Genomic DNA, 54006 nt, shown 5'->3' on the forward strand with positions numbered 1-54006 from the left:
CTCGCGAGCTGGAAGGCCGAAAACAGTGCCTCGGTCTGGGTACGCGAGTTGATGTAGAACTTCTGGCCGACCTTGAGGTCCTCGAACCAGTGCGCCGGGCCGAAGCGGTGTTCGGCCGGATCGAAGGGCTTGGTATCGGTCATCTAGGCGGTCTTCGCCTTGCGGCCCATGCCGTCGAACAGGTCGAGCATGCGCTCGCGCCAGACATAGACCGGGTCGTCCTTTTCGAGGAGTTCGAGCGGGCTGATCGTGCGCGGCCACATGAAGGTGCCGGCGAGGATGTAGTCCGGATAGGCCGCCTCTTCACCCGACAGGAACTTCTGCTCGCGCAGCGCCCGGCGTGCCGGCTCGAGGCAGGCGCGGAACGCCGCCAGCCCCTTCTCGCGTGCCTGCATCTGGAACGAGGTGAAATCCGTCGTGCCCAGCCGCTTCCCACGGGACTCCGCGATGTAGGGTTTGTCCTCCGGTCGCACGCGATCGTAGAGATCACCGATGATCAGCGGAAAGACCGCGGCATTCACGATCGTATCCGCCCAGCCGTTGATGAAGCGCGCATAGGAACGCCCCATCTCGGTCTTGAGCAGCAGCTTCTCGGGATACATGTCGTCGAGATAGACGGCGATGGCCCAGCTGTCCTTGATCGGCTTCTCGCCATCCTTGATCACCGGCACGGTCTTGGAATCGGCGAAGGCGATCTTGTCCTTCTCCGTGAAGCCCATCGGCACGTTGGTGTAGTCGAGACCCTTGTGCGCCAGCGAGAACTTGGTGCGCCAGCAGAACGGGCTGGGGCGCCGGTCTTCGTCGAAGGCGAGATCGTAGAGCGTGATCATGCGGCCCTCACTTGCCGTCCAGCATCTTGATGATGCCGGAGAAGTCCTTGGCGCCGTTCCCGGAGTTCACGAACAGGCTGAAGAGCTGCGCTGCTTCCGCGCCAAGCGGCGTGCTTGCGCCGGCGGCATTGGCCGCCTGCTGGGCCAGCATCAGGTCCTTCAGCATCATCGACGCGGTGAAGCCCGCCTGGTAGTCGCGGTTGGCGGGCGAGGCCGGCACCGGACCCGGCACCGGGCAGTAGTTGGTGAGCGACCAGCACTGGCCCGACGCGGTCGAGGCCACCTCGAACAGCTTTTGCGCGTCGAGGCCCAGGCGCTTGGCCAGCATGAAGGCCTCGCTGACCGCGATCATCGAGACGCCGAGGATCATGTTGTTGCAGATCTTGGCGGCCTGGCCGCCGCCGCTCGCGCCGGCCAGAACGATGTTCTTGCCCATCTTCTCGAGGATGGGCTTGGCCTTGGCGAACGACGCATCGCTGCCGCCCACCATGAAGGTGAGCGTACCCGCCGTCGCACCGCCGACGCCACCGGAGACCGGCGCGTCGACCATGTCGAGCCCGGCTTTCTCGGCCAGCGCCGCCACGTGGCGGGCGCTTTCCACGTCGATGGTCGAGCAGTCGATCAGCAGCGTGCCCTTGCCGACATTCGGCAGCACGTCCTTCTCGTAGACCTCACGGACATGCTTGCCGGCCGGCAGCATGGTGACGACGATCTCGGCACCCTTCACCGCCTCGGCGGCGGAGGAGGCCTTGTGAGCCCCCTTCTCCACGGCCGTGTTCACGGCGGCGTCCGACAAGTCGAACGCCACCACGTGATGCTGCGCCTTTGCCAGGTTGGCGGCCATCGGCCCGCCCATGTTGCCGAGACCGATGAAGGCGATCTTCGCCATGGTTTCCTCCGTTTGGTTGCTGCCGCCCTTAGTCGAAGAACAGGTCGTTCGACACCGGCTTGAAATGCTCCTCGACCAGGCTGCGCGAGACGCCGTCGATCGTCGGCGGGTTCCACTGCGGCTTCTGGTCCTTGTCGATCAGCAGCGCGCGCACGCCTTCGAAGAAGTCGTGGCCCTTCTGCATGCAGCGCTGCGAGATGCGGTACTCGATCGTCATCGTGTCCTCGAACGACCGGTTGGCGCAGCGCTTCATCTGCTCGAGCGTGATCGCCATCGACAGCGGCGACAGCTTCATCAGCGCGGCGAGCTGCTTCTGCGCGAACTCGCTGTTCGACTTCTTCAGCTTCTCGACGATCTCCTGCAGCGTCTCGGCCGAGAAGCAGCGATCGATCTCCGGCATCAGCGCCGGCAGAGTCTGGTCTCCGGCATCCGCCTGGAAGCGGGCGATCACGGCATCGACCTTCTCGTTTGCACGCGGTCCGGAAAGGTCCGCCTCACCGAGAGCTGCCTGCAGGTCGTTGATCTTCGCGCTCGGCACGAAGGCGTTGGCGATACCCGCCCACACCGCGTCCGCCGCCTTGAGGCGATAGCTGGTGAGTGCCAGGAAGGTGCCCAGTGCACCCGGCAGGCGCGTCAGGAAGTAGCCGCCGCCAACGTCGGGGAAGAGACCGATGGTCGTCTCCGGCATGGCGAAGAGATACTTCTCCGTCACCACCGAATGCGAGCCGTGCGCCGACAGGCCGACGCCGCCACCCATGTTGATGCCGTCGATCAGCGAGATCCACGGCTTGGCGTAGCGGTAGATGCGCCGGTTGACGATGTACTCGTCGCGGAAGAAGTCGCGCCGCAGCGTGCCCGAGGGATTGTCGCGCATCTCGCGATAGAGGCCCGCCACGTCGCCGCCGGCGGAGAAAGCCCGATCGCCCGCGCCGCGCAGGACCACCGCCTTGATGGACGGGTCCTTCTCCCACTCCGGCATCACGCGCTCCATCTCGAGGATGATGCCGTGCGACAGCGAGTTGAGGACCTTCGGGCGATTGAGCGTCATGACGCCCAGGCCGTCCTTCACATCGAACAGGATTTCAGCTTCTGACAATTCAAACTCCAAATTCGGGCGGCGGCGTTAGCCCACCAAGAGCCTTCGCGAAATGATCACGCGCATGATCTCGTTCGTACCTTCGAGGATCTGGTGCACGCGCAGGTCGCGGAGATAGCGCTCCAGCGGGAAATCCTTCAAGTAGCCGTATCCGCCATGCAATTGCAGCGCTTCGTTGACCACGCGGAAGCCCGTGTCGGTGGCGAAGCGCTTGCCCATGGCGGCGGCCTGCGTGGCTTCCGGCGATTTGGCGTCGAGCAGCGAGGCTGCGCGCCAGATCAGCAGCCTTGCCGCGTCGAGCTCGGTCGCCATGTCCGCGAGCTTGAATTGTGTCGCCTGGAAATCGGCCAGCGGCTTGCCGAACTGCTTGCGCTCCACGACGTATCGCGACGCCGTCTCCAGACAGGCGCGCGCGCCGCCCAGCGAGCAGGCACCAATGTTGATGCGCCCGCCGTCGAGCCCCATCATCGCGATCTTGAAGCCGTGGCCCTCCGGCCCCAGCCGATTGGCGACCGGCACCTTGCAGTTCTCGAAGACCACCGCCGACGTCGGCTGGCTGTTCCAGCCGAGCTTGTTCTCCTGCTTGCCGAACGACAGGCCCGGCGTCCCTGCCTCGACCACCAGGGTCGAGACACCGCTCGCGCCCGCGCCGCCGGTGCGCAGCATCACGACATAGATGTCGCTGCGGCCGCCGCCCGAGATGAAGGCCTTGCTGCCGTTCAGGACATAGTGGTCGCCCTGCAACTCGGCCCGTGTCGCCAGCGCAGCCGCATCCGATCCGGCGCCCGGCTCGGTGAGGCAGTAGCTCGCGAAATGCTCCATCGAGCAGAGCTTCGGCAGGAAGCGCTTGCGCTGCTCCTCGTCGCCGAAGGCGTCGATCATCCACGCCGCCATGTTGTGGATGGAGATGTAGGCTGCCGTGCTGGGACAGGCCGCCGATAGCTCCTCCATGATCAGCGCCGCGTCGAAACGGCTGAGGCCGCTGCCGCCGACATCGTCACGCACGTAGATGCCGCCGAAGCCGAGCGCCGCCGCCTCGCGCAGCACTTCCTCGGGAAAGATCTTCTCGGCGTCCCAGTGGGCGGCCTGCAGCAGCATGCGGTCCGTCGCAAACTGCCGGGCCGTGTCGCGGAAGGCCTGCTGATCTTCAGAAAGATTGAAATCCATGCGGGCGAAACCGTATCAAGTCTTCTCGGCCACAGCCATCAGCAAGCCGACACGTCCTTCACTGACATTGCGTGCAAAATTGCCGGCCATGATCCTGAAATCCGGACCGAGCAGCAAGTGTATGCCCAGTTTCGGCGGCTGCGCCGGCGGCTTCTGCGCCGCGAACCATTGCCTGGATTCTTCGGAGACATCGCGCCAGGCGCGGATCGTGAAGCCGGTTTTCTCCAGGACCGCGCGTGTCGCATCGGCATTCATCAGAAAACTCGTGGAAGGATCGCGTGCCCACGGAACCGGATAGAGCGGTTCCTTGCCGTCGATCGCGATGGCGTCATAGAGCGCAAGCCGGCCGCCGGGCTTCAGCACGCGGTACATTTCGCTGTAGAGGCGCGGCCGGTCGACGATGTTCATGGCGACATGCTGCGTCCAGACGATATCGAAGCTGCTCCCCTGGAACGGCAGGTTGAGTGCGTTCGCGGCCTTGTAGGTGACCTTGTCGGCAAGTCCCGTGCGGGCGGTCAGCGCCTCCGCCACGCGGCAATATTCCTCGGTAAGGTCGATGCCGACCACCTGGCATCCGAACGACTCCGCCAGATGCCGCGATGGCCCGCCGATGCCGGAGCCGATATCGAGCACGCGCGACCCGGCGTCGATGCCGGCCATTGCCGCCAGTTCCTTGGTCGCGGCGAGGCCGCGCACGTGGAACTGGTCGAGCGGTGCCAGATCGCTCGTCTTGAGCAGGCCCGCCGGCAGCCCGGCCTCATCGACCGCGGCAAGCACGGTGTCGACCAGAGAGCGCGATGCATAGTGGCTTTCGACGGGACCGGAGGACGGAGAAGCGGCCATGGGAAATGCTCCTGTGGGGATGTCTGGATACCATGTGGGGCGCCTTTCCCGCAGGAGAAGGAGCCGCATTGCGGCCCTCCCCGGTTCGCGCCATAAGGCGGCTCATGTCCGCCCGTTTCACGACCCTCGGCCGCTATCCCACGACCCGCCTGCGCCGCAATCGCGGCGAGGAATGGTCCCGCCGCCTCGTCGCGGAAAACAAGCTCTCCGTCGACGACCTGATCTGGCCGGTCTTCGTCCAGGAAGGCACGAACGCCCGCACGCCGGTCGCTTCCATGCCGGGCGTCGACCGCCTCTCGATCGACCTCTTCGCAGAGGCTGCAAAGGAAGCGCGCGATCTCGGCATTCCCGCCATCGCGATCTTTCCCGAGACCGATCCCAAGGCCAAGACGCCCGACGCGCGCGAGGCCTACAATCCGGGCAACCTCGTCTGCCGCGCCATCACGGCGGTGAAGAAGGCCGTTCCGGATATCGGCATCGTCTGCGACGTGGCCCTCGACCCGTTCAACAGCGACGGCCACGACGGCATCGTGCGTGACGGCCGCATCCTGAACGACGAATCGGTCGAGGCCCTGGTCAAGCAGGCGATCGTGCAGACCGAGGCCGGCGCCGACATCCAGGCACCGTCGGACATGATGGACGGCCGCATCGGTGCGATCCGTGCCGCGCTCGACGCCAGGGGCTACCAGCACGAACAGATCATGTCGTACGCCGCCAAGTACGCCTCGGCTTTCTACAATCCGTTCCGCGACGCCATCGGCAGCTCGGGCGCGCTGAAGGGCGACAAGAAGACCTACCAGATGGACTACGCCAACTCGGACGAGGCCCTGCGTGAAGTGGGCTTCGACATCGAGGAAGGCGCCGACATGGTGATGGTGAAGCCCGGCCTGCCCTATCTCGACATCGTGCGCCGCGTGAAGGACACGTTCGGTGTTCCAACCTATGCCTATCAGGTGAGCGGCGAATACGCGATGCTCCGGGGCGCCGCCGATCGCGGCTGGCTCGACTGGAACAAGGTGCTGATCGAAACGCTGACCGGCTTCAAGCGCGCCGGTTGCGACGGCATCCTGACCTACGGCGCGGTGGACGCCGCGCGGCTGCTAAAGTCCAAATGATAGAACGTCCGTCGGCGCGCCTCGTCCTGCTCGATCCGCAGGACCGCCTGTTCCTGTTCAACGTGCACGATCCCCACGTGTACGATCCGGCCAAGCCGTTCTTCGATCCGTTCTGGGTGATGATCGGCGGCATGGTCGATCCGGGCGAGGACTATGCCCAGGCCGCCGTGCGCGAGGCCGGCGAAGAGACCAAGCTGCCGGTGATCGACACGCCCCGCTGGGTGTGGAAGCGCGAGCGCCGCATGAGCTGGCGCGGCAAGGATGTGCTGCACAAGGAACGCTTCTTCCTTGCGCGCACCGACCGCACCGAGATCGACACGTCCGGCCTCGACGAGAAGGAACGGAGCTGGACGCTGGGTCATCGCTGGTGGACGGCCGACGAGATCGCCGTGTCCTCCGAGCGCTTCGAACCGCTCGGCCTCGGCACGCTCCTGCCCGCCCTGCTGCGCGACGGGCCGCCGGCGGAGCCGCTGGTTCTCACCTAACGGCGATCGCTTTCCTCGCGTTCGCGCTTTCGGCGCTCCTGCTCTTCCGCCGCGCCGCGATAGGCACGCCAGGCCATCACGAGCGCCACCAGGGAGCAGGCCACTCCCACGATCATCGCCATTGGCTCAGTCTCACCCACGTTCGAAGAACCTCATGATGGCTTCGTCGCTCCAGGGCTGGCGACTACCGGCACCATGGAAACCGACATGGCCACCACGCGCCGGCAACAGCGGCGTCAGTGCCGGGTTGCCCGCCCAATCGTAGCCACTATAGAGCGCGCCGGGAATCCACGGATCGTCCAGCGCACCCAGCACCAGCGTCGGCACGCGGATACCAGGCATGAAGCGAACGGGCTTGCAGCGCTCGTAGTAATCCTCGGCGCCACCGAAACCGTGACGTGGCGCGATGGACACCTCGTCATAGTCCCAGACGGAGCGCGATCCCATGATGGCCGCTCGCTCATCCTCCGAGATCCCGGCACCTGCCGCGGTCGCCTCGACCTTCATCATACCGAGGATATGCCGGTGATAGACGATGTTACGCGGCTGCATCATCCGTTGGCAGGTCGCGGACAGGTCGATCGGTGCACAGACAGTTGCCGCCGCGCGCAAGGGTGCGGCCTCCCCCTCCTCGCCCAAATATTTGAGCAGCATCGCGCCGCCCAGCGAATAACCCACCGCTCTCACGCCATCGACGACCAGGTCGGTTGGCAGGTTCGCCAGCAGCGCGCGAAAGTCCTGACTATGGCCGGCATAGTATTGGCCGCGGCAGGTCGCACGCGAAGGGCCGGCGCCACGCAGGTTGATCCGCAGCACGCGTTGCCCGGCATCGAGCAGCCGGCGCGCCATGCTGTAGATATAAAAGCTCTCCTGCGATCCGGTCAGCCCGTGGATCAGGATGGTGAGCGGCGTGCCGGCTTTCGGCTTCGCCGGTCGATCGAGCGTGCAGAAAAGCCGGTCACCGGTTCCATCGCGCAGGTCGATCAGCAACGATCGAGAAGCGTGCGGCCCGAGCGTTCGCTCGGGCGGTCGCAGGTAGTTGGCGACGGTCTGGAGATCGGCGCCCCACCAGGGGAAGCGCGGACGGAAGGGCGGAAGATCGAGGCTCACGCCTCGATGGTAGCAAGCCGGTCGATGAATTTCTCCACCGCAAGGTCGCACCACGGCCGCGCGCTGTCATGCGCGTGGAAACCGATATGCCCGCCGGCCGGCGGCATTAGCGGCACCAGCGACGGATTGTCGGACCAGTTGAACTCCCGGTAGTACTCGACGGGAATCCACGGATCGTCGCACGAGGCGATGACCATGGTCGGCACGCGTATCTCGGGCATGAAAGCGAGCGGCGAACAGAGCTCGTAGTAATCCTCGGCGCCGCGGAAACCATAGCGCGGCGAGATGAACCGGTCGTCGTAATCCCACACACTGCGCGCCGACTTGATGATCTCCCGCTCCTCCGCCGTGGTCAGCGCACCGGGCGCCAGCGCCTCGGCCTTCATGTCGTTCAAAAGGTAGGTGTGGTAGAGCCAGTTCCGCGCGCGCATCATGTGCTTGCAGGTGCGCGACAGGTCGATCGGCGCGCAGATCGTGGCCGCGCCGCGCAGCGGCGAGAACGAGCCCTCCTCCCCCAGGTACTTGAGCAGCATCGCGCCACCCAGCGAGTAGCCGATCGCGACGACACCGTTCTCCGTCAAATCCTCAGGCAATTGAGACAGGATGCGGCGGAAATCGGCGGTGCGACCGACATGGTAGTGCTCGCGGCAATGCGGCCGCGACGGGCCGCAGCCACGCAGGTTGAGACGCAGGACACGGTAGCCGCTGTCGAGCAAGTGCCGGGCGGCGTTCAGCATGTAGGCGCTGTTCTCGCTGCCGGTGAGACCATGGATCAGCAGGACAAGCGGACGGCCGTCGACCGGCTCGGTCGGGTGGTCCAGCATCCCCAGCAGGATGTCGCCGGTACGGTCGGCCATCGGAAAGGCCATGCGCTCGCTGGTGTGCGGTGCGAGATCGCAGACGCGCGCGGAGGTCAAACGTATGGCGATCGTCTGAAGATCGGCCCCCCACCACGGAAACCGTGGCTTGAAAGGCGGCAGGTCGAGGGAATCGATGGACGGGGGCACGGCGGGTCCGTATTCACACTTTCGTTTCGATGAAAACGTCCACTGCCCCGCCAAGTTCCGCCCTGCTCGGTGTGCTGTTTGCCGTGGTCGCGGCTGCCGTTTTCAGCACGGCGGGTGTCATCGTCCGGCGGATCGACCTTCCCGCATGGGACGTGTCGTTCTGGAGATCGGCACTCCTGGTCGTCACGATGCTGCCGCTGCTGATCTGGCAACGCCGAAAAGTCCTGATCGACGTGCGCAACGGCGGCCGGGCCCTGCTGCTGAGCGCCGTTCTGCTCGCCGGAAGTTTCGTGAGCTTCATCCTGGCGCTGGGCCTGGCGCCGGTCGCCAACGTGCTGATCATGTTCGGCGCCACGCCGTTCATCACTGCGATCGCGGCCCGGCTGTTCCTGGGCGAGCCACTGCATGGTCACACGATCGTCGCGATGGCGATGGCCGTCATCGGCCTCGCGATCAGCGTGGCCGGTTCCCTTCAGCCCGGCGCCATCGCCGGCATGGCCGTGGCCTTCATCGTGGTCCTGTGCATGAGCAGCAACTATGTCGTCGTCCGCCACCGGCGTGACATCGGCATGACGCCGTCGATCTGGCTGGCCGGCCTCATCTCGGGTCTCGTGGCGTTGCCTTTTGCCCATCCCGAGAACGTCACTTGGTCGCAGCTGCCGTGGCTGTTCGCCCTCAGCCCCGGGCAGCTCGCGGTCGGCCTGCTGCTCTACATGGCCAGCCTGAAGCGCATCCCGGCGGCCCAGGCGTCCCTGCTCGGCCTTCTCGAGCTGGTCCTGGGACCGATCTGGGTGTGGCTGTTCGATGGCGAAAAGCCGGACGATCTTACCTTGATTGGCGGAGCGATCGTCATCTCTGCCGCTGCCGTCAATGTGTGGCTGGATTCGCGACGATCCTCTGGTTAAGAACCGAGCATGACCCAGAATACCAAGGGCCCGCTGGCGGGCATTCTCGTTATCGATCTCTCCCGCATCCTGGCGGGGCCCTACTGCACCCTTCTGATGGCCGAAATGGGCGCCAGGGTGATCAAGGTCGAGCCGCCCAAGGGCGGCGACGACGCCCGCGCCTACGGTCCGTTCGTGAACGGCAAGTCGACCTACTTCGCGTCGGTCAACCGCGGCAAGGAGAGCATCGCGCTCGACCTCAAGGCCGATGCCGACCGCAAGATCTTCGAGCAGCTTCTCGCGAAGGCAGACGTGGTGGTCGAGAATTTCCGCCCCGGCACGATGGAGAAGCTGGGCTACGGCTGGGAGACGCTGCACGCCAAGTTCCCGCAACTCATCTACGCCTCGGCCTCGGGCTTCGGCCATACCGGCCCGAACTCCAAGGATCCCGCCTACGACATGGTCATGCAGGGCCAGGGCGGCATCATGAGCATCACCGGCAACGAGGGGCAGCCGCCCAGCCGCGTCGGCATGTCGATCGGCGACATCGGCGCGGGCCTCTACACCGCCGTGGCCGTCAACGCCGCGATCGTGCACCGTCTGAAGACCGGCGAGTCCACCAAGGTCGACATCGCGATGTTCGACTGCCAGCTCGCGCTGCTCGAGAACGCGATCATGCGCTACACGGTCGAGAAGGAAATCCCCGGCCCGCTCGGCGCCCGCCATCCGACCATCACGCCCTTCGAGGCCTTCGCCACGTCCGACGGCTCGATGATCATCGCCGCCGGCAACGACAGCCTGTTCATCAAGATGTGCGAGGCGCTCGGCCGGTCCGACATGGCGACCGATCCCGCCTACAAGTCGAACGCTCTGCGCCAGAAGGCCCAGAAGAAGCTGAAGGACGAAATCGAGTCCGTCCTGAAGACCAACACGACCGATCATTGGATCGCCGTCGTGTCCAAGGGCGGCGTGCCCTGCGGCCCGATCAACAACATCGCTCAGGCCATCCAGCATCCGCAGGTCGCCGCCCGCAACATGCTGGTGGACGTGCCCGACGGCAGCGGCGGCACGCTGAAGCTTGCCGGCAACCCGCTCAAGATGTCGGCCTTCGCCGACCCGACGACGCGGCGCGCCGCCCCCGACCTCGACAGCGACCGCGACGCGATCCTCTCGTATCTCGGCGGCTGAACCGGTGAGGCTGTTGCTTCGCGTCGCAGCCTTCCTGGGCAAGCTCCTGGTCGGCACGGCGCTGGCGCTAGCGGTCTTCCTGGTCGGCACTTACTTCCAGGTCCGCGGCGCGCTGCCGAGCTACAGCGGCCAGCTCGAACTGGTCGGCCTCAAGGCGCCGGTCGAGATCCTGCGCGACAAGAACGCGGTGCCGCATATCACTGCAGGCTCGATCGAGGATGCCTCCTTCGCGCTGGGCTACGTCCATGCCCAGGACCGCTTCTGGCAGATGGAGCTGATGCGTCGCCTCGGCCAGGGACGGCTGGCGGAACTCGTGCCGCCGGCGCTGGTGGGCAACGGTATCGTCGACAACGACCGCACCATGCGAGGCCTCGGCGTCTACCGGCGCGCTTCGGAGAGCGTGAACGCCCTCTCGCCCGCCATGCGCGCGCGCCTCGATGCCTATGCCGCCGGCGTCAACGCCTGGCTTGCCGACGACGACCAGCAGTTCGGCCTCGAACTCACGCTGATCAAGCTCCTGTCCGGCGGCCGCTACCGGCCCGATCCGTGGCGCCCTGCCGATTCGCTCGTCTGGGCGAAGCTGATGGCACTCGGCCTCGACGGCAACTGGCGCGCCGAACTGTTGCGGCTCAGGCTCTCGCAGAAGATCGGCGAGGACGGCGTGAAATTCCTGATCGAGCCGCCGGGCGACAGCAAGGATTCGACCCTGTCGATGGTCCTCGCCGCGGTGAAGGACATCGATCTCGACCGGATTTTCCACGGCACCGACAACGAAGTCACGCGCAAGCGCATGGCGTCGAACGAGTGGGTGCTGTCGGGCGCGCACACAGTGTCGGAGCGGCCGCTGCTCGCCAACGACCCGCATCTCGGCTTCTCGTTCCCGGGGGTCTGGTATCTCGCCCGGTTGGTCGGGCCGGGCTTCGACATCCGCGGCGCCACCTCGCCCGGCTCGCCGGCCGTCGTGCTGGGCCACAACGGCATCATCGGCTGGGGCTTCACCACGACGAATCTCGACAGCCAGGACATCTTCGTGGAGCGGGTCGATCCGACCGATCCCAACCGCTACATCACGCCCGACGGCGCCCGCCCCTTCGCGGTGCGCGACGAGACGATCAAGGTCGCGTGGGGCGATCCCATCACCATGCGCGTGCGCGAGACGCGGCACGGCCCGGTGATCGACGACTTCATCCGCCGCAGCGACGGCCTGACGCCGCAGGGTCACGTGTTGGCGCTGCAGGCCACCGCGCTCGACGGCGCCGATACCTCGGCAGAGGGCTTCGCCCGCCTGGGCTCGGCGCAGAACTGGGAAGAATTCCAGGCCGCGGCGCGCCGCATCGTCACGCCGATGCAGAACATGGTCTATGCCGATACGTCGGGAAACATCGGTCTGATCTCGCCGGCGCGCGTGCCGATCCGGCGCAAGGGCGACGGCTCGATGCCGGTCCCGGGCTGGACGTCGGAATACGACTGGGCGGGCTTCGTGCCATTCGACGAGCTGCCGCGCGCCTACAATCCGCCGGCAGGACTGATCGTCAACGCCAACGGCCGGCTCGTGCCCGACGACTATCGCCACTTCATCAGCAAGGACTGGGCGGAACCCTATCGCCAGCGCCGCGCCGCTCAGTTGCTGGGCGAGGTCGAGCGCCACCCGGTCTACGGCATGATCGTGATGCAGGCCGACAATCTCACGCTCGATGCTGCGGAGATGCTGCCTTACCTGCTGAAGGGCGCGCCGCGCAACGCGCGTGCTGCCCAAGCGCGCGAGCTGCTCAGCCGCTGGAACATGTTCATGCTGGCGAGCCGGCCCGAGCCGCTGATCTACGATGCCTGGATCGCCGAGCTGCAGCGCGGGCTGCTGGCCGATGAATTGGGCGAGGATCTCTACAACTCGATCGCTACGCCCGATGTGCCCCTGATGGTGCGTGTCCTGCGCGACAAGCCGGGCTGGTGCGACGATGGCGGCACCAAGCAGACGGAGAGCTGCGAGGATGCTATTGCCCTGGCGCTCGACCGCGCGCTCGACTGGATCTCGCGCCGCCAGGGCGCGGACATGACCAAGTGGCAATGGGGTCGCGAGCACAACGCCGTCCATCGCCATCCACTGTTCGACGGTGTGCCGCTGCTGCGCGACATCGCCTCGGTGCGCTACCCCTCGGACGGCGGCAACCAGACGCTGAACCGGGCCGGCCCCTCGTTCCGGGGCAACCGGCCGTTCGATGCCGTGCACGGCGCCGGCTATCGCGGCATCTACGATTTCAGCGATCTCGAGAACAGCCGTTTCGCCACGCCGCTCGGCCAGTCGGGCAACATGCTGTCGCCTTACGCGCGTAACTTCGTCGATGGCTGGCAGAAGCTCGCCTACATCGGGATCGGCGGCTCCCGCGGAGAGACCGCCCGTTCCGCCGTCGGCACGATCACGCTGACGCCTTCCTCGTCGCGCTGAAGGTCAGGCGTCGACCTGCGGCGCCCGCCGCGCCAGCAGCTTGTCGATGCGCCTTCCGTCCATGTCGACGATCTCGAACGTCCAGTCCTCGTAGCTGAACTGCTCGCCCGCCACCGGCAGGCGGCCGAGCTGCGCCAACGCAAAGCCCGCGATCGTATGGTACTTCGTGCTGACCGGCGGCCTCACCCTGAGGTCCAGCCGATCGAAGGTCGCGTGGGCGGGCGCCATGCCGTCGATCAGCAGCGAACCGTCCTCACGCTCGACGATGTCGGGATGATCGCCCGGCATCTCCGGAATGTCGCCGGCCAAAGCTTCCAGCAGGTCGGCCTGCGTGACGATGCCTTCGATGCCGCCATATTCGTCGACCACCACCGCGAGCCGCACCGGCGCCTTCTTGAACTGCTCCAGAACCTTGAAGATCGGCATCGCCTCATGGACCATCAGCGGCGCCGCAACCGCCGCCGCCGGGTCGAGCGTGCCGCCGCCCAGCATCTGGTTGAGAAGATCGGTCTTGGTAACGGCGCCCAGCAGCACGTCGATGCTGCCGCGTCCGACCAGCATTTGTTCGTAGGGGCTGTCGAGGACGGTCCGCACGATGTCTTCATGGCTGTCGCTGGCATCGATCCAGTCGAGCTCGGTGCGCGGCGTCATGATCTCGCCGATGCGGCGATTACCGATGTCGAGCGCGCGCACGACGACTTCCTCCTGCGCATCCTGCAGCAGGCCGGCGTCCTGGCTGGCGGCCACCAGCAGCTTCAGCTCGCCTGGCGAATGCAGCGATTCCTCGCCCGTCCCCGGCCGCAGGCCGCACAGCCGCAGCACCAGATTGCCCATCCCGTTCAACACGAAGATCGCGGGCCGCAGAAGCCACAGGAACAAGCCGAGCGGCCGCACCACCCACAGCGCCGTGCTCTCACTGCGCTGGAGCGCCAGGCTCTTGGGCGCGAGCTCGCCCAGCACGATGTGCAGGGCCGTGATCAGGACGAAGGAGATGCCGACGGCGATAGCATAGGCGCTGACGCCGGCCGTGGTGCCCCAGATCTCGGCCAGCGGCTTCTCGATCAGGTGCCCGATCGCCGGCTCGCCAATCCAGCCCAGCGCCAGAGACGAGATGGTGATGCCGAGTTGGGTCGCGGCCAGGTTGGAATCGAGATGGTCGAGGGCGCGCACCAACGCCTTGGCGTTCATCCGTCCGGAGGCCGCGAGCTCGAGCACCCGGCTGCGGCGTACGGCCACCAGCGAGAATTCGGCGGCAACGAAGAACCCGTTGGCGGCGACAAGCACGAGTACGGCCAGTAACCCTCCCGCTCCAGACATGCCCTGCTCTCCCGTTATCGCGGCTTGTCGCCGGCCAAGGTGATCCGGTGCATGACGCGCCGGAAGCCGTGATAGTCGTTGATCGGATTGTGCATCGCGCAGCGATTGTCCCAGAAGGCGAGCGACCCGGCCTCCCAGCGGAAGCGGCAGGTGAACTCGGGCCGCGTCTGGTGCTCCCACAGGAAGCGCAGCAGCGGCAGGCTCTCCTTCTCGGTCCAGCCCTTGATATGGGCGGTGTGGGCGTCCGACGTGTAGAGCGCCTTGCGGCCGGTCTCGGGATGGGTGCGCACGATCGGATGCTCGGCCGTCATGACCTTCAGCTCGGTGCCCGCTGCCTTCATCTGGTCTTCGCGGGTCTTGCTGACGTCGGCCTTGGCCGACGAGCTGACGCCGATCAGACCGTCGAGCGTCGCCTTCAAGCCGTCCGACAGCGCCTCGTAGGCGAGATACTGGTTGGCGAACATCGTGTCGCCGCCGAACGGAGGCACCTCGCGCGCCAGCAGCATGCTGCCCATCGGCGGCACCGGCAGGTAGGTCGTGTCGGAATGCCAGATGCCACCAAAATTGTTGCGCTCGTGCTCGAGCTTCACGACCGGCGTGATCATCTGCGATTCTGGCAGGCCCTTGAGCTGCGGGTATTCGATCGGCTCGCCGAACTTGCGCGCGAAAGCGAGCTGCTGGAGCGGCGTCGCAGACTGATCGCGCAGGAAGATGACGAGATGGTCGAGCAGGGCCTGGCGCATCTCGGCCACGACATCGGCTTCCAGGTCCTTCGACATGTCGACGCCGTAAATCTCGGCGCCCAGCGCGCCGGCCACTGGCCTGACTTCGATGTGGCGATAGTTCCGCATGTCTTACCTCTTGGCCCACGAGGGCGTGGTCTTTGCCATGAAATGACGGATTCCCTCGGCCGCCTCGGGCTGGCGCAGCAGGCCGACCAGGCTTGCCGCTGCCTCGTCGAGGACGGTGAGATCATCCTTGGTCCCGCAGGACAGCACCAGCTGCTTGGCGGCAGCCAGCGCCTTGGGTTCCATCTTCAGAATGTCATCGAGCAGACTTTGCAGCGTCGCTTCCACCTCGTCGCCGGTCGCGCACAGGTAGCGTCCCACGCCCAGGCGGTGCGCCTCCGCACCGTCGATCACGCGCCCCGTCACCGCGAGGTCGCGCACCGGCCCCTCTCCCAAGCGCCGCACCAGGAACGGAACGATCTGGGCGGGAATGAAGCCGACCTTGGGCTCGGGAATGCCAAGCCGCGCGCTGTTATGCAGGATGACAGCATCAGAACAGCAGGCCATGCCGAAACCGCCGCCGACCGCCGATCCCTCGACCACGGCGATGGTGGCCTGCGGCAGGGCATCGAGCGCCAGCAGTGCATCGCCGAACTGGCGATAAGCCGGCAGAAGCGGATCCGCGCCGCCGGCCGGCAAGGGCGGCATGTCGGCCATCACGTCGAGATCGCCGCCCGCGCAGAAATGCCCGCCCGCCCCGCGCAGCACCAGCACGCGGCAGGTCGCGTCCCGGCCGATGCCCACGAAAGCATCCTGCAGTTCCAGCATCATGCGGTGGGTCAGCGCGTTGCGCCGTTGCGGCCTGTTCAGGGTCAGTGACGCGACGGCGCCCCGCCGTTCGAGCCTCAGGAAGTCGTAGTCGGCCATGGGCAAAGTCTTAGCGAGCGACTATCGTGCCAACAAGATGATGCGTTTCGTCATTCCGCTGCTCGCGGCTTTCCTCTGCCTGACAGGTGCGGCGCGCGCCAACGACTGGGCGACCGTCACGACACCGTCACCGGGCCCGACACAATCGATCGGCTTCTACACCGCAGGCTGCCTGCAGGGCGCACAGGCGCTGCCGCTGGATGGCCCCGGTTACGAGGCCATCCGCGTCAGCCGCAATCGCTACTGGGGCCAGCCGGTCACCATCGAGTTCATCAAGACCCTGGCGGAAAAGATGCGCGCCGCCGGCCAGGCGCATCTCTACATTGGCGACATCGGCCAACCGCGCGGCGGACCTGCCCCGTCCGGCCATGCCAGCCATCAGGTCGGCCTCGATGCCGACATCTGGTTCGAGCGCCAGCCGGGCGCGCGCCGCACGCCGGGCGACCGCGAGAACCCGCGCCTGCGGTCGCTGGTCCTGCCCAACGACAGCGGCATCGACGATTCCGTCTTCAGCGAACAGCACGTACTGCTCCTGAGGACGGCGGCGCAGATGCCGGGGCTCGATCGCATCTTCGTCAACAAGTGGATCAAGCAGCGGCTGTGCCAGACGACCGGCGGCGACCGTTCGTGGCTGCGCAAGCTCGTGCCCTGGTACGGGCACGACGAGCATTTCCACATCCGGCTCTATTGCCCGCCCGGCAATCCGCAGTGCCAGCCGCAGGCCGATTACGCCCACGACGACGGCTGCGGAGAGGCGCTCGAATCATGGTTCCGCAAGGCGCCGGTCGTTGCGCCGACCACGCCGCCCAAGCCCTACCGGCCGAAGCTGCCGGCGGCCTGCAACGCGGTGCTGAACGCCCCCTAGCTAGCTGACGCCGCCGCAGCGGTTGGCGCGCTGGCGGGCCTGGACGTCGAGCCAGTCGAGACCGCCGACCGTGCCGACACGGATCCAGTCGACCTGGATCGTGCCGTCCGGCACGCGCTTCACGACGTAGCGCGATTCCGCCTGCGGGGCGCTTTGCGGCACGTACAGGATCGTCGTCGTGCCCGGCGCCGAGGACGGCTCGATGTTCACGACGAAGCCGCTGGCTCCCGGCGCGGCAAGACAGGTCACCATCGCGTCGTAGGGCACGGTGTAGACGCTCGACCAGGCCGGGACCGGCTTGGCGGGCTTCAGCGGCTCGTTGGCCATCTTGTCGACGGTGGAACACGCTGCGGCGGCAAGCGAGATCAGGGTGGGAATCATCAGCTTCTTGAACATCACTTACCTCCGGAAACGCCGCCCATTCTACTCGCCCTGCCCCAACAGTGAACCGGCCCGGCGCGAGGAGCGGAAGAACCACTGGAACACCTGGAAGCCCACGACCAGGTAGACGACGGCGAGGCCGAAGGCGACGGCCAGCAAGTCCCAATGGACCGTCTTCTCGGCCATGATCGCGCGCATGCCCTCGAAGATGTAGGCCGGCGGCAGGCCCCAGGCGATGACCTGCAGCCAATGCGGCAGGACTGAAACAGGGTAGTAGACCCCGCTTACCGGCATCAGGACGAAGACGGCCGCCCAGGCGAAGCTCTCGGCGCTCTGCCCCACCCGCATCACCAGCCCCGACATGGCGAGCCCGATCGACCAGGAGAACATCTGCAGGATCACGAAGAAGGCCAGCAGCGGCAGGCCGAGCGAGTAGATCGAGTAGCCGAAGAACGCCCAGGCCATCAGCGATACAGGGATCATGCCCAGCAGGGTGCGCAGCAGCGCCGCGATGATGATCCCGGTCGCCAGTTCCCAGGAGCGGATCGGGCTGACGAACAGATGCCCGAGGTTGCGCGACCAGATCTCCTCGAGGAAGGCGATCGACAGCGAGAGGTTGCCGCGGACCACGACCTCCCACAGCAGCAGCCCGGACAGCAGCACGCCCGCCGCCTGCGCCACGAACGAGGCCTGCGGCAGCAGGTACTGGGTCATGAAGCCCCACATGACCATCTGCACCGCCGGCCAATAGATCGAATCGACCAGGCGCATCACCGAGCTGCGCCAGAGATAGATATGGCGCAGCACGAGGGCATAGATTCGATTGAAGGAGCCGCTCATGACTGGCTCCCTTCCGCCTTCAGCACATCGAGCCCGCGGCCCCGGCCGCGCGCCATGTCGAGGAACACCTCTTCCATATCTTCGCGGCCGAACCGTTCGAGCAGCTCGCGCGGGCTGCCGCGCTCGAAGACCTTGCCGGCCTGCAGCAGGACGACGTCGTCGCACAGCCGCTCGACCTCGGCCATGTTGTGGGAGGCGAGCAGGATCGTGGCGTGGGTCTCGTGCTGGTAGGCCTCCAGATAGCCGCGCACCCAGTCCGCGGTATCGGGGTCGAGCGAGGCCGTCGGCTCGTCGAGCAGGAGGATGTCGGGCTTGTTGATCAGTGCCTTGGCCAGCGCGACGCGTGTTTTCTGGCCGGCCGACAGCTTGCCGGCCTGGCGATCGAGGAACGGCGCGACCTGCATGTGCTCGGCGATCTCCTCGATGCGCCGCTTGAGGTCCTTCACGCCGTAGAGCCGGCCGTAGAACTGCAGGTTCTGACGCACGGTCAGGCGATGCGGCAGGTCGACATACGGCGAGGAGAAATTCATGCGCGGCAGCGCCGCGTAGCGCCGCCGCAGCATGTCGATGCCGAGGATCTCGATGCTACCGCCCGTCGGTTCGAGCAAACCGAGCAGCATCGCAATGGTCGTCGTCTTGCCCGCGCCATTGCCGCCCAGCAGTCCGAGCACGGCGCCACGCGGCACCGAGAAGCTCAGATCGTCTACGGCGACGATCTCGCCATACACCTTGCGCAGGTGCTGGACCGCGATGGAGGGAGCTGCGGACATGCCGGCATTACAACGCCTTGATCGCCGCTTCGATGCGATCGAGGCCCTTGCTGAGCCGCTCCGCGCTCGATGCGAAGCACAGGCGCACGTTGCCCTGCCCGCCCGGCCCGAACGCCTCGCCGGGCGCGAGCCCGACCTTGTACTGCTTGGCCAGCGTCTTGCAGAAGGCCAGCGTGTCGTCGACGCCATCCACCGAGAAGAAGGCGTAGAAGGCCGCATCCGGCCGCGCGATCTTGACATTGGGTAGCGCGGAGAGGCGCTGGAACACCAGCTCGCCGCCGGAGCGGCACCGCTCGACCATCTCGGACACGAACGTGTCGCCCTGCTCCAGCGCGGCCACGGCGCCCTTCTGCAGGAAGGCCGGAACGCCCGACGTGTTGATCTGCACCAGCTTGGCGAACTGATCGCCTAGCGCCGCCGGATGGGTGAGCCAGCCCAGCCGCCAGCCCGTCATGGCCCACGGCTTGGAGAAGCTGTTGAGCACGATCACCGGATCGTCGGGACCGGCCAGTTCGAGGAAGGACGGCGCCACCTGCCGGCCATCCGGCCGCTTGGTGTAGATCAGCCGGGCATAGACCTCGTCGGCCATGATCCAGACGCCGCGCTTGCGGGCGAAGTCCAGGAGAGCCGCCTGCTCTTCCGTGGTCATCGTCCAGCCGGTCGGATTGCCCGGCGAATTGACGAAGATCGCGCGCGTGCGGCCATCGACGGCGTCGAAGACCTTCTGGAGGTCGAGCTTCCAGCCGCCGGTCGGTGTGCGGTCGAGCGCCACGTATTTCGGCACGCCGCCCACCAGCTTGGTGGCCGAGGTGATGTTCGGCCAGATCGGCGAGACGATCACGATATTGTCGCCGGGATCGAGCAGGAGTTGGCAGGTCAGCAGGATCGCCTGCATCCCGCCGGTCGTCACGGTCAGCCGCTCGATCGGGCACTTGATGCCGTAGAGGCGTTCCGTATAGGCCGACAGCGCACCGCGCAGCTCCGGGATGCCGCGCTGCCACGTATAGAACGTGTCGCCGCCCTGCAGGCCCTTGGCCGCCGCGTCTCGCACGAAATCCGGGGTCACGAGGTCGCTCTCGCCGAACCACAGCGGCACGACATCGGGATCCCCGAACACCGTCATCGCCACTTCGGAAATGGGGGTTTCGGACAGGCCGGCGGTGGCGCCGCTCAGCGAGGCCACGTGGCCAGGCGCGACAAATCTGTTGTGATCTTGCATCCTTCGGACGTACCGCATCGTTCGGAATTGCGCCAGCCATCCGCCTGCACGACAATTGTTGGCGGCGAGGCCCAACCAGACTAATCGCACACGGAGAAGGCCATGAAGTACGTTGCATGTCTGCTTTCGACCGCCCTGCTCACCGGCTGCGTCCACGGCGACAATGTCGAGCGCCTGCAGGCCGGGATGGACCGCGAACAGGTCCGCACGGTCATGGGGCCGCCCGACGGCTCGACGCATTCTCCCGGCAAGGATTGCGCCTACTACACGGTGCTCAGGGACTTCTGGAGCCGGACACCGTGGTCGATGTCGGACCGCTATTACGTCTGCTTCACCGACGGCAAGGTCGACACCTACGGAAAGGCGTCCCAGTCGGCTGAGATGACAGCGCGATAGACCGGCGCTACGCTAGCTCCAGGGAGCAAGAATGCATTCACACCAGGACGACGGGCAGATCGCCCAGTGGCTTGGCGATCGCCAGGCCAGCAATTACGCCGACGGGCGTCGCTGCGATGAAATCCAGTATTTGCAGTGCAAGCTGATCCTGAAGCCCGACCGCTTCACCTCGGCCCACGTGTTCAAGGAATTCGCAGCCCTGGTCCAGCGCGCCGCGGCGACGACCGGTGTGGGCTATCAGCACACGCCCAAGTCCCAGCAGCGACCCGAGGTACGTGAGGTCCTGTTCCTCGATACCGGCGGCTACCACCTCTACAACAACAGCTTCATCGTGCGCCGCCGCATTGCCTATGAGGACGGCTTCGCGATCGGCGACCCGGAAATCGTCTTCAAGTATCGCAGCGACGACATGGCCAAGGCTCAGGCGCTGGACGTGCGGCCGCACATCGATGGCAAGTACAAGATCAAGTTCAAGCTCGAGGTCATGCCGCTCAAGGAGAAGATCGGCGGCATCCGGCGTCTGCTGTCGCACAATGTCGAGTTCGGCCTCAGCCAGGCCCCGCAGGCGGCCCGCATCGTGATGTCGTCGCTCGGCAACATGTCGCTGCCCGAGCTGACGCAGATCTTCCCCGCCCTGTCGTCGATCTCGTGCGATGGCCCCAATGACATCTCGTTGGTGAACCAGACGATCGTCGAGGAATTGCTGCAGGACATCTGCCTGCTCGACTTCGGCCATCACACGGCGGCGACGGCCAATCTCGGCCTGTGGCGCGCCCGTGGCGATCACCATGCCTTCGTGGGCGAGTTCGCCTTCCAGCTTCGTTTCGACGGCCCCGAAGGCATCAGCCACAAGTCGCTGAATCACTGCGAGCGCTTCTTCCTGGAGCTCCAGCAGGTTGCCGCCGACTGGCTGGCCCTCACCACGACCAAGACCGGCGCCGTCTACCGCCTGAAGGGCAACCCGCCGCAAGCGCACGAATGAGCGTCGCAGAAACCGCTCCGCCGCCGCCCCCGCCTTCGCTCGGAAAGCTCTTCTGGGTCTTCCTCGTGATGGGCGCGACCAGCCTGGGCGGCGGTGTGGTCGCTTATCTCAGGACCGGCCTCGTAGTGCGCCAGCGCTGGCTCGACGATCTGAGCTTCGTCGAACTGCTGTCGATCAGCCAGACCCTCCCCGGCCTCAATGCCACCAACATGTCGATCCTGGTCGGTGACCGGCTGCGCGGCGGCATGGGCGCCATCGTCGCGACCCTGGGAATGTGCATTCCCGGTGCCTCCCTCATGATCGCAGCGGGTTTTGCCTACGGCGCCAGCGGCGACGGGGCATGGTCGAAGGCCTTCCTGCAGGGGATCGCGGCTGGTGCGGTCGGGTTGATCGTGGTGGTGCTGGTCCAGCTCGGCGCCAAGACGCTGAAGTCGTTCGCCGACTACGTCTTTGTCGTTCTTACCGCAATTGCCGTCGCCTTCTTCAAGGTGCCCGTGCCCTACGCGCTGATCGTCGCCGGGATCATCGCCATCTGGTGGCATCGGCCGCGCGACAAGGACATCCGGTGAAGCAGTACTGGGACCTCGCGAGCGTCTTCGCCTACCTCTCCCTCCTCACCGTGGGCGGCGGCATGGCCGCCTTCCCGGAAATGAAGGAGCTGACGGTCGACACGTATCACTGGATCACGTTTCCAGAGCTGATGCATTTCTACAGCCTGGGCCAGCTCGCACCCGGCCCGAACATGATGATGGTCGCATCGATCGGCGTGGTCGTGGGCCACATTCCGGGCGCCCTGGTGGCTCTCGTGGCCTTCTTCCTGCCGACCGGCCTGCTGACTTTCTTCGTGGGCCGCCTGTGGACCCACCTTGCCACCTGGCGGTGGCGGCCGGCGATCCAGGCTGGCCTCGGATCGGTCGCCGTGGGGCTCGTGCTCGCCGGCGCGATCATCATGGGGCGTGGCGCGATCACCGAGGTGTTTTTCGGCGTCATCGCCCTCGTAGTCTTCCTGCTGCTGTGGCGGACCAAGATCAACCCTGCCTACCCGATCGTTGCCTCGGGCCTGATCGGCATGGCGCTTCACTACTTCAACATCACGTAGCGAGGGCGCGCTTACGTCACTCGTGCGGGTTTTCGTGGAGGTTGGCGGTCTCGACCGAATGCTCGGTTTCCGGAGCCTGGTCGCAGCTCGCGCGTGACACACCGATGGCCACCACCTTGTCCGCGACCTTGAGGCAGCCGTTGCGCCATTCACCCGAAAGGGTCGTTCCTGCCAGCGTCACCGTGCCGTAACCGTTCGGTACGTCGTTGGCGTAACTGCCCTCGAACCGGTCGGTGGCGTTCCAGGAATAGCGGCCGGGACCCTCGCGGCGGCCGTTGCGATAGGTACCCTCAAAACGGTCGATGGGCTGGCCGTGCTCGGTCCACTGGCTGATGCCCCTGCCTTCCTTCAGAGAGGCACGGCACGAGCCGCTCCAGCTCGCCTTGTCCTGCTTGTCGGGATGCCAATCCCACATGCGGCAACCCACGCCAGGCTCGAGAAGCCAGTTGCCCTCTTCGCACGGTGCATCCCAGCTGATCTGGACGATATCGGGCTCGTCTGTGGCGCAGTCAGCCTTGCCCGGCGCCAGCGCGATCTGCTGCGCAACGACGGGAAGGACCGTCAGCATCAAGGCCGACGAAACAAGCACGGGCAGAATTCTCACGGGACCCCCTTCGACGGTCATCGACCGTAGAAATGGAACGCGGTACGGCATTTACGGTTGCCCCTGCGTGCGGCCAAAAGATGAACATGTGGGGGACGAATTGAGGCGCGCGCCAGGAGAGACAGATGGCTGAACGGCAGGTGGATATGATCTCGGCGGCCATCGCCGACATCTATGGAGAGAAGAACGAGGGCGGCATGCTGTGCTGCACGCTGGAGGCCGTGAACGCCGACGGGATCGACGTCTCCATCCAGGTGATGGCCGAATCGATCAACCTGGCGCCGTACCCCTATGCCGAGGATCCCCTGACCCGCCTGGAAGTCAGCGGTGCGATCGACGTGCTCGGTCACCTCCAGCTCGACCTCGTCGACTGGGATGCCAACGCCTTCGCGACCGTGGGCACCAGCGGCAACGATCCCGCCGACATTACCCTGCTGATCGACCAGACCTTCGTGAAGGTGCTCGGCTGCCTGCCGGATTACACCTTCAGGGTATCCACCGAGGACCTCGCCTGACCGTACCGGAGGGAACGTCGGCCGTTGCTGCGCATTAACCCGGGACATCGAACGCAAGGAGTGTCCCGATGAAGCTCATTCTGCCGACTGCCGCGGCCCTGATCGCCGTTGCGTCGATCGCGATGGCCCAGATGCCTCCCTCAACGGGGGCGTCGACCACCCCCGCGGCGCCCCCTGCCGGCATGCCCGGCAGCGCCCAGACCGCCACCTCTGCCCGGACCCAGATCGAGGCGAGCGGCTACACCAACATCAAGGATCTGAAGCGCAAGGACGACGGAACCTGGCAAGCCAAGGCGACCAAGAACGATACCGAGGTCGCGGTCTCCGTCGACAGCACCGGAAGCGTCACGCAGACGTCGCACTAGGTTACCGCGCCCGCCCCTTAACCGGGGCGGGTAATCGCGTCGGCGACGCAATATTCAATATGCTACAATCGGCTCATGACGCTGCTGATCCTGGGCCTGTTTCTCTTTCTCGGAATTCACACTTTTACAACCCTACGGGGTACTCGGGCGGCCGCGATCGATCGCCTGGGCGAAGGCGGTTACAAGGGTCTCTATTCCCTCGTTTCGGCGGCCGGGCTGATCCTTATATGCGTCGGGTTCGGCCAGTATCGCAGTGCGGGCTACATCCAGGTCTGGAATCCGCCCTTCTCGCTGTTCCATCCCATCGCGCTCTTCCTGCTTTGGTTCGCCTTCGTGTCGTTGACGGCCGCGTATGCCCCGGCGAGCCATATCAAGTCGGTCCTGCGCCATCCGATGCTGGTCGCCGTGAAGGCCTGGGCACTTTCGCACTTGCTGGTAAATGGCGATCTGGGCTCGATGCTGCTGTTCGGCGGCCTGCTGGCTTGGGCCGTTTACGACCGGATTTCCCTGAAGCGCCGGGGCGACATGGGCGCTCCCCCCACAGGCTGGTCGCGCAACGACGCCTTGGTCGTCGTCATCGGGACGGTGGCATACCTCGCCATGTTCTGGTTGCACGATAGCCTGATAGGCGTTACGGCCGCATAGGGCAGCGACTTGCTGGCCCATTTGCAGCGCTCATGATAGGTTCGCGTGCAAATAGAAACCCTGAACCGCCCGCGAAAAGCCCCGTGATCGTAGACGCCCTGTTCCCGACCTATCGCTTCGATAAAGCCGAGACCGAGGATTTCATGGTCATCGACCAGTGGTCCTATGTCTGGGCGGCTTTCAGCGGCCCGCTTTTCGTCCTTACCAAGCGCCTCTATTTCCTGGCCATCGTTGACCTGCTGGCGATGCTGGTGATCGCCGGTGGCGCCATTTTCGGCCTGACCGTCGTGGTCTATCTGTTCAGTGCCTCGATGGAAGGCATGATTTTGATGCTCGTCACCGTTGTCGGTGCATTCGCACTGAACGCCATCGTCGCCGTGCGCCTGGTGCGCTACGGCTACCTGCAGCGGGGCTGGCGCCTCGGCTTCTAGTGGTGATGGTGGTGGTAGCCGTGGTGATGGCCGCCGCCGAACCGGTCGATATGTAGCGGCTGCTTGGCCAGGCCCGGGCAGAACGTGTTCACCACCTTCTCGAGCTTGTCGTAAAGCGCCTTGGCGGGCTTGCGCCCCTTGTCCAGCCGCTCCCGCGCCTTCTCGGCCAGCCGCGCAAGCTGGACCATGTCGACGTTCAGCAGCTTGCGATCTTGCAGGACCATGCTGCCGCCGATCATCACGGAATGGACCGCCGATCCATCCTCCGTATGCACGATCTGGTTGGTCGGATCGTTGAACGGGATCCAGTTGATGTGGCCAAGGTCGAGGAAGACGATGTCGGCCTTGTAGCCGACCTCGATCTTGCCGATCTTGTCGCCGAGGCCCAGCGCCCGCGCGCTACCCGCGGTCGCGGCATGCAGCACTTCCTCGGTCTTGATCCAGACGCGGTTGTCCGGCCCCTGCACCTTCGAGACCATCGAGGCCAGTCGCATGTTCTCGTACATGTTCTGATTGTCCGAGCAGCTGGCGCCATCGGTGCCGATGCCGACATTGACCTTGGCGTCCAGCATGCCGCGCATGTCGGCGATGCCGTTGCCCAGCACCATGTTGGAGCCGGGATTGTGCGAAACCGACGCGCCCTTGTCGCCCAGCAGCTTCATGTCGTCGCCGTCAAGCCAGACCCCGTGCGCCACTGTGAACTTCGGCCCGACCAATCCCAGTGAATCCATGTAGGCGGTGAGCGAGGTGCCGTAGAGCTTGTAGCCGGCAACCACTTGCACCTTCGATTCCGAGACGTGAGTGTGCAGGCCGGTGTCGTAATCCTTGGCGAGCTTCAGGCAGGCCAGCAGGAATTCCTTGCTGCAGTGGTGCGGGATGGTCGGCGCGACAGCGAGATGGACGCCCTGCCCGTCGAGCTTCCACCCGTGCAGCGCCTTCTTCATCTGCTTCACGCTCGCCTTGTAAGGCGAGAATTGATAGGCCTCGACCTCCTTCTGCAGCGACGGCGGAAGCTGGTCCATCAGGCCCGGGATCGCCTGGAAGAAGCTGGTGTCGGCCACCATCGGCGCCAGCATCGCCCTCATGCCGACATCGGCATAGGCCTGACCGATCGCCGCCAGTCCCTCCGCCGTCGGCATGGGGAACTCGGCCGCCAGGTCATAGGCCGCGGTGCAGCCCTTCATCACCATCTCCGCAGCGCCGATCAGGCTCGACAGGTACTTGTCCTCGAGCGTGCGTGCGCCGCTCATGTAGGGGCCTGCCGTCAGCAGCAGCTCCAGGGTGACGCGGTCGACCATGCCCTTGGCAAGGTTGCCGTGGCTGTGGGTGTGGCCGTTGATCAGGCCGGGATGCAGCAGCATGCCCTTGGCGTCGATCACCGTGGCCGAGTCCGGCGCCGCGACCTTCGGGCCGATCTCGACGATCGTGTCGCCGTCCACGAGGATATCGGCCTTGGGGGCTGAATGGCCCTTGATGTCGACCACGCGGCCGCCCCGGATCACCGTCATCGGTGCTTTCGGCTTCTTCGCCATGTCACTCACTCCCCTTGCGTGGCCGGTCAGGCACCCGGTGTCGTGTTGCTGCTCGACCACGGGAAGAATATCCGCTCGGCCGCCACCACGATCTGGAACAGAACGACGCCCATCACCGACAGGATGATAAGCGCTCCGAATGCCACCGGCACCTTGAAGAACGCTGTCGAGGTCTGGATCAGGAAGCCCAGTCCCGCATCGGCATTGACGAACTCCGCGACCACCGCGCCCACGACCGCGAGCGAGATCGCAACTTTCAGCCCCGCGAAAATGAACGGGATCGCGTAAGGCAGCCTGATCCGCAGCAACTCGCTGAGCTTCGACGCCCGGCAGGCGCGACTGAGCTCGATCAGCTCGGGCGGCACGGACAGCAGGCCCGTCGCGATCGAGATCACCAACGGGAAGAATGCCACCAGCACCGTGATGACGATGCGCGGCAGTTCGTTGGTGCCCAACAGCACGACGAGGATCGGCGCCAGCGCCACCTTCGGAATGGACTGCGTCCAGACGAGGAACGGATAGACTGCTGCCGCAATGGCCGGCGACGCGGTCAGGATCACGGCCAATGGCAAGCTGATCAGGATCGAGACGACGAAGCCCAGCATCACGGTCTTGAAGGTCGCCATCGTGTGGCCTGCGACCGTCGGCCCGATCGCGATCGTGTCCTTCCAGATGTCGCTTGGCATCGGCACCAGATAGCCCGGAATCTTGAAGACACGGCAGGCACCTTCCCAGATCAGGAACAGCGCGGCGGTCGCGACGAGCGGAAGTACCACCTCATAGAGAGCGGCGCTTTTCCTGCGGCGACGGGGCGGCTTCTGCCGCGTCTCAAGCGGCGGCGCGGCCTGGACCGACATGGCGTGTTCCGAAAATGAGTTGGCGGATGTGCTGGCTGGCCTCGTGGAATTCCGGCGTGGCCTCGGTCTCGAAGCTGCGCGGCCGAGGCAGGCCAATCTCGATGATCTCCTGGATGCGACCGGGTCGCGGCGACATCACGACCACGCGGTCGGCCAGCACCACCGCCTCGGTGATCGAATGGGTCACGAACAGGACCGTCTTGGGCCGCTCGCTCCAGATGCGCAGCAGCTCCATGGTCATTTCCTCGCGCGTCAGCGCGTCGAGGGCCCCGAACGGCTCGTCCATCAGCAGGATGTCGGGGTCGTGCACCAGCGCCCGGCAGATCGCGACCCGCTGTTGCATGCCTCCCGACAGCTCGCGCGGCGACTTGCCCTCGAAGCCCGCGAGCCCCACCAGCTTCAACAAGGCCATCGCCTTGTCGGTGCTGGTCGAATCGATGCGATGCATCATCCGCAGCGGAAACAGCACGTTGTCGAGCACACTGGCCCACGGCAGCAGGGTCGGCGCCTGGAAGACGATACCGGTCTCGGACCGGGGTTCGGTGATTTCCGCGCCACCGATCGACGCCCTCCCCGCCGTCGGCAGGATCAGGCCGGCGACGATGCGCAGCAAAGTGGACTTGCCGCAGCCCGAGGGCCCGACGAGCGTGATGAACTCGTTGCGACCGATCTCCAACGACACGTCCTGCAGCGCCGTGACCTGATCGCCGTCACGGCTGTTGAAGATGCGTGTGACCCGGTTGAGCGAGATCACGTCGGCCTCGCTACTTGGTGACCTTGCTCGTATCGATCGCGGTCTTGTAGTCGAACTCGGGCTTCAGCTCGTTGGCCGTGGCAATCGTCTCCCACGAGAACTTCAGCCGCTCCGGGCTTTCCTTGCCCCAGCCGAATTCCTTGCTGTGGTCGTTGAACACGAATTTCATGACGGCCTTCACGCTGCCCATGCAGTCGTCGAGCTCGACCTCGGGGAAGCGGGCGACATGCAATTTGCAGGCTTCCTCGGGGTTCGCCGCAGCCCACTCGAAGGCCTCCTTGCTGGCGGCCAGGAAACGCTTCACCAGGTCGGGCTTGTCCTGGGCCATCTTGTCGGTGGTGATCAGCGTGGCGGCGTAGATCTTGAAGCCGACCTCGACGAACGGCAGCGGCAGGATCTCCTCGCCCGCCTTAACCGCGGCCTTGTTGATGTAATAGTAATGGATCGAATAGAACGGTGCGGCGTCGATGTTCTTGGCGATGAGCTGCGCCGCCATCGCGGCCCCGTCCATGTTCGTCCAGATCAGCTTGTTGGGATCGGTGCCCGCCTTCTTGGCGACTTCCGGGAAGTAGAAGCGATGGCTGTTGCCCGGCGTGATGCCGATCTTCTTGCCTTCGAGGCCCTTGAAGCTGGTGATGCCCGAGCTCTTCAGCACGAACAGCGAGTGCGGCGATTCGTTGTAGAGCACGGCGATGGTCTTGACCGGCACGTTGGTGCGCGCCCGCGCCGTCATGACGGCGGCAATGTCGGCGACACCGAAGTCGGCCGCGCCCGAGGCCACCTTGGTTACAGTGTCACCCGAGCCGTAACCGCGCGTGATGGTGATGTCGATGCCGTGCTTGGCATAGATGCCTTTGCTCCAGGCCCCGTAGTACATCGCGTGTTCGCCTGAGGGGATCCAGTCAGTCTGGAAACGGACCTTGTCCTGCGCCATCGCAGGCATCGCGGAGAGAAGCGTCAGTGCGAGCGCCGCCAACCCGGTACGTCGGCGAAACGATGATGACTTCATGAGTGCCTCCCCTTGAGCCCTGTCGAGCAGCCCAAAAGAAGCAATTTCGGTGCCACGCACCTCTCGCTACGCGAGCCACCCGAGGGTCGCCGCGACCAGGACCGCGTAGCGCGCCGTCTTGCCGATCGCCACCAGCACGACGAACGGCAGCAAAGGCGTGCGCAGCGCGCCGGCCACCACAGTCAGAGCATCGCCCCCGAACGGCAGCCACGCAAACAGCAGGGACCACACGCCCCAACGGCTGAACCAGCGCTCGACCCGCGCATAGTCACGCGGCTTCACCGGGAACCAGCGCCGGTCCCGAAAGCGCTCGATCCACCGGCCTAGCACCCAGTTGACGATCGAACCCAGCGTGTTCCCGACGCTCGCCGCGACCAGCAAGGTCGGCCAATGCGTCGGCTCAGCCACCAGCAGCCCGACCAGCACCAGCTCGGACTGGAAAGGAAATACCGTCGCGGCAAGGAAGGCTGCGGCAAACAGGCCGCCGTGACTGAGGACGAAGGGGCTCAGGGCAAGATCCATTCAGCCTCGTCATTACCCATAAGCCGACTGTGGCCGAACCCTTCGTCCAACTGTGCGGATCACGCGTTGGAATCAGGGCCATTTCCTGAAAACCCTTTCGGCTTTTCGATGCAACACCTCGCGTGCAGGGGGCGTTGGTTCTTCGCAGCCCACGATTTCCCAATCAAAACAATGGAGGACCACCATGAAGACCAGCCTCATCACCCTCGCCGTCATCGCCAGCACCGCCATCGGTGGCGCGGCCTTCGCCCAGACCATGCAGCCGAGCACGCCGGCCGGCCGCGACATGAACTCGATGCCGGGCCAGACAAGCAATCCGAACACCAACCTTCCGGCCACCTCGCCGAACGCGACGGCCGCCGAGGCCGCGGCAAAGTCCCAGCTCGAAGCCAAGGGTTACAATGGTGTGAAGTCGTTGACTCGCGATACGGCGGGCAACTGGACCGCCAAGGCCATGCGCAACAACGTTGAGGTCGCCGTGACGCTCGACACGGCAGGCAACATCCGCGAGCAGTAGGCGCCACACCCTACTCGCATGCGGTACGGCGGAGCGCCCTACCCCTCGTGGGGCGCTCCGTTCGCATGTCTGCCGTTTGGCACATTGTTTATGCGTGGCAGTAGGAGTGAAGCCGACTAGGATACTTCCCAAGATCTTTCAATCATTGGGGAAACCGGCTGCATGCGCACCGTGAAGGACGTTACCTTCGACCTGCTTCGCAAACTCGGCGTCACCACGGTCGTGGGCAATCCCGGCTCGACGGAAGAGACGTTCCTCAAGAACTTCCCAAAGGACTTCGACTATGTGATGGCCCTACAGGAGGCCAGCGTCGTCGGTATCGCCGACGGCATCGCCCAGGGTCTTCGCAAGCCGGTGATCGTCAATGTCCACACCGGTGCCGGCATGGGCAACGCGATGGGCTGCATCGTCACCGCCTATCAGAACAAGACTCCTCTGATCATCACGGCCGGCCAGCAGACCCGCGAGATGCTGTTGCTGGAGCCGCTCCTCACCAACATCGATTCGTCCAACCTGCCCCGCCCCTGGGTGAAGTGGGCCTACGAACCCTCGCGCGCCGAGGACATTCCCGCCGCCTTCATGCGAGCCTATGCGACGGCGATGCAGCAGCCCGCCGGCCCGGTGTTCCTGTCCCTGCCGCTCGACGACTGGGACAAGCCGATGCCGGAGGTCGATGCTTTCCGCACGATCGCCACGCGCATGGGCCCCGATCCGGTGCGCGTCGCTGAATTTGCCGAGCGCATCAATGCCGCCAAGTCGCCGATCATCGTCTATGGCTCCGATCTCGCCCGCAGCCAGGCCTGGGACGAGGGTATCCGCTTCGCCGAAACGCTCGGCGTGCCGGTCTGGACCGCGCCTTTCGCCGAGCGCACGCCGTTCCCGGAGAACCACAAGCTTCACGCCGGCGCCCTTCCCGCGGCCATAGGCCCGCTGGGCAAGAAGTTCGCCGGCCACGACCTCGTGGTCGTGATCGGCGCGCCGGTGTTCCGTTACTATCCCTATGTCGGCGGCGATTACGTGCCGAAGGGCACTCACCTCCTGCAGGTGACGGACGATCCCAACATGTCGTCCAAGGCGCCGATCGGCGACAGTCTCGTCTCCGACGCCAAGCTCTTCCTCGAGGCGATCCAGCCGCTTGTGAAGAAGCGGACGTCGTCGGTTTCCGCGCCGTTGCGCGCCGCGCCAAAGTCGGTCGACATGGATGCCCAACCGTTGGCGGCCGACGCGATCCTGGCGGCGGTGCGCAAGGCCTGCCCCGCCGACTATGTGCTGGTCGAAGAGGCGCCCTCGGTGGTGCCCGACATGCAGGACCAGTTCCGCATCGACAAGCCCGACTGCTTCTACACCTTCGCGTCGGGAGGCCTCGGTTGGGACATGCCCGCCGCCGTGGGCCTGGCGCTGGCCGAACGCAGCAGTGGTCGCAATCGCCCGGTCATCGCGCTGATGGGTGACGGATCGTTCCAGTATTCGGTCCAGTCGCTTTACACGGCCGTGCAAGAGAAGGCGCATGTCGTGTTCGTGGTCCTGCAGAACCACGAATATGCCATCCTGAAGTCCTTCGCCGACCTCGAAGAGACGCCGAACGTGCCGGGCCTCGACCTGCCGGGCATCGATCTCGAAGCGCTGGCCAAGGGCTATGGCGCGCCCTCGAAACTGGCAAAGACGGGAGCGGAAGTGACCGCCGCCGTGACGGAAGCTCTCGCCCGCCCCGGCGCCAGCGTCGTCGTGGTGCCGCTCACCCGCAAGCGGCACTCGCTGCTCTGAAGTCAGTGCGCGATTAGCGCGCGATCAACGCCCGAGGCGGTCCGTCGCGCGTGAATGGCCGTAGGCGAAGTAGATTACGAGGCCAATCGCGATCCACACGATCAGGCGGGCCCAGGTCAGCGGCGACAGCCCGACCATGAGGCCAAGGCACGACAGGATGCCGAGCACCGGCACCCACGGCATGGCGGGCACCCGGAAGGGCCGGTGTGCGTGCGGTTCGAGGTGACGGAGCCGCAGGACTGCCCCGCACACCATCAGGAACGAAAACAGCGTGCCCACGCCCACCAGTTCGCTCAGCGTCTCGATGGGCGCGATGGCGGCGACCACGGCCACGACGGTGCCGATCAGGATTTGGCTCATCCACGGCGTGCGCAGCTTGGGATGGATCCTGCTGAAGACCGGCGGCATCAGCCCGTCATGCGCCATCGTCGCGAAGATGCGCCCCTGTCCATAGAGCAGCACGAGGATTGCCGTCGTGATGCCGATCAGGGCGCCGAGTTGGATCAGCAGCGACAGCCAGCCGATGCCCATGCGATCCGCCGCGAGCCCGACCGGTGCCGGCACGTTCAGCTCCCGATAGGGCACGATTCCGACCAGCACGCCCGCCACGAGGATGTAGAGGATCGTCGACAGGACGAGCGCGCCCATGATCCCGATCGGCATGTCGCGCTGCGGCCGCTTGGCCTCCTGCGCGCAGTTGGAGACGGCGTCGAAGCCGATATAGGTGAAGAAGACCACGGAGGCGCCGTGGAGCACGCCACTCCAGCCGAAGGTACCGAAGGTGCCGTCATTCGGTGGCACGAACGGATGCCAGTTGGCCGTCGAGACGTGGCCGATGCCGAACGCGATGAAGGCCAGGATCACGAGCAGCTTGAGCGCCACCATGATGTTGTTGATCCGCGCCGATTCCTGCGTGCCCCGCACCAATAGCAGGGTGAGCATCGCCACGATGGCCACGGCGGGCAGGTTGGCGATGGCGGTCACGGTCGTGCCGTCGGCAAGCTGTACCAGCGTACCGGTCGAGGTCGACAGGCGCGGTGGAACGGCCAACCCGAAGAAGGCCAGAGTACCGTTGAAGTAGCCCGACCAGCCCACCGCCACCGTGGCGGCGCCGATCGAGTATTCCAGGATCAGGTTCCAGCCGACCAGCCAGGCCGCAAGCTGGCCCAGGCTCGCATAGGTGTAGGTATAGGTGCTGCCGGACACCGGCATCAGCGCCGCCAGTTCGGCATAGCAGAGGCCCACGAACGCGCAGGCGATGCCCGCCAGGACGAAGGAAATGATCACGGCCGGGCCGGCATAGAGGGCGGCGGCGGTGCCGGTCAGCACGAAGATACCGGCGCCGATGATGGCCCCGATCCCCATGAAGACGATGCTGATCGGGCCCAGGACCTTGGGCAGGGGCGCGGCATGCGCGGCCTGCGCCAGGATGTCAGAAAGCAGCTTGCGCGCCCCGGCGCCCTTCACATTCATGTGGTTCCCCCCGCTCCCTCTTAGCAAGATCGCGGCGGAGACCCTATATAAACAGCATGCGCACCACCCTGCTCACCGTTGCTTTCGGAATGGCCCTGGTTGCTGCCGCAAACTCGGCTTCCGCCCAGCTCGTACCCGGCTCCATCGGGAATGGCGGGCGCATGCCCGACACCATGTCGCCCGGCGCCCTGCCGCCGCCGCCCGTGGCGCCCCCTGCGCCGGTCATGGCGCCGCCGGCGCCACAGCCCAACACCTATTCGCTGCAGCGCGATCGCCTCGAGAATCAGGGCTACAGGGTGCAGCGACTGGATCAGGAAAACGACGGATCGTGGCGCGCCAAGGTCAGCCGCGATCCCGTGCCGACCCGCCCGCAGGGCGTGCCTAAGAGAGTGACGATCCATCCCAACGGACAGATGATCGAGGAATACTAGGCGCCTAGACCTGAAAGAGCAGGAAGCCGCCGATCCCGAACACCGTCAACGCCGCGCCGAGATATCGGTAGAAGCGCGTCGATTGCAGCGCCAGCAGTCTGTCCGCCATTGTCGCCGCACGCTCCTCGGGGCGCAGCCCCGACCTGAGTTCGAGCTGTCGGGCAAAGAATGTGGGCGTCTCGACATGGACACCCACCGGGGCGTCCAGTTCGACCAGGGTGCAGATCAGCCACATCACCAGCCCGACGACGCCCACGCCGATGAAACCGACATAGGCCACGGTCACGAACACCAGGATCGAGACGACGAGCCAGGCGCTGAGCGCGATGGCCATGAGGATGGATCTGGCCGGCATGCAGCGATCCCCTTCGGGTTATCCTGCCAGTTTACTCCCGCCGGATAACTTTCGACACCGGGATCGGATCGCGCGCTCCCCCGTCGGCCCGAAGGCTACTGCCCCGTCTTGATGTTCGCGTCCTTGATCACCTTCGCCCACTTCGGAATGTCGTTGGCGATGGCAGCGCGGGTCTCTTCCGCAGTGCTGCCCACGAGGTCGAGGCCCATGGCGGTGAACTTCTTCTCCATCTCGGGATCGGCCAGAACCTTCAACGAGTCCGCCCGCACCTTGTCGACGATCGGCTTCGGCAGGTTGGCCGGGCCCAGCAGCGCGAACCAGGAAGTCGCCTCGAACCCGGGGAAGCCCTGCTCCGCGAGCGTCGGCAGTTCCGGGGCACTCGGCGTGCGCTTCAGCGAGGTGACCGCGATGCCACGAACGCGGCCGTCGCGGACCAGCGGCATCGCAGCACCGGCATTCTGGATACCGACCTGGACCACGCCGCTCATGAGATCGGACATGTTCGCGCCACGATAGGGAATGTGCTCCATCTTGATGCCGGCCAGGAAGCAGAACAGCTCTCCCGCGATGTGCTGCGGCGTGCCGACGCCCGGCGTGCCGTAGGACAGCTTGCCCGGGTTGGCCTTCGCATAGGCGATCAGCTCGGGGATGGTCTTCACCGGCAGGTCGTTGTTCACCATGAACAACGACGGCATCACCAGCGAGGTCGAGATCGGCGTCAGGTCCTTCAGCGGATCGAACGGCAGCGGCTGCAGCGACGGCAGGATGGTGATGGCCGCATTGCCCGACCACATCAGCGTGTAGCCGTCGGGCGCCGCCTTGGCGACGCGGTCGACGCCGATCGCGCCCGAATTGCCCGCGATATTGTCGACGATCACCGGCTGGCCCCAGGCCTCTGCAAACTTCTGGGCAAACATCCGCGCTGTGACGTCGGTCGAGCTGCCGGCCGTGAAGCCGACGACGATCTTGACCGGCTTGTCGGGCCAATTGGCCTGCGCGAATGCCTGCGGCGCCAGCGCCAGGGCGAGCAGGCAAGAGGCGGCGGCGCGAATGAAACTCTGCATCGTGAAAGCCCTCCGGGATGCGGTCTTTGCCGCCTGCGGCGGAGGTTATGGAGCTTGCATCCGGTCGGCAACTGCAGCCGTGCTGCCCGGTCCGTCGTGCGGATTCCGAATCCCGATTCGGCCGGCGACCTGGTGACGCATCGATCGACTGCGTCCTGCACGCAACATCGTTGCATCGGGACATCAAAGATCGAAAGGTGGCTGTAAGCCCTGCATGCGATAGGTACCTCTTGTCTTGGAGGTATATGTGGCGCGCTCTCATCCAGTAGATACTCACGTCGGCAACCGGTTGCGCCAGCGGCGTGCCCTCCTCGGCATGAGCCAGACCGACCTCGGCAAGGCCGTGGGCCTCACCTTCCAGCAGGTCCAGAAGTACGAGCGTGGCTTCAACCGCATCAGCTCGAGCCGCCTGTTCGAATTCTCCAAGGTTCTCGACGTTCCGGTCGCGCATTTCTTCGATGGCGCGGAAATCGTGGGGAGCCCCGCGAAGCGCAAGCCCGGTCGTCCAAAGGCTTCCGACAAGCCCATCGAGGCCGATCTCAACACCAAGCGCGAGACGCTCGAGCTGGTCCGCGCCTACTACAAGATTCGCAGCAAGAGCCTGCGGGAAAAGACCCGTGACCTGATCCAGGCGCTCGCCAAGGATTGACAGGGCCCGGAAACATCCGGCCCTTGGCAGCGTTGAGGAAGGTTCACTTCCTCTTCCTGCCCAGGCGAGCTGGAGTTCCGATATGACCCGTCCCGTGGCTCTCGCCACCGCGCTCCTGCTGCTGTCAGCCGTGGCCGCCTGCAACGACGGACCGCCGCTCAAGGCACCACCTCCCGACGCCCCCATCTCGACCGTTCGTTACCAGTGCCAGCAGAACAAGACGATCGTGGCCGACTATTTCGACGGCCAGTCGAGCGTCGGGCCTGACGGCCGTCCGATTCCGGGCGGACGGGTCGTGGTGCAACTGAGCGACGGCCGGAAGTTCAGCCTGCCGCAGACGCTTTCCGGTTCTGGTATCCGGTACGCCGATCCGAGCGGCAGCGTCGTGTTCTGGAGCAAAGGCGATACCGCCTTCGTCGAGGAAGGGCCAAGCCAGACCGTGACCTATCGGGATTGCGTGACCAAGCGCTGAGGCACCGCGATCAGCGGCGACCGGCGAGCGCGCGATTTTCCAGGCGGCTGAGCAGGCGCACCAGCGGCCACAGCAGCAGGAAATAGATCACCGCCGCCATCACGATGGGCGTTGGATTGTAGGTGATGCTCTGCGCCTGCCGCGCCTCGTAGAGCAGTTCCGGCACCGCCACGACGGACCCGAGCGAGGTCAGCTTCACCACTTCGAGGGTGTTGGACAGCAGGTCAGGCATCACGTTGCGCACGGCCTGGGGCAGCACGACGTATCGCATCGCCTGCATCCGGCTGAGGCCGGTGGACCGCGCAGCCTCGACCTGGCCCGCCGGCACCGAATCGATGCCCGCACGAAAAATCTCGCCGTAGTACGAACCCGTGTTGAGGAAGAAGGCGATCGCCACGCAGGCGAAGCCGCCCAGCTCGAGGCCCGCGAACGGCAGGCCGGCAAACAGCAGCACCAGCAGCACCAGCGGCGGGAAAGCCCGGAAGAAATCAACCCACGCCATCAACGGCCAGCGCACCAGCGGGTTCTTGACCGACGCGAGCAGCGCCAGGATCAGGCCGCCGAACAGTCCCAACGGCACCACGATCAGCGACAGCAGGATTGTGTTCCACAGGCCGGTCAGCACGATCGGCCAGGCCGCCTTCATGATCTCGATGTTGAAGAAGGCCTCGATCATCGCTTCCACGCGAATTTCGTCTCGATCCAGCGCGCGGCGACGACCACGGGCAGGAACAGGACCACGTAGGCCGCGGCGCCCATCATGAGCGGCGAGGGATTGTACGAATTGGACATCGCCGAGCTCGCCTGCCCCAGGATCTCGGTGACGGCCACGACGGTGCCGAGCGCGGTGCCCTTGGTGATGGAGATGGTGCGGTTGGTGAGCGGCGGGATGGTGAGCCGGAAGGCCTGCGGCAGCACGACGTTGAACAGCGTCTGGCCGAACGACAGGCCAGTCGAACGCGACGCTTCCCACTGGCCCTTCGGGATCGAGGTGATGCCGGCCCAGAAGATCTCTTCGGAGAAGGCCATCAGCACGAAGGCCAGCGACAGCCAGGTCGAGACGAAGCCCGAGGGCGACGGCCCCGCATAGGGCAGGCCGAAATACATCAGGACGATGATGACCAGCGGCGGCAGCGAGCGGAACAGGTCGACGACGAAGACGATCAGCCAGTTGAGCGGCCGGATCGCGAGGCTGCGCAGCAGCGCCAGCGCGAGCCCGGCGCCCAGGCCGGTGACGATGATCAGCAACGCGAGTTCGATGGTCACCACCATGCCGGACAGGATGTCCGGCAGGTACTTCCACATGACCTTCGCATTGAAGAAGGTCTCGACGAACTTGTCCCAGCCGTTCATTGCCCGTCGCGGCCCTCAGTGCCGCTGGATCTGGCCGATGAAGGCGCGCGTGCGTTCGTGGGACGGGTTCTCGAAGATCGCGGCGGGCGGCCCCTGCTCCACGATCAGCCCGTCGTCCATGAACACGACCCGGTCGGCGGCATTGCGCGCGAAGCCCATCTCGTGACTGACGACGATCATGGTCATGCCGCTTTCGCGCAAGCCCCGCATGACCTCCAGCACCGAGCCCACGAGCTCCGGATCGAGGGCGCTGGTCGGTTCGTCGAACAACATCACGCGCGGTTCCAGGGCGATCGAGCGCGCGATGGCGACCCGTTGCTGCTGGCCACCCGAAAGCTGGCCCGGCGTGTGATCGGCACGGTCGGCCAAGCCGACCCGCTCCAAGGCCGCACGTGCGAGCGTATCGGCTTCCGCGCGGCTCTTTCCCGCCACCTTGCGCAGCGCCAAGGTCACGTTCCCCAGCGCCGTCATGTGCGGATAGAGATTGAAGGACTGAAACACCATGCCGATGCGCCGGCGCGCATGGTTGATATCGGTCTTCGCGTCGAGCATGTCGATGCCGTCGACCAGGATCGACCCGGAGGACGGTTCCTCCAGCCGGTTGAGGCAGCGCAGCAGGGTCGACTTGCCCGAGCCGGAAGGCCCGATCACGAACACAAGCTCGCGCTCGGCCACCTTCAGATCGACACCCTTCAGGACGTGAAGGGTGCCGAAATGCTTGTGGATCGCGCGTGCGTCGACAATCGCAGACGAAGTGGACGAAGCCATTCGCTCAGGTCAGTTGCACTTGAGTTCGTGCGGCGTCGGATCGTAGCCCGGCATGCCCGGGACGCCGTATCCTGGAGTCACGACCACCGCGAGGTCGTCGGCAGCCGGCTTCTTGCCGAACCACTTCTCATAGAACTTGGCCATCGTGCCGTCCTTCTTCATGCAGTCGAGCGCATCCTGCAGCTCGGCACGAAGCTCGGGCTTGTCCTTCGGCACGGGCGCCGCCCAATGGGCGCGCGATTCCGCGAGCTCGAGATCGGCGATGAACTGCGGGTTCTTCGACGCGGCGTAGACGATGGTGGTGTTGCCGCCGAGCGTCGCATAGGCGCGGCCGGACAGCACCGCCTGCGTGGCGTCGGGCTGCGTGTCATAGACCTGCACGGTGAAACCGTTCTTCTCGGCTTCAGCCTTGGCCGTCGTTTCGTAAGGTGTGCCCTTGTTGACGGCGACCGCCTTGCCCTTGAGGTCGGCCCAGCTCTTGATCGGCGCGCTGCCCTTCTTGATACCGAACTGATAGGCGGTCCACAGGTAGCCGGCTGTGAACAGCATGTTCTCGGCGCGCTCCTTGGTCACCGTGGTCGGCGCGGCGATGAAGTCGTAGCGGCCGGACTGCATGCCCGGGATCAGGGTCGAGAAGCTCACGGCATCGATCGTGATGTCGCGCTTCATGCGCTTCGCGGCCTCGGTGAAGACGTCGATCTGGAAGCCCTCGACGCCACCGCCGAGTTTCGGCATGGCGTGCGGCGCAAAGGTGCCGTCGACACCGGTGCGCAGCGGCGGCTTCTTGTCCTGGGCAAGCGCGGGGCTCGCGCACACGAGCGCCGCGACGGCGAGTGCGACCAAGCGACGATGCATCATTTCAGTGGCTTCCTTCCCATAAAATCCCCAGGCCGCGACGTTAGATCAGGCATTGTTGAATAGCAATTTAGGGGCCATCCTTGGCCCATGCCCGACCGCATCCTCGTCATAAATCCGAATTCCACCGAAGCCGTCACGCGCGGCATCGACGTCGCCATGGAACCGCTGCGCATGGCCGGTGGTCCTGCCATCGAATGCATCACCTTGAAGGAAGGCCCGCCGGGCATCGAGAACCAGGGCCATGTCGAGCAGGTCGTCGGGCCGATCGGCGCCATGGTGAAGAAGCGCGACAACGACTGCTCGGCCTTCGTCATCGCCTGCTATTCCGATCCCGGCCTGCATGCCGCGCGCGAACTCACGACCAAGCCGGTGCTCGGCATTGCGGAGTGCGGCATCCTGACCGCGCTGATGCTCGGCCAGCGCTTCGGCGTGATCTCGATCCTGAAGAAGTCGATCCCTCGCCACCTGCGCTATGTCGGGCAGATGGGCCTCAACGACCGCATGGCCGGCGATCGTGCGATCGGCCTCGGCGTCGTGGAACTCGCCGACGAAGCCCGCACCTTCAGCCGCATGGCCGAGGTCGCCGCCGAACTGCGCGACGAGGACGGCGCCGACGTGCTGGTCATGGGCTGCGCAGGCATGGCCCGCTACCGCGACCGCCTGCAGCGCCATGTCGGCCTGCCCGTCGTCGAGCCGAGCCAGGCTGCTGTCTCGATGGCGATCGGGCGGTCCCGACTGAACTGGTCTTAACGGACCGCGGGCCTCCAGGCCCGCTCGGATTCATGAGCGGGCCTCGAGGCCCGCGGTCCGAAGAACCCTACTCCGCTGCCGCTTTCACGACCGGCGCAGCGGGGAAATCCATACGCTCGTTGGTGAGACAATAGCGGTCCGCGAACATGCGGCCGACCGGACGGTACTTGTCCATGTGGACGCGCTTGGCCGCGTCGTCCCACAGCTCGTCGCGAATGTGGAAGCGCAGCCCTTCGCCGATCACGAGCTGGCGGTCGTCCTTCACGTTGATGACCTGCCAGGTCTTGCACTCCATCGACCAGGGCGCATCGGCGAGACGCGGCGTCTTGATGTCGACCGAAGGAGCGAGCTTCAGGCCGAGATAGTCGGGCTCGCCGACATTGGGCGGAAAATCGCCGCTGGAATCGTGCATGACGCGGGCCAGCGGCTCGTCGGTCAGGTTGATCACGAACTCGTTCGTGCGCTGGATGTTCGTCCAGGTGTCCTTGAGACGTCCGTCCGGCCGCTTGTTGATCGCGAACATGCAGAGCGGCGGGTCTTCGGCGAAGACGTTGAAGAAGCTGAACGGCGCGGCATTGACCACGCCGGTCGGGCCGAGCGTGGTCACCCAGGCGATCGGACGCGGCAGCACGAAGGCGGTCAGGACCTTGTAGCGCTCGTGCGGCGTCAGGTCGTTGGAGGCGTATTGCATCTCGGGATTCCTCAGTTCGACGGTTCGACTTTGACGCCGGTGCGCTCGCTGATGAGCTTGTAATGCTCCGGCCGGCGATGCTTGGCGAAATTGAACGTGGTGTTACGGATGTACTCGCCGAGGCCGAGATCGCAATCGTAGGAGATGACCTCGTCCTCCTCTGTCGTGCCCTTGGCGACGATCTCGCCGGTCGGCGCGACGATCACCGAGCCGCCATGCAGCCAGAACCCGTCTTCCTTGCCGGCCTTGGCCGTGGCAACGACCCAGATGCCGTTCTGGTAGGCAGCCGCCTGCAACGACAGCATGTGATGGAACACGCGCAGGTACGGCGGCTCGTGCGGCGCATAGACGTTGTCGCTCGGCGTGTTGTAGCCCAGCACCACCATCTCGGCGCCCTTCAGCGCCATGACGCGGAAGGTTTCGGGCCAGCGGCGGTCGTTACAGATGCACTGGCCGACGATCACCTCGTCCTTGAACATCTTCCAGACGTTGAAGCCGAGATTGCCGACCTCGAAATACTTCTTCTCGAGATGCTGGTACGGCACGGTCGGCCGATGCTCGTCATGACCGGGCAGATGGACCTTGCGGTACTTGCCGATCAGCCGCCCATCCGGTCCCACAAGGATCGACGTGTTGAAGTGATGCGTCGAGCCTTCCTCCTCGGTGCGCTCGGCATAGCCCAGGTAGAAGCCAATCCCCTTCTCCCGCGCCAGCTCGAACAGCGGCAGCGTCTCGGGGCTCGGCATCTGGCTCTCGAAGTACTTCTCGACCTCGTTGGGATCTTCCATCCAGTAACGCGGAAAGAAGGTCGTCAGCGCCAGCTCGGGAAACACGATGAACTTGGAGCCGCGGCTGTCGGCTTCCTTCAGCATCTCGATCATGCGCTTGACCACGCTCGCGCGGCTATCGGCGAGATTGATCGGACCCAACTGGGCGGACGAGACTTTCAGACGGCGGGACACTTGCTTCTCTCCTCTAGAACAGCGGCTTCAGGCCGAAGCGCGACATGGCTTGCAGTTCGGGCGCGTTCTGGCCGATGGGCTTCGATGAATCGGGCGAGGCGCAGGGCAGGAACTGGCCCGAGCCGCGCTCGGCGTTGAGCTTGCCGTCCTCGACCACGACCCTGCCGCGGCTCACGACGGTGATCGGCCAGCCCTTGATCTGGCGGCCCTCGTAGGGCGTGTAGCCGACATTGTCGTGCAGGTCCTTCCAGGTGACTGTCACGTCCTTGTCGGCATCCCAGATCGCGAAATCAGCATCGGAGCCGACCGCGATCGTGCCCTTGCGGGGATAGAGGCCGTAGAGCTTGGCATGGTTGGCCGAGGTCAGCGCCACGAACTGTTGAAGCGTGATGCGGCCCTTCTGGACACCTTCGGAGAACAGCATCGGCAGCCGGATCTCGATACCGGGCACGCCGTTGGCCATCTCCTTGAAGGTCGTCTTGTCGCCCTTGGGGATCTTGCCGCCGGCATTGAACTGGTAGGGTGCATGATCGGACGAGAAGGTCTGGAATGTGCCGTCCTTCAGCGCCGCCCACACCGCTTCCTGCGCCGCCGAATCGCGCGGCGGCGGGCTGCAGCACCACATGGCCCCCTCGACACCGGGCTTGTCCATGTCGTCGGCGGTGAGCGCGATGTATTGCGGGCAGGTCTCGCCGAAGATTTTTAGCCCCTTCTTCTGTGCCTGGCGCAGCGTCTCGATCGCTTCGATCTCGGACATGTGGACCAGCAGCAGCGGCGCATCGACCAGTCGCGCCAGCGAGATCGCGCGGTTGGTGGCCTCGGCCTCGGCGATGCGGGCATGGGCGATCGCGTGGAACTTCGGCGCGCCGTGGCCCTGCTCGACAAGGTGATGCGCCAGCCACTGGATGATGTCGTGGTTCTCGGCATGGACCATGACCAGTGCGCCGTCGCGGCGTGCCACGGAAAGGATGTCGAGGATCTGGTAGTCGCTGACCTTCATCGCGTCGTAGGTCATGTAGATCTTGAACGAGGTGTAGCCGTCCTTGATCAGCGCCGGCAGTTCCTGTCCCAGCGCCTGCGGCGTCGGATCGGTGACGATCAGGTGGAAGGCGTAGTCGATCACCGCCTTCGGCGTCGCCGCTTCGTGATAATCGTTCACCACTTGCCGTAGCGACATGCCGCGATGCTGGGCAGCGAAGGGAATGACGGTGGTGGTGCCGCCGAAGGCGGCCGAGACGGTGCCGGTATAGAAATCGTCGGCACACATCACGCCCATGCCCGACTTCTGCTCGATGTGGCAGTGGCTGTCGACGCCACCCGGCAGCACGAACTTGCCGCCGGCATCAATCTCGCGCGCGCCCTTGCCCTTGAGATCGGGCCCGATCTCGACGACCTGACCGTCTTTGACGGCGATGTCGCCCTCGGTCTGGCGCTCGGCCGTGACGATGCGGGCGTTGCGAACGATCAAATCATACTCAGCCATGTTCCCTACTCCGCCGCCTTACGCCCACGGCCCGCTGCCGCAAGCCGACGCTCCAGGCGCGCGATCATTCCATCGAGTTCGGTCTTGTCAGCCGCCGTCAGCGACGAGCCCGGCGCGCGCTGCTTGGGGCTCTTGATGGCGCCGCGACGGAACAGCACTTCCTTGCGCAGCGCCAGGCCGATCGCCGGCTGCACCTCGTGCCGCACCAGCGGCAGATAGATGTCGAACAGATCCTCCGCTTCCTCGGCCTTGCCCTTGGCAAACAGCTCGTAGACCTCGACCAGCATCTCGGGCCAGGCGAAGCCGGTCATCGCGCCGTCGGCGCCACGGCGCATCTCCTGCGGATAGTAGATGCCGCCATTGCCGACCAGGATCGAGACGCGGCGACGGCCGAGTTTCTTCTCGCCCTCGCGCACCTTCGTGAGCTTGGCGAGGCCCGGCGCATCCTCATGCTTCAACATGACGAGCTGCTTGAAGTCGTCGACCAGTCGCTCGAACACGTTGACCGGCAGATAGACGCCGGTGGTCTGCGGGTAGTCCTGATAGACGACCGGAATGTCCGGCCCCAGCGCCTGGAAGACCTGCGCATAGTAATTGTAGATGCCGTCGTCGCCCTTGAGGCCCGGCGGCGGCGCAACCATCACGCCCGAGGCGCCGGCGATCATCGCCTCGTGCGACAGGCGCCGCACATTCTCAAGGCCGGCGTGGCTCACGCCAACGATTACCTGCCGGCCCTGCGCACGGCCGATCACGCGATTGACCACGGAGAGCGATTCGTCGGCCGTAAGCTTGTGCGCCTCGCCCATCATTCCGAGCAGGGTGAAACCATGTACGCCACAACCCAAATAAAAATCGGTCAACGTGTCGACGCTCTGCAGGTCGACCGCACCCTCGTCGGTGAAGGGCGTCGCAGCGATGATATAGACGCCTTTTGCCTGCTCGTTCAGCTTGCCTGATGACATCGTCGACGCTCCCCGGCGCGGTTCTTGCAACGTCTTAGCATGACGTTGCAGCGATCATGCCAGCCACCGGGCGCTTGTCGAGCGCCGCGGCGTCGGCCAGTGTTCTTACCCGAAGAGGGGCAGGTTTCGAAATAAATGGCGCGTCATATCGCCCATCGATTGATGATTTCTCTCCCGGTGTTGCTGGGGGTGCTGCTCATCGGCTTCCTGTTGCTGCAGGTCGTGCCTACCGATCCGGCAACCGTCGTGGCCGGCCCGACCGCGACGAAGGCGGAAGTCGATGCGATCCGCAACGACCTCGGCCTCAACCAGCCGCTGTGGGTCCAGTTCGGCCGTTATCTTGGCCGCGTCTTCCAGCTCGATCTCGGCCGCTCGATGATTTCCAATCGCGCCGTCGTCGACGAGATCGCCCTCACCCTCTGGCCGACCATCGAGCTGATGCTGGCCTGCCTGATCTGGGCGGTACCGCTCGGCATCACCCTGGGCACTCTGGCTGCCCGTCGTCGCGGCACGGTGATCGACCGTGCCATCATGGCGCTATCGGTAATGGGTGTGTCGGTGCCGGTCTTCTGGGTCGGGCTGCTGCTGATCCAGTATGTCGGCGGCGCCGGGCTGCTGCCCTTCCAGGGACGCAACGGGCCGATCTGGACGCTCGACGGCTTCCTCAGCATCATCCTGCCGGCGGTCACCCTGGGCGCCGTCTTCGTGGGCCCCGTGGCACGCATGACGCGCACGTCATTGCTCGAAACGCTGGGCGCCGACTACGTGCGCACCGCCCGCGCCAAGGGTGCTTCGGATTGGCGCGTCACCGTGCGCCACGCGCTGCGCAACGCCATGATCCCCGTCGTAACCCTGGTCGGCCTGCAGATCGGCTTCCTGCTGGGTGGCTCGATCGTCACCGAAACGATGTTTGCCTGGCCGGGCGTCGGCCGCATGGCCGTGGGCGCGATCACCTCGAGCGATCTTCCGCTCGCGCAGGGCGCGATCCTGATCCTTGCCGTAGGCTTCATGGTCATCAATCTCGCCGTCGACGTGCTCTACGCCTATCTCGACCCCCGGATCGCCCGCGGATGACCGACGCCGCCCTTCCCCTGCAGAGCCAGGCTGACCAGCGCGCCATCGCCGCGATCCGGCGCAAGAACGCCATCTGGCGACGCATCCTGCGCGATCCGCCCGCGGCAGCGGCGGCCATCTTCCTCATCCTGGTCGTCGGCGCCGCGATCCTCGCGCCGTGGATCGCACCGTTCGATCCCTACGCCTCCAACATGCGGATGCGCCTCTGCCCGATCGGCGGTGCACGCTGCCCCGACTTCCTGCTGGGTGCCGACAACCAGGGCCGCGACATGCTGAGCCGCATCCTGTTCGGCCTGCGCGCCACTTTGGGGATCGGCATCATCGCCGTGGTGATCGGTGGCGGCCTCGGCGCGCTGATCGGCCTGTGCGCGGCCTATTTCAAGCGCCTCGACCAGCCGCTGATGCGTCTGGTCGACGTGCTTCTCTCCTTCCCGTCGATCCTGTTCGGCCTCGCCATCGCCGCCGTGCTCGGTACCGGCCTATTCTCGCTGGTCGTGGCGCTCAGCATTGCGTCGATCCCGTCGATCGCGCGCATCGCCCGAGGAGCGGCGCAATCGATCATGCAGCAGGAGTACATGGAGGCCGGCCGCGCCGTGGGTCTCGGCGACGGCGCGTTGATCTGGCGCTACCTTGCGCTGAACTGCTGGCCCACCATTCTGATCTACATGACCCTCCAGCTCGGCCAGGCGATCCTGCTGGGCGCCGCCCTCTCGTTCCTGGGCCTTGGCGCGCAACCGCCGACGGCGGAGCTGGGCAGCATGGCCGCCGACGGCCGCAAGTTCCTGTCGATCGCGCCGCAGGTCTCGACCTTGCCGTGCGCGGCGATCTTCCTGGTGGTTCTCGCATTCAATGTCCTGGGCGACGCCCTGCGCGACGCGCTCGATCCGAAGTTGAGGCAATAAACTTGAGACGACAGGAGGTGTGGGCATGAGCAAGTTGACGTGGGCGGCACTGACCGCCGTGGCCGTGGTCGGCGCCGTTGCGCCGGCGATGGCGCAGCAGAAGACCGTGACGGTGGTGCGCGAGATCGACACCGATCGCTACGATCCGCACAAGTCGACCTCCCGGTCGGGTGCCGAAGTCATCTACATGATGGGTGACACGATGGTGAACCTCGATTTCGACATGAAGACGCTGAAGCCGGGCCTCGCCACGAGCTGGACGGTATCGCCGGACGGTCTCACCTACACCTTCAAGATCCGCGACGACGTCACCTTCTGCAGCGGCAAGAAGATGACGGCGAAGGACGTGGTCGCCACCTACGAGCGCTGGCTCGATCCCGAGACCAAGGGCCTCGTGAAGTGGCGCATGGGCGACGTCGACAAGATCACCGCGCCCGACGATGTCACGGTCGAGTACAAGCTCAAGAAACCGTTCTCCGAGCTGCTCTACCAGATGACGCAGTACTTCCACACGATTCTGAACGTCGAGCAGGCCAAGCAGCTCGGCGCCGATTTCGGCGTGAAGGGCTTCGACGGTACCGGCCCCTACTGTTTCGAGAGCTGGACGCCGCGCGATTCGACGGTGCTGGCCAAGCACAAGGGCTACAAGTGGGGTCCGCCGATCTACGACTACACCGAGGCGCAGGTCGACAAGGTGATCTGGAAGATCGTGCCCGAGGAGAACACGCGCGTCACCGCGCTGCAGGCCGCCCAGGCCGACGTCAGCCAGTACGTGCCCTACTGGTCGATCAAGGAACTACAGGCGAACAAGAACCTCTCGGTGACCAAGGCCGAGAACTTCTTCTGGACCTACTTCATCGGCTTCAAGGTCGACAAGGAACTGGTGAACGACGTGCGCGTGCGCCAGGCGATGAATCTCGCCGTCGACCAGAAGGCGATCACCGAGGCCGTGACCTTCGGCTTCGCCGATCCCGCCTCGACGATGCTGATGCCGAGCGTTCTCGACTTCAACGGCAAGCTCAACAAGGCCGCCTACGGCGAGAACATCAAGGAAGCCGAGCGGCTGCTCGACGAAGCTGGCTGGAAGAAAGGTCCCGACGGCTTCCGCTACAAGGATGGCAAGAAGCTGGCGCCGCTGATCTACGGCATTTCCGGCGCCTTCAAGGAGATCGCCGAGGCCGTGCAAGGCGACCTGCGCAAGGTCGGCATCGACCTGCAGATCCAGCTGTTCGATGCGACGGTCGCCTGGGGCAAGCTCGCCACGCAGGAGTTCGACGCCTTCGGCATGAGCTTCCCCTATGTCAGCGCCGGCGACGCGCTCAACCTTTACTTCCGCTCCACCAATGCGCCGACGCCGAACCGCATGAACTGGAAGGACAAGGAAACGGACGAGCTGCTCGACAAGGGCTCGACCGCGACCGACGAGGCGACGCGTACGGCCTCCTACCAGGCGGTGCAGCAGAAGGTGCACGACGCCTTCGTCTGGATCCCGCTGTTCCACGAGCCGCTGTTCGTGGTGGCCGGCCCCAAGCTGAAGCCCATCAAGGCTCACGGCAACTATGGATGCGGCCTCTATAAGGGCCTCGGCATCGCCTACAAGTAATCAAGCAGCAAGCAGACAGCCAGCAAGCGGAGCGAAACGTTCATGAAGACGACCAAGATCGCCGGCCTCGACCATGTGGTTGGTTGGGACGAGGCCGAAGGGCGACACGTCTATCTCGAAAATGCCGATCTCGTGTTCAAGGGCAACGAGATCGCCCATGTCGGGCCGGGCTACACGGGCCCGGTCGATACGGTCATCGACGGCAAGGGGATGATGGCCATCCCCGGCCTCGTCAACGTCCACAGCCACCCGTTCTCGGAGCCCGCCAACAAGGGCCTCACCGAGGAGTATGGCAGCGACAAGCTGGGACAGAGCTCGCTCTACGAATACCTGACGGTGTTCGGCCTCAATCCCGAGGACGCCGGTCCCTCGTCCAAGGTCGCGGTGTCGGAGCTGCTGAAGAGCGGCGTGACGACCATCACCGATCTTTCAATGGCACGCCCCGGCTGGGCCGACGACCTCGCCTCCACCGGCATTCGCGCCGTCGTCTGCCCGATGATGCGCCAGGGTGTCTGGTACACCAAGAACGGGCACACGGTTGAATATGCCTGGGACGAGAAGGCCGGCGAGAAAGCCTTCGAAGCCTCGATGGCGACGCTCGACGAAGCCGCGAAGCATCCGAGTGGCCGCCTCTCCGGCATGGTCGGCCCGGCACAGATCGACACCTGCCGCGAAGGCTTCTTCAAGGAAGCGCTGCAGGAAGCCAAGCGCCGTGGCCTGCCGATGCAGACCCATGCCTGCCAGGCCGTCGTCGAGTTCCACGAGATGGTGCACCGCCACGGCAAGACACCGATCGAATGGCTCGATTCGATCGGCGTGCTGGGGCCCGATCTCATCATCGGCCACGGCATCTTCCTGAACGACCATCCCCAGATCCACTATCCGCACGCCAACGACTTCGAACGGCTGCGCGATTCCGGCGCCTCGGTGGCCCATTGCCCAACCGTCTTCGCGCGGCGCGGCATGGTGATGAACTCGATCGGCCGCTACATGGATGCGGGCATCACGGTCGGCATCGGCACCGACACCTTCCCGCACAACATGCTCGATGAGATCCGGCTGGTCTGTTACCTCGCCCGCGTCTTCACCATGAACTACAAGATGGGCACGACGCGGCACGCCTTCGAGGCGGCCACGATCGGCGGCGCCAAGATGCTGCGCCGGCCCGATCTCGGACGGCTGGCGCCGGGCTGCAAGGCCGACTTCTCGCTGGTCGACATGAGCCATCCCTATATGCAGCCGGCCCATGAGCCGGTGCGCAGCCTGATTTACTCGGCGAGCGACCGCGCGATCCGTCACGTCTATGTCGATGGCACGCAGGTCGTGAAGGACGGCAAGGTCCTGACCGTCGATGTCGAGGCGGCGACCGCCGGCCTGGTCGAGGGCCAGCGCAAGCGGCTCGAGACGGTGAGCCAGCGCGACTGGGCCGGCCGCAACGCCGATCAGCTGGCCCCGCCGGTCTACGGCACGCGCGATCGCCTGCCGCAATCGCGGCCGGTGACTTGATGAGCGTCATGACGGACCGCGGGCCTCCAGGCCCGCCTCATGATCTTGAGCGGGCCTGGAGGCCCGCGGTCCGATGACGACTCCCCTCCTCGACGTAAAAGGCCTGCGGACGGAGTTCCGTACCGGCGGCAGCACGTTCGCGGCCGTCGACGGCATCAGCTTCTCGCTCGCGCCGGGCGAGACGCTGGGGATCGTGGGCGAGTCGGGCTGCGGCAAGTCGGTGACGTCGCTCTCGATTATGCGACTGGTGCCCAACCCGCCGGGCAAGATCACGGCGGGCGAGATCAGGCTTGAGGGCCGCAATCTCCTCGAGCTGCCGGAAAGCGAGATGCGCGCCGTGCGCGGTGACGACATCGCGATGATCTTCCAGGAGCCGATGACCAGCCTCAACCCGGTGCAGACCGTGGGCGAGCAGATCGTCGAGGCGGTCCAGCTCCATCGCACGCTCTCGACGGCGGAGGCCCGCGCCCGCGCGCTGGAGATGCTACGGCTGGTGAAGATCCCCTCGCCCGAGACGCGACTCGACGAATATCCGCACCAGCTTTCCGGCGGCATGCGCCAGCGCGTGATGATCGCCATGGCGCTGGCCTGCGACCCCAAGCTGCTGATCGCCGACGAACCCACGACGGCGCTCGACGTCACCATCCAGGCGCAGATCCTCGACCTGCTGCGCGACCTGCGCGAGCGCACGGGCGCTGCGATCATGCTAATCACGCACGATCTCGGCGTGGTGGCCGAACTCGCCCATCGCGTGATCGTCATGTATGCCGGCCGCATCGTCGAGGAAGCGCCGGTCGGCCTGCTGTTCTCTGATCCTCAGCATCCCTATACGCTCGGCCTCCTGGGCTCGATCCCACGGCTGGGCAGCGACGGCGACGAGCGTCTCACCGCGATCGAAGGCGTGGTACCAAACCCCTACGCACTGCCGCCCGGCTGCCGCTTCAGCCCGCGCTGCGCCCTCGCCGACGCGCGGTGCAAAGAGGAGCAGCCGACCCTGCGCGAGATCGCGCCTGGCCATCGCGCCGCCTGCTGGAAGGCGCCGCTCGACCTCGTCCTGGCCGAGGCCGCCGAATGACTACCGAGCCCCTGCTTTCCGTCACCGGCCTCACCAAGCATTTCCCGGTGAAGCGCGGCATCGTCTTCCAGAGCGCGGTCGGCACCGTGCGCGCCGTCGATGGTCTCACCTTCGATGTGGCGCCCGGCGAGACGCTGGCGCTGGTCGGCGAATCGGGCTGCGGCAAGTCGACGACAGGCCGGCTGGTCCTGCGTCTCATCGAGGCCACGCAAGGCACCATCCGCTTCGCCGGCCGCGACGTGCGCACGCTCGGCCGTGGCGCGCTACGCGAATTGCGCCGCGACATGCAGATCATCTTCCAGGACCCCTATGCCTCACTGAACCCGCGCCTCACCGTGGGCGAGACGCTGGCCGAGCCGCTCAAGCTGCATGGGCTTGCGTCGGGCGCGGCGCTGCGCAAGCGCATCGACGAGCTTTTGAGCGAAGTCGGCCTCTCGGCCTGGCACGCGCTGCGTTACCCGCATGAATTCTCAGGCGGCCAACGCCAGCGCATCGGCATCGCCCGGGCACTTGCCTCGCAGCCCAAGCTGATCGTCTGCGACGAGCCGGTGTCGGCACTCGACGTGTCGATCCAGGCGCAAGTCATCAACCTGCTGCAGGACCTGAAACGCAAGCTCGGCCTGTCCTACATCTTCATCGCCCACGATCTTGCCGTCGTGCGCCACATCTCCGACCGCGTCGCCGTCATGTATCTCGGCAAGATCGTCGAGCTGGCACCCAAGCGCAGTCTGTTCGAGCGGCCACGCCATCCCTACACGCAAGCCCTGCTGTCGGCCGTGCCGGTGCCCGATCCCACGGCGCAACGCGCGCGCATTCGCCTCGCCGGCGACGTGCCGAGCCCGCTCAATCCGCCCAAGGGCTGCCGTTTCCACACCCGTTGCGCCCACGCCCAGGATCGCTGCCGGATGGAGGAGCCCCTGCTGCGTCCGGTGGGATCCGAGGGACAGGTCGTGGCCTGCCACTTTGCCGAAAGCATCGTGCCGCCGGCCCTGGTGCCGGAGAACGATCCCCCTTACGCGCGCCGGCTGGCCGCGCTGCGCAAGCTCTCCGCAGCCGCATAGGACCGCGCGCGATTACTCGAGGGGAGTGACTTCCTCGACGGCAGCGTCCAGGACAAGATCGTCGGACGATCCGAGATGCCAGAGCGCGTCGACGTCAAGCGTCAGGATCGGTCGTTCCCACCATCGCTCGATGATGTCGCGCAGCGCGTCGGCTTCGGCGACGTCGAGATGGTCCGTGAGATTGTAGAGACCGACGAGATAGAGGTCCGTCTCCGGCCTGCCGAGGGTTCGCTGGATGCGGCGCAACAGATTGATCCCGTCGCGACACTCCGGATAGACGCGCAGGTAGAGGCGGCCGACATTGACGTTGCCGGAGAACAGGCCCCGCACCTCGACTTTCAGTCGCCCCAGCCCCTTCAGGGCGAGCCTGTCGCGATCCGGGAAGACATAGGGCGTGTCGCGGGACAGCGATCCGCAGATCGTCGCGTGGAGCTTCTCCCGGCGCTTCGGCAGAAGGTCCCAAGCAATCTTGTGGGCGAATGGCGCCTGCTTCAGTTCGCCTTCCAGCTCACGATAGGCGGCGGATTTCTCCAGCGCGTCAGGAGGAACCGGCAGGACCGCCGAGAACGTGCGTTCGTGTCGCCCCATCTGGTAGCCCTTTCCAGGACGGGACGGGATGACATCGGGATGCTCAGGCGCGACCAGGGGCAGATGCGCGAGGCGATAGGCCTCATCCAGCAGGAGTCTCTCGCCGCGCACGAACCTCGTCCTGCTGCGCTCGTAGCCGAGTTCGCTGTCGTGACAGAAGACGTCCACGGAAAAGCTCAGGCGTCCGGCACACCCGAGGTCGTCGAATATTCGAAATGCAGCGGCGTGCCGGGCTTGATCAGCGCATAGGCCGAACGCGCCGCGATCGCGGCCTCGGCGAACCCGGTCAGGATCAGCTTCAGCTTGCCCGGATAGGTGACGACGTCGCCCACGCCGAAGATGCCGGCCTTGTTCGTGGCGGCGGTCGCGGGATCGACCTCGATCTGGTTGCGCTCCAGCGCCAGGCCCCAGTCGGCGATCGGCCCGAGCGACATCGAGAGGCCGAAGAACGGCAGCAAGACGTCCGCTTCGATGCGCTTCGTCTCGCCTTCCAGCGTCGCGACCGTCACGGCCGTGAGCTGGCCGTTGGCGCCCTCGAGGCCGTGGAGCTGGTAGGGCACCACGAGGTCGATCTTGCCCTCCCTCGCCAGCGCCTTGAGCCGTGCTTCGCTGTCGGGCGCAGCGCGAAACCGGTCGCGGCGATGGATGACCGACACCCGCCCCGCGATCTCCGCCAGCGACAGCGCCCAATCGACGGCCGTGTCGCCGCCGCCTGCGATCACGATCCGCTTGCCGCGGAAAATCTCGCGCTGGGTCACGTAGTAGAAGACGCTCTTGCCTTCATAGGCCTCGATGCCGGGCAGCGGCGGACGGTTGGGACCGAAGGCGCCGACGCCGGCGGCGATGATCACCGCCTTGGCCTGCAGCACGGTTCCCTTGGAGGTCGTCACGCGCCAGAAGCCGCCGGTCAGCGGCTCCAGCGACTGGACCTGCTCGCCCAGGTGATAGACCGGCCGGAACGAGGCCGCCTGCGCCTTCAGCCGGACGATGAGTTCGGCCGCTTCGATGCGCGGAAAGCCCGGTATGTCGTAGATCGGTTTTTCCGGATAGAGCGCCGTGCACTGGCCGCCGGCATCGTCGAGCACGTCGACGACGTGGCAGTTGAGGCGGACCATGCCGCACTCGAACACTGAGAACAGGCCCACCGGCCCCGCCCCTATGATGATGACGTCGGTCTGCTGGGTCTGTCCGTTGGCCATGGTCACAAATTGGCGCAGTCACTGCGCAAATGAAAGCCCCCGGTCACGCCCTTCTGAGGCGCGAACCGGGGGCCAAAATTGGTAGCTGGGGGCGGACTTGAACCGCCGACCCCGGCATTATGAGTGCCGTGCTCTAACCAGCTGAGCTACCCAGCCATGGGTGGGCGCTTTTATGCGGCAGGGCCGTAATCTGTCAAGAAAAGTGGCGGCCTCGCTCAGGTCGTTATCGGCGCACCATCCATGCCGTCCACAGGCTTGCCCAGGAAGCCCAGGATTGTCGGCGCGATGTCGACCAGGCTCGTCGCACGTCCGGCCTCGCCCTGCCCGAAGTTCGGATGGATGAAAGTCAGGAATGGCCGGGTCTCGCCCGGGCCAAGCCCGCCGTGATGGCCGCAGCCGATATCCGGCGGCCCCTCCCCGTCCTCGACCAGCCAGCGCGTGCCCGGCACGCCGTAGTCATTGCGCTCATCGTGGCGCGTCGTGTCGACGGCCGCGACCAGCGCATCCGCCGTCAAACCGGTCGCTGCGAGCGCCTCGCCTGTCAGGATCGAGCCTGCCCACGGCTCCTGATCCATCTTCGGCAGCAGGCCTTCCACGGCTGCTCTCGCCGCCCCCGTCGCATAGATCAGCG

62 protein-coding genes and 1 tRNA gene (2 of these 63 running past the window's edge) are annotated in these 54006 nt (G+C 65.5%); 26 read left to right on the forward strand and 37 right to left on the reverse strand.

Annotated features, from left to right (window positions below; translation table 11 throughout):
• The 6 genes in view from AC1RP5_RS12790 to AC1RP5_RS12815 are tightly spaced (at most 28 nt apart) and all read right to left on the reverse strand, a layout consistent with a single transcriptional unit that may run on beyond the window.
• On the reverse strand, window positions 1–143 hold the 5' end (the start) of the coding sequence (locus tag AC1RP5_RS12790; protein WP_493111034.1) for a MaoC family dehydratase. It extends 343 nt beyond the left edge of the window; the window shows 143 of its 486 coding nt (coding positions 1–143); its start codon is at window positions 141–143; its stop codon lies off the left edge, out of view.
• Window positions 144–830 carry a glutathione S-transferase N-terminal domain-containing protein gene (locus AC1RP5_RS12795; protein ID WP_493111036.1) on the reverse strand — a complete coding sequence of 229 codons (687 nt, stop codon included), beginning with the start codon at window positions 828–830 and terminating at the stop codon, window positions 144–146.
• Between the two features lie 7 nt (window positions 831–837).
• Window positions 838–1719 (reverse strand): 3-hydroxyisobutyrate dehydrogenase, encoded by an 882-nt coding sequence (mmsB, locus tag AC1RP5_RS12800; RefSeq protein ID WP_493111037.1) that lies wholly within the window; start codon window positions 1717–1719, stop codon window positions 838–840.
• 28 nt (window positions 1720–1747) lie between these two features.
• Window positions 1748–2815 (reverse strand): enoyl-CoA hydratase/isomerase family protein, encoded by a 1068-nt coding sequence (locus tag AC1RP5_RS12805; RefSeq protein WP_493111039.1) that lies wholly within the window; start codon window positions 2813–2815, stop codon window positions 1748–1750.
• A gap of 27 nt (window positions 2816–2842) precedes the next feature.
• Window positions 2843–3982, reverse strand: a complete 1140-nt coding sequence (locus tag AC1RP5_RS12810; protein WP_493111041.1) for an isobutyryl-CoA dehydrogenase — start codon at window positions 3980–3982, stop codon at window positions 2843–2845.
• 15 nt (window positions 3983–3997) lie between these two features.
• On the reverse strand, window positions 3998–4894 hold the full coding sequence (locus AC1RP5_RS12815; protein ID WP_493111043.1) for a class I SAM-dependent methyltransferase: 897 nt from the start codon (window positions 4892–4894) through the stop codon (window positions 3998–4000).
• Window positions 4895–4929: 35 nt separating this feature from the next.
• Between AC1RP5_RS12815 and hemB the strand changes: the two genes are divergently transcribed.
• Entirely contained in the window at window positions 4930–5940 is a 1011-nt protein-coding gene (gene hemB / locus AC1RP5_RS12820) for a porphobilinogen synthase (RefSeq protein ID WP_493111044.1), read from the forward strand.
• On the forward strand, window positions 5937–6425 hold the full coding sequence (locus AC1RP5_RS12825) for an NUDIX hydrolase (protein ID WP_493111045.1): 489 nt from the start codon (window positions 5937–5939) through the stop codon (window positions 6423–6425). The genes hemB and AC1RP5_RS12825 overlap by 4 nt, the downstream gene beginning before the upstream one ends.
• On the opposite strand, the gene AC1RP5_RS12830 is transcribed toward AC1RP5_RS12825, so the two are convergent.
• From AC1RP5_RS12830 to AC1RP5_RS12840, 3 genes are read right to left on the reverse strand one after another with little or no spacing between them, the layout of a single operon-like run.
• Entirely contained in the window at window positions 6422–6547 is a 126-nt protein-coding gene (locus AC1RP5_RS12830) for a hypothetical protein (protein ID WP_493111046.1), read from the reverse strand. The genes AC1RP5_RS12825 and AC1RP5_RS12830 overlap by 4 nt on opposite strands.
• 10 nt (window positions 6548–6557) lie before the next feature.
• Window positions 6558–7535: a YheT family hydrolase gene (locus tag AC1RP5_RS12835; protein WP_493111048.1), complete on the reverse strand. Its 978-nt coding sequence runs from the start codon at window positions 7533–7535 to the stop codon at window positions 6558–6560.
• A complete protein-coding gene (locus AC1RP5_RS12840) occupies window positions 7532–8452 on the reverse strand; it encodes a YheT family hydrolase (protein ID WP_493111050.1) in 921 nt (306 codons plus the stop codon). Before AC1RP5_RS12840 ends, AC1RP5_RS12835 begins: the two co-directional genes overlap by 4 nt.
• Before the next feature lie 119 nt (window positions 8453–8571).
• On the opposite strand from AC1RP5_RS12840, the gene AC1RP5_RS12845 reads away from it, so the two are divergent.
• The 3 genes from AC1RP5_RS12845 to AC1RP5_RS12855 are packed head-to-tail and all read left to right on the forward strand — an operon-like array spanning window position 8572 to window position 13057.
• Window positions 8572–9447 carry a DMT family transporter gene (locus AC1RP5_RS12845; RefSeq protein ID WP_493111052.1) on the forward strand — a complete coding sequence of 292 codons (876 nt, stop codon included), beginning with the start codon at window positions 8572–8574 and terminating at the stop codon, window positions 9445–9447.
• Between the two features lie 9 nt (window positions 9448–9456).
• Window positions 9457–10614, forward strand: coding sequence for a CaiB/BaiF CoA transferase family protein (locus AC1RP5_RS12850; protein WP_493111054.1), 1158 nt, complete (start codon window positions 9457–9459; stop codon window positions 10612–10614).
• Window positions 10615–10627: 13 nt separating this feature from the next.
• Window positions 10628–13057: a penicillin acylase family protein gene (locus AC1RP5_RS12855; protein WP_493111056.1), complete on the forward strand. Its 2430-nt coding sequence runs from the start codon at window positions 10628–10630 to the stop codon at window positions 13055–13057.
• 3 nt (window positions 13058–13060) lie between these two features.
• On the opposite strand, the gene AC1RP5_RS12860 is transcribed toward AC1RP5_RS12855, so the two are convergent.
• Genes AC1RP5_RS12860 through AC1RP5_RS12870 form a run of 3 tightly spaced genes read right to left on the reverse strand, consistent with a single transcriptional unit; the run spans window position 13061 to window position 16029 of the window.
• Window positions 13061–14374, reverse strand: a complete 1314-nt coding sequence (locus AC1RP5_RS12860) for a hemolysin family protein (RefSeq protein ID WP_493111057.1) — start codon at window positions 14372–14374, stop codon at window positions 13061–13063.
• 14 nt (window positions 14375–14388) lie between these two features.
• A complete protein-coding gene (locus AC1RP5_RS12865) occupies window positions 14389–15225 on the reverse strand; it encodes a TauD/TfdA dioxygenase family protein (protein WP_493111059.1) in 837 nt (278 codons plus the stop codon).
• 3 nt (window positions 15226–15228) lie between these two features.
• Window positions 15229–16029: an enoyl-CoA hydratase/isomerase family protein gene (locus AC1RP5_RS12870; protein WP_493111060.1), complete on the reverse strand. Its 801-nt coding sequence runs from the start codon at window positions 16027–16029 to the stop codon at window positions 15229–15231.
• Here AC1RP5_RS12870 and mepA point away from each other — a divergent pair.
• Entirely contained in the window at window positions 16028–16894 is an 867-nt protein-coding gene (mepA, locus tag AC1RP5_RS12875; protein ID WP_493111062.1) for a penicillin-insensitive murein endopeptidase, read from the forward strand. The genes AC1RP5_RS12870 and mepA overlap by 2 nt on opposite strands.
• On the opposite strand, the gene AC1RP5_RS12880 is transcribed toward mepA, so the two are convergent.
• Genes AC1RP5_RS12880 through AC1RP5_RS12895 form a run of 4 tightly spaced genes read right to left on the reverse strand, consistent with a single transcriptional unit; the run spans window position 16895 to window position 20068 of the window.
• Window positions 16895–17290: a hypothetical protein gene (locus AC1RP5_RS12880; RefSeq protein WP_493111063.1), complete on the reverse strand. Its 396-nt coding sequence runs from the start codon at window positions 17288–17290 to the stop codon at window positions 16895–16897.
• 27 nt (window positions 17291–17317) lie between these two features.
• On the reverse strand, window positions 17318–18115 hold the full coding sequence (locus AC1RP5_RS12885; RefSeq protein WP_493111065.1) for an ABC transporter permease: 798 nt from the start codon (window positions 18113–18115) through the stop codon (window positions 17318–17320).
• The gene (locus AC1RP5_RS12890) at window positions 18112–18885 is read right to left on the reverse strand and encodes an ABC transporter ATP-binding protein (RefSeq protein ID WP_493111067.1); all 774 of its coding nucleotides are present in this window, start codon (window positions 18883–18885) and stop codon (window positions 18112–18114) included. The genes AC1RP5_RS12885 and AC1RP5_RS12890 overlap by 4 nt, the downstream gene beginning before the upstream one ends.
• 7 nt (window positions 18886–18892) lie before the next feature.
• Window positions 18893–20068 carry a pyridoxal phosphate-dependent aminotransferase gene (locus AC1RP5_RS12895; protein WP_493111069.1) on the reverse strand — a complete coding sequence of 392 codons (1176 nt, stop codon included), beginning with the start codon at window positions 20066–20068 and terminating at the stop codon, window positions 18893–18895.
• A gap of 138 nt (window positions 20069–20206) precedes the next feature.
• Here AC1RP5_RS12895 and bamE point away from each other — a divergent pair, with 138 nt between their 5' ends.
• From bamE to AC1RP5_RS12915, 4 genes are read left to right on the forward strand one after another with little or no spacing between them, the layout of a single operon-like run.
• Complete coding sequence (gene bamE / locus AC1RP5_RS12900; RefSeq protein WP_493111071.1) at window positions 20207–20500, forward strand: outer membrane protein assembly factor BamE domain-containing protein; 294 nt, start codon at window positions 20207–20209, stop codon at window positions 20498–20500.
• Window positions 20501–20531: 31 nt separating this feature from the next.
• Window positions 20532–21482: a hypothetical protein gene (locus AC1RP5_RS12905; RefSeq protein ID WP_493111073.1), complete on the forward strand. Its 951-nt coding sequence runs from the start codon at window positions 20532–20534 to the stop codon at window positions 21480–21482.
• Complete coding sequence (locus tag AC1RP5_RS12910) at window positions 21479–22051, forward strand: chromate transporter (protein ID WP_493111075.1); 573 nt, start codon at window positions 21479–21481, stop codon at window positions 22049–22051. The genes AC1RP5_RS12905 and AC1RP5_RS12910 overlap by 4 nt, the downstream gene beginning before the upstream one ends.
• Window positions 22048–22581 carry a chromate transporter gene (locus tag AC1RP5_RS12915; RefSeq protein ID WP_493111077.1) on the forward strand — a complete coding sequence of 178 codons (534 nt, stop codon included), beginning with the start codon at window positions 22048–22050 and terminating at the stop codon, window positions 22579–22581. The genes AC1RP5_RS12910 and AC1RP5_RS12915 overlap by 4 nt, the downstream gene beginning before the upstream one ends.
• Window positions 22582–22597: 16 nt before the next feature.
• On the opposite strand, the gene AC1RP5_RS12920 is transcribed toward AC1RP5_RS12915, so the two are convergent.
• Window positions 22598–23185: a hypothetical protein gene (locus AC1RP5_RS12920; RefSeq protein WP_493111078.1), complete on the reverse strand. Its 588-nt coding sequence runs from the start codon at window positions 23183–23185 to the stop codon at window positions 22598–22600.
• Between the two features lie 125 nt (window positions 23186–23310).
• On the opposite strand from AC1RP5_RS12920, the gene AC1RP5_RS12925 reads away from it, so the two are divergent.
• The 4 genes from AC1RP5_RS12925 (at window position 23311) to AC1RP5_RS12940 (ending at window position 25141) form a co-directional block, all read left to right on the forward strand.
• The gene (locus AC1RP5_RS12925) at window positions 23311–23700 is read left to right on the forward strand and encodes a hypothetical protein (RefSeq protein WP_493111080.1); all 390 of its coding nucleotides are present in this window, start codon (window positions 23311–23313) and stop codon (window positions 23698–23700) included.
• A 68-nt stretch (window positions 23701–23768) separates the two neighbouring features.
• On the forward strand, window positions 23769–24065 hold the full coding sequence (locus AC1RP5_RS12930; protein WP_493111082.1) for a PepSY domain-containing protein: 297 nt from the start codon (window positions 23769–23771) through the stop codon (window positions 24063–24065).
• Between the two features lie 75 nt (window positions 24066–24140).
• On the forward strand, window positions 24141–24710 hold the full coding sequence (locus AC1RP5_RS12935) for an NnrU family protein (protein WP_493111083.1): 570 nt from the start codon (window positions 24141–24143) through the stop codon (window positions 24708–24710).
• An 83-nt stretch (window positions 24711–24793) separates the two neighbouring features.
• Window positions 24794–25141 carry a hypothetical protein gene (locus tag AC1RP5_RS12940; RefSeq protein ID WP_493111084.1) on the forward strand — a complete coding sequence of 116 codons (348 nt, stop codon included), beginning with the start codon at window positions 24794–24796 and terminating at the stop codon, window positions 25139–25141.
• Here AC1RP5_RS12940 and AC1RP5_RS12945 read toward each other — a convergent pair.
• The 5 genes from AC1RP5_RS12945 to AC1RP5_RS12965 form a co-directional block, all read right to left on the reverse strand.
• The gene (locus tag AC1RP5_RS12945; protein WP_493111086.1) at window positions 25138–26673 is read right to left on the reverse strand and encodes an amidohydrolase family protein; all 1536 of its coding nucleotides are present in this window, start codon (window positions 26671–26673) and stop codon (window positions 25138–25140) included. The two genes, AC1RP5_RS12940 and AC1RP5_RS12945, sit on opposite strands and share 4 nt — an antisense overlap.
• Before the next feature lie 26 nt (window positions 26674–26699).
• On the reverse strand, window positions 26700–27530 hold the full coding sequence (locus tag AC1RP5_RS12950) for an ABC transporter permease (protein WP_493111088.1): 831 nt from the start codon (window positions 27528–27530) through the stop codon (window positions 26700–26702).
• A complete protein-coding gene (locus AC1RP5_RS12955; protein WP_493111089.1) occupies window positions 27502–28284 on the reverse strand; it encodes an ABC transporter ATP-binding protein in 783 nt (260 codons plus the stop codon). The genes AC1RP5_RS12950 and AC1RP5_RS12955 overlap by 29 nt, the downstream gene beginning before the upstream one ends.
• A 10-nt stretch (window positions 28285–28294) precedes the next feature.
• Entirely contained in the window at window positions 28295–29293 is a 999-nt protein-coding gene (locus AC1RP5_RS12960) for an ABC transporter substrate-binding protein (protein WP_493111091.1), read from the reverse strand.
• Window positions 29294–29359: 66 nt separating this feature from the next.
• Entirely contained in the window at window positions 29360–29815 is a 456-nt protein-coding gene (locus AC1RP5_RS12965) for a YqaA family protein (RefSeq protein WP_493111092.1), read from the reverse strand.
• Between the two features lie 184 nt (window positions 29816–29999).
• Here AC1RP5_RS12965 and AC1RP5_RS12970 point away from each other — a divergent pair, with 184 nt between their 5' ends.
• Window positions 30000–30332, forward strand: coding sequence for a hypothetical protein (locus AC1RP5_RS12970; protein ID WP_493111094.1), 333 nt, complete (start codon window positions 30000–30002; stop codon window positions 30330–30332).
• 162 nt (window positions 30333–30494) lie between these two features.
• Window positions 30495–32096: a benzoylformate decarboxylase gene (gene mdlC / locus AC1RP5_RS12975; RefSeq protein WP_493111095.1), complete on the forward strand. Its 1602-nt coding sequence runs from the start codon at window positions 30495–30497 to the stop codon at window positions 32094–32096.
• Between the two features lie 24 nt (window positions 32097–32120).
• On the opposite strand, the gene AC1RP5_RS12980 is transcribed toward mdlC, so the two are convergent.
• Entirely contained in the window at window positions 32121–33569 is a 1449-nt protein-coding gene (locus AC1RP5_RS12980; protein WP_493111096.1) for an amino acid permease, read from the reverse strand.
• Window positions 33570–33730: 161 nt separating this feature from the next.
• On the opposite strand from AC1RP5_RS12980, the gene AC1RP5_RS12985 reads away from it, so the two are divergent.
• The gene (locus AC1RP5_RS12985; protein ID WP_493111098.1) at window positions 33731–34000 is read left to right on the forward strand and encodes a hypothetical protein; all 270 of its coding nucleotides are present in this window, start codon (window positions 33731–33733) and stop codon (window positions 33998–34000) included.
• Between the two features lie 4 nt (window positions 34001–34004).
• On the opposite strand, the gene AC1RP5_RS12990 is transcribed toward AC1RP5_RS12985, so the two are convergent.
• Both AC1RP5_RS12990 and AC1RP5_RS12995 read right to left on the reverse strand, forming a co-directional pair.
• Window positions 34005–34355 carry a hypothetical protein gene (locus AC1RP5_RS12990; protein ID WP_493111099.1) on the reverse strand — a complete coding sequence of 117 codons (351 nt, stop codon included), beginning with the start codon at window positions 34353–34355 and terminating at the stop codon, window positions 34005–34007.
• A 95-nt stretch (window positions 34356–34450) separates the two neighbouring features.
• Window positions 34451–35419 (reverse strand): Bug family tripartite tricarboxylate transporter substrate binding protein, encoded by a 969-nt coding sequence (locus AC1RP5_RS12995; protein WP_493111102.1) that lies wholly within the window; start codon window positions 35417–35419, stop codon window positions 34451–34453.
• Window positions 35420–35666: 247 nt separating this feature from the next.
• On the opposite strand from AC1RP5_RS12995, the gene AC1RP5_RS13000 reads away from it, so the two are divergent.
• On the forward strand, window positions 35667–36068 hold the full coding sequence (locus AC1RP5_RS13000) for a helix-turn-helix domain-containing protein (RefSeq protein WP_493111104.1): 402 nt from the start codon (window positions 35667–35669) through the stop codon (window positions 36066–36068).
• Window positions 36069–36150: 82 nt separating this feature from the next.
• A complete protein-coding gene (locus tag AC1RP5_RS13005) occupies window positions 36151–36540 on the forward strand; it encodes an MliC family protein (RefSeq protein WP_493111106.1) in 390 nt (129 codons plus the stop codon).
• 10 nt (window positions 36541–36550) lie between these two features.
• Here AC1RP5_RS13005 and AC1RP5_RS13010 read toward each other — a convergent pair whose 3' ends face one another.
• The 4 genes from AC1RP5_RS13010 to AC1RP5_RS13025 are packed head-to-tail and all read right to left on the reverse strand — an operon-like array spanning window position 36551 to window position 39519.
• On the reverse strand, window positions 36551–37216 hold the full coding sequence (locus AC1RP5_RS13010) for an amino acid ABC transporter permease (protein ID WP_493113358.1): 666 nt from the start codon (window positions 37214–37216) through the stop codon (window positions 36551–36553).
• Window positions 37213–37893 carry an amino acid ABC transporter permease gene (locus AC1RP5_RS13015; protein WP_493111108.1) on the reverse strand — a complete coding sequence of 227 codons (681 nt, stop codon included), beginning with the start codon at window positions 37891–37893 and terminating at the stop codon, window positions 37213–37215. Before AC1RP5_RS13015 ends, AC1RP5_RS13010 begins: the two co-directional genes overlap by 4 nt.
• Before the next feature lie 15 nt (window positions 37894–37908).
• Window positions 37909–38661, reverse strand: a complete 753-nt coding sequence (locus AC1RP5_RS13020; protein ID WP_493111110.1) for an amino acid ABC transporter ATP-binding protein — start codon at window positions 38659–38661, stop codon at window positions 37909–37911.
• A 9-nt stretch (window positions 38662–38670) separates the two neighbouring features.
• On the reverse strand, window positions 38671–39519 hold the full coding sequence (locus tag AC1RP5_RS13025) for a transporter substrate-binding domain-containing protein (protein WP_493111111.1): 849 nt from the start codon (window positions 39517–39519) through the stop codon (window positions 38671–38673).
• An 87-nt stretch (window positions 39520–39606) separates the two neighbouring features.
• Here AC1RP5_RS13025 and AC1RP5_RS13030 point away from each other — a divergent pair, with 87 nt between their 5' ends.
• Window positions 39607–40269, forward strand: a complete 663-nt coding sequence (locus tag AC1RP5_RS13030) for an aspartate/glutamate racemase family protein (protein WP_493111113.1) — start codon at window positions 39607–39609, stop codon at window positions 40267–40269.
• Window positions 40270–40336: 67 nt separating this feature from the next.
• Here AC1RP5_RS13030 and AC1RP5_RS13035 read toward each other — a convergent pair whose 3' ends face one another.
• Genes AC1RP5_RS13035 through AC1RP5_RS13050 form a run of 4 tightly spaced genes read right to left on the reverse strand, consistent with a single transcriptional unit; the run spans window position 40337 to window position 44367 of the window.
• A complete protein-coding gene (locus tag AC1RP5_RS13035) occupies window positions 40337–40960 on the reverse strand; it encodes a flavin reductase family protein (protein ID WP_493111114.1) in 624 nt (207 codons plus the stop codon).
• Between the two features lie 11 nt (window positions 40961–40971).
• Window positions 40972–41922, reverse strand: a complete 951-nt coding sequence (locus AC1RP5_RS13040; protein WP_493111116.1) for an N-carbamoyl-D-amino-acid hydrolase — start codon at window positions 41920–41922, stop codon at window positions 40972–40974.
• A 13-nt stretch (window positions 41923–41935) separates the two neighbouring features.
• Entirely contained in the window at window positions 41936–43405 is a 1470-nt protein-coding gene (hydA, locus tag AC1RP5_RS13045) for a dihydropyrimidinase (protein ID WP_493111118.1), read from the reverse strand.
• A 5-nt stretch (window positions 43406–43410) separates the two neighbouring features.
• On the reverse strand, window positions 43411–44367 hold the full coding sequence (locus AC1RP5_RS13050; RefSeq protein ID WP_493111120.1) for a dihydrodipicolinate synthase family protein: 957 nt from the start codon (window positions 44365–44367) through the stop codon (window positions 43411–43413).
• A gap of 135 nt (window positions 44368–44502) precedes the next feature.
• Between AC1RP5_RS13050 and AC1RP5_RS13055 the strand changes: the two genes are divergently transcribed.
• The 6 genes from AC1RP5_RS13055 (at window position 44503) to AC1RP5_RS13080 (ending at window position 51588) form a co-directional block, all read left to right on the forward strand.
• Window positions 44503–45441, forward strand: a complete 939-nt coding sequence (locus AC1RP5_RS13055; protein ID WP_493111121.1) for an ABC transporter permease — start codon at window positions 44503–44505, stop codon at window positions 45439–45441.
• On the forward strand, window positions 45438–46343 hold the full coding sequence (locus AC1RP5_RS13060) for an ABC transporter permease (protein ID WP_493111122.1): 906 nt from the start codon (window positions 45438–45440) through the stop codon (window positions 46341–46343). The genes AC1RP5_RS13055 and AC1RP5_RS13060 overlap by 4 nt, the downstream gene beginning before the upstream one ends.
• A gap of 25 nt (window positions 46344–46368) precedes the next feature.
• The gene (locus AC1RP5_RS13065) at window positions 46369–47946 is read left to right on the forward strand and encodes an ABC transporter substrate-binding protein (RefSeq protein ID WP_493111124.1); all 1578 of its coding nucleotides are present in this window, start codon (window positions 46369–46371) and stop codon (window positions 47944–47946) included.
• Window positions 47947–47988: 42 nt separating this feature from the next.
• Window positions 47989–49452: an amidohydrolase family protein gene (locus AC1RP5_RS13070; protein ID WP_493111126.1), complete on the forward strand. Its 1464-nt coding sequence runs from the start codon at window positions 47989–47991 to the stop codon at window positions 49450–49452.
• Between the two features lie 73 nt (window positions 49453–49525).
• Window positions 49526–50527 (forward strand): ABC transporter ATP-binding protein, encoded by a 1002-nt coding sequence (locus AC1RP5_RS13075; RefSeq protein ID WP_493111128.1) that lies wholly within the window; start codon window positions 49526–49528, stop codon window positions 50525–50527.
• Window positions 50524–51588 (forward strand): ABC transporter ATP-binding protein, encoded by a 1065-nt coding sequence (locus AC1RP5_RS13080; RefSeq protein ID WP_493111129.1) that lies wholly within the window; start codon window positions 50524–50526, stop codon window positions 51586–51588. Before AC1RP5_RS13075 ends, AC1RP5_RS13080 begins: the two co-directional genes overlap by 4 nt.
• A 12-nt stretch (window positions 51589–51600) precedes the next feature.
• On the opposite strand, the gene AC1RP5_RS13085 is transcribed toward AC1RP5_RS13080, so the two are convergent.
• The 4 genes from AC1RP5_RS13085 to AC1RP5_RS13100 all read right to left on the reverse strand — a co-directional run.
• A complete protein-coding gene (locus AC1RP5_RS13085; protein WP_493111131.1) occupies window positions 51601–52344 on the reverse strand; it encodes a hypothetical protein in 744 nt (247 codons plus the stop codon).
• A gap of 8 nt (window positions 52345–52352) precedes the next feature.
• The gene (locus AC1RP5_RS13090) at window positions 52353–53375 is read right to left on the reverse strand and encodes an NAD(P)/FAD-dependent oxidoreductase (RefSeq protein WP_493111133.1); all 1023 of its coding nucleotides are present in this window, start codon (window positions 53373–53375) and stop codon (window positions 52353–52355) included.
• Window positions 53376–53454: 79 nt separating this feature from the next.
• Window positions 53455–53531 (reverse strand) — tRNA-Met (locus tag AC1RP5_RS13095).
• Window positions 53532–53590: 59 nt separating this feature from the next.
• Window positions 53591–54006: the end of an alkaline phosphatase family protein gene (locus AC1RP5_RS13100; protein ID WP_493111134.1), read on the reverse strand. The gene runs 868 nt beyond the window's last position; 416 of the gene's 1284 nt are visible here — the last part of the coding sequence; the start codon falls outside the window, past its right edge; its stop codon occupies window positions 53591–53593.

The sequence above is a fragment of the Reyranella sp. GW821-FHT12G01 genome (assembly GCF_058806575.1).

What these genes read in the sequence shown, in the direction of transcription:
- AC1RP5_RS12860 (WP_493111057.1), bottom strand. Translation starts at nt 14,374, where the DNA reads ATGTCTGGAGCGGGAGGGTTACTGGCCGTACTCGTGCTTGTCGCCGCC.
- AC1RP5_RS13010 (WP_493113358.1), bottom strand. Translation starts at nt 37,216, where the DNA reads ATGATCGAGGCCTTCTTCAACATCGAGATCATGAAGGCGGCCTGGCCG.
- AC1RP5_RS12945 (WP_493111086.1), bottom strand. Translation starts at nt 26,673, where the DNA reads ATGGCGAAGAAGCCGAAAGCACCGATGACGGTGATCCGGGGCGGCCGC.
- AC1RP5_RS12970 (WP_493111094.1), top strand. Translation starts at nt 30,000, where the DNA reads ATGAAGACCAGCCTCATCACCCTCGCCGTCATCGCCAGCACCGCCATC.
- AC1RP5_RS12990 (WP_493111099.1), bottom strand. Translation starts at nt 34,355, where the DNA reads ATGCCGGCCAGATCCATCCTCATGGCCATCGCGCTCAGCGCCTGGCTC.
- AC1RP5_RS12845 (WP_493111052.1), top strand. Translation starts at nt 8,572, where the DNA reads ATGAAAACGTCCACTGCCCCGCCAAGTTCCGCCCTGCTCGGTGTGCTG.
- AC1RP5_RS12905 (WP_493111073.1), top strand. Translation starts at nt 20,532, where the DNA reads ATGCATTCACACCAGGACGACGGGCAGATCGCCCAGTGGCTTGGCGAT.
- AC1RP5_RS12890 (WP_493111067.1), bottom strand. Translation starts at nt 18,885, where the DNA reads ATGTCCGCAGCTCCCTCCATCGCGGTCCAGCACCTGCGCAAGGTGTAT.
- AC1RP5_RS12830 (WP_493111046.1), bottom strand. Translation starts at nt 6,547, where the DNA reads ATGGCGATGATCGTGGGAGTGGCCTGCTCCCTGGTGGCGCTCGTGATG.
- AC1RP5_RS12880 (WP_493111063.1), bottom strand. Translation starts at nt 17,290, where the DNA reads ATGTTCAAGAAGCTGATGATTCCCACCCTGATCTCGCTTGCCGCCGCA.
- AC1RP5_RS13050 (WP_493111120.1), bottom strand. Translation starts at nt 44,367, where the DNA reads ATGTCATCAGGCAAGCTGAACGAGCAGGCAAAAGGCGTCTATATCATC.
- AC1RP5_RS13065 (WP_493111124.1), top strand. Translation starts at nt 46,369, where the DNA reads ATGAGCAAGTTGACGTGGGCGGCACTGACCGCCGTGGCCGTGGTCGGC.
- AC1RP5_RS13090 (WP_493111133.1), bottom strand. Translation starts at nt 53,375, where the DNA reads ATGGCCAACGGACAGACCCAGCAGACCGACGTCATCATCATAGGGGCG.
- AC1RP5_RS12930 (WP_493111082.1), top strand. Translation starts at nt 23,769, where the DNA reads ATGAAGCTCATTCTGCCGACTGCCGCGGCCCTGATCGCCGTTGCGTCG.
- AC1RP5_RS12810 (WP_493111041.1), bottom strand. Translation starts at nt 3,982, where the DNA reads ATGGATTTCAATCTTTCTGAAGATCAGCAGGCCTTCCGCGACACGGCC.
- AC1RP5_RS13035 (WP_493111114.1), bottom strand. Translation starts at nt 40,960, where the DNA reads ATGCAATACGCCTCCAACGACCTGACGCCGCACGAGCGCTACAAGGTC.
- AC1RP5_RS13075 (WP_493111128.1), top strand. Translation starts at nt 49,526, where the DNA reads ATGACGACTCCCCTCCTCGACGTAAAAGGCCTGCGGACGGAGTTCCGT.
- AC1RP5_RS12910 (WP_493111075.1), top strand. Translation starts at nt 21,479, where the DNA reads ATGAGCGTCGCAGAAACCGCTCCGCCGCCGCCCCCGCCTTCGCTCGGA.
- mmsB (WP_493111037.1), bottom strand. Translation starts at nt 1,719, where the DNA reads ATGGCGAAGATCGCCTTCATCGGTCTCGGCAACATGGGCGGGCCGATG.
- AC1RP5_RS13060 (WP_493111122.1), top strand. Translation starts at nt 45,438, where the DNA reads ATGACCGACGCCGCCCTTCCCCTGCAGAGCCAGGCTGACCAGCGCGCC.
- AC1RP5_RS13015 (WP_493111108.1), bottom strand. Translation starts at nt 37,893, where the DNA reads ATGAACGGCTGGGACAAGTTCGTCGAGACCTTCTTCAATGCGAAGGTC.
- AC1RP5_RS12885 (WP_493111065.1), bottom strand. Translation starts at nt 18,115, where the DNA reads ATGAGCGGCTCCTTCAATCGAATCTATGCCCTCGTGCTGCGCCATATC.
- AC1RP5_RS12865 (WP_493111059.1), bottom strand. Translation starts at nt 15,225, where the DNA reads ATGCGGAACTATCGCCACATCGAAGTCAGGCCAGTGGCCGGCGCGCTG.
- AC1RP5_RS13005 (WP_493111106.1), top strand. Translation starts at nt 36,151, where the DNA reads ATGACCCGTCCCGTGGCTCTCGCCACCGCGCTCCTGCTGCTGTCAGCC.
- AC1RP5_RS12985 (WP_493111098.1), top strand. Translation starts at nt 33,731, where the DNA reads ATGCCCGACACCATGTCGCCCGGCGCCCTGCCGCCGCCGCCCGTGGCG.
- bamE (WP_493111071.1), top strand. Translation starts at nt 20,207, where the DNA reads ATGAAGTACGTTGCATGTCTGCTTTCGACCGCCCTGCTCACCGGCTGC.
- AC1RP5_RS13055 (WP_493111121.1), top strand. Translation starts at nt 44,503, where the DNA reads ATGGCGCGTCATATCGCCCATCGATTGATGATTTCTCTCCCGGTGTTG.
- AC1RP5_RS12870 (WP_493111060.1), bottom strand. Translation starts at nt 16,029, where the DNA reads ATGGCCGACTACGACTTCCTGAGGCTCGAACGGCGGGGCGCCGTCGCG.
- AC1RP5_RS13020 (WP_493111110.1), bottom strand. Translation starts at nt 38,661, where the DNA reads ATGGCTTCGTCCACTTCGTCTGCGATTGTCGACGCACGCGCGATCCAC.
- hemB (WP_493111044.1), top strand. Translation starts at nt 4,930, where the DNA reads ATGTCCGCCCGTTTCACGACCCTCGGCCGCTATCCCACGACCCGCCTG.
- AC1RP5_RS12815 (WP_493111043.1), bottom strand. Translation starts at nt 4,894, where the DNA reads ATGCGGCTCCTTCTCCTGCGGGAAAGGCGCCCCACATGGTATCCAGAC.
- AC1RP5_RS12995 (WP_493111102.1), bottom strand. Translation starts at nt 35,419, where the DNA reads ATGCAGAGTTTCATTCGCGCCGCCGCCTCTTGCCTGCTCGCCCTGGCG.
- AC1RP5_RS12980 (WP_493111096.1), bottom strand. Translation starts at nt 33,569, where the DNA reads ATGAATGTGAAGGGCGCCGGGGCGCGCAAGCTGCTTTCTGACATCCTG.
- AC1RP5_RS13030 (WP_493111113.1), top strand. Translation starts at nt 39,607, where the DNA reads ATGCCCGACCGCATCCTCGTCATAAATCCGAATTCCACCGAAGCCGTC.
- AC1RP5_RS12965 (WP_493111092.1), bottom strand. Translation starts at nt 29,815, where the DNA reads ATGGATCTTGCCCTGAGCCCCTTCGTCCTCAGTCACGGCGGCCTGTTT.
- AC1RP5_RS12935 (WP_493111083.1), top strand. Translation starts at nt 24,141, where the DNA reads ATGACGCTGCTGATCCTGGGCCTGTTTCTCTTTCTCGGAATTCACACT.
- AC1RP5_RS12960 (WP_493111091.1), bottom strand. Translation starts at nt 29,293, where the DNA reads ATGAAGTCATCATCGTTTCGCCGACGTACCGGGTTGGCGGCGCTCGCA.
- AC1RP5_RS12950 (WP_493111088.1), bottom strand. Translation starts at nt 27,530, where the DNA reads ATGTCGGTCCAGGCCGCGCCGCCGCTTGAGACGCGGCAGAAGCCGCCC.
- AC1RP5_RS13070 (WP_493111126.1), top strand. Translation starts at nt 47,989, where the DNA reads ATGAAGACGACCAAGATCGCCGGCCTCGACCATGTGGTTGGTTGGGAC.
- mepA (WP_493111062.1), top strand. Translation starts at nt 16,028, where the DNA reads ATGGGCAAAGTCTTAGCGAGCGACTATCGTGCCAACAAGATGATGCGT.
- AC1RP5_RS12925 (WP_493111080.1), top strand. Translation starts at nt 23,311, where the DNA reads ATGGCTGAACGGCAGGTGGATATGATCTCGGCGGCCATCGCCGACATC.
- AC1RP5_RS13025 (WP_493111111.1), bottom strand. Translation starts at nt 39,519, where the DNA reads ATGATGCATCGTCGCTTGGTCGCACTCGCCGTCGCGGCGCTCGTGTGC.
- mdlC (WP_493111095.1), top strand. Translation starts at nt 30,495, where the DNA reads ATGCGCACCGTGAAGGACGTTACCTTCGACCTGCTTCGCAAACTCGGC.
- AC1RP5_RS12825 (WP_493111045.1), top strand. Translation starts at nt 5,937, where the DNA reads ATGATAGAACGTCCGTCGGCGCGCCTCGTCCTGCTCGATCCGCAGGAC.
- AC1RP5_RS13080 (WP_493111129.1), top strand. Translation starts at nt 50,524, where the DNA reads ATGACTACCGAGCCCCTGCTTTCCGTCACCGGCCTCACCAAGCATTTC.
- AC1RP5_RS12795 (WP_493111036.1), bottom strand. Translation starts at nt 830, where the DNA reads ATGATCACGCTCTACGATCTCGCCTTCGACGAAGACCGGCGCCCCAGC.
- hydA (WP_493111118.1), bottom strand. Translation starts at nt 43,405, where the DNA reads ATGGCTGAGTATGATTTGATCGTTCGCAACGCCCGCATCGTCACGGCC.
- AC1RP5_RS12850 (WP_493111054.1), top strand. Translation starts at nt 9,457, where the DNA reads ATGACCCAGAATACCAAGGGCCCGCTGGCGGGCATTCTCGTTATCGAT.